We start from the raw sequence: 57,671 nt of genomic DNA on the forward strand, positions 1-57,671 counted from the left end.
GGAGCAGGATTGTTCTACGGTTTGGATTCTGAGAACAGCGGAAACAAATTTTATATTTATCCAAAAGTAAACGCTTCATACAAATTAGTAGGCGATTTAATGATTTTCTACACAGGAGTAAATGGTAGTTTAGAACAAAATTCTTATGCCGATTTTGTAAATGATAATCCGTTTTTGTCGCCAACTTTAAACATGCGACCAACTAGTAATCAATACACTGTTTTTGCAGGTTTAAAAGGTAAATTGGCCAACAATATCAATTATAATCTTACGGGTTCATACCTGAATGAAAAAGACAAAGCATTATACAAAGGCAACGATTATACAGAAGATTTCTCGAATCAGAATTATGCTTTCGGAAACTCTTTTGCAGTGGTGTATGATGACGTAAGAACATTTCGTTTCTATGGAGAATTGAAAGCTGATTTTTCAAGAAATATATCTTTTGGAATCAACGGAACTTTTAATAGTTATAAATACGATGGTATCGAAGCGTGGAATTTACCATCAATGAAAATAAGTTCAAATCTTGATGTAAACATTACCAAACAATGGTATGCAGGTTTGAATGTTTTCTTTGTAGGAGAACGTAAAGACATGCAATCGAACTTAGATTTAGGAACTGATCCGGTGATTACAACTCTAAAAAGCTATTTTGATGCCAATGCGCATTTAGGATACAAATACAACGAACGTTTGACTTGTTTCCTGAAGTTGAATAATATTGGAAACCAGGCGTACGAAAAATGGCTGAATTATCCAGTACAAGGATTTCAGGTATTAGTGGGAGCAAATTATAAATTCGATTTTTAAGTTCTTGCCACAAAGGCGCTAAGCCACAAAGGTTTTTTATAAAGTTTCAGGCCACCAATTCACGAATTTAGTTAAAAATAATTCGTGAATTTGTGGCTAACTTTTTTTTACGATCTTTGCAACTTAGCGCCTTTGTGGCAGACAACCTATGGAATTCAAACAAAAAATACATTCTCATTACCTGCAAATGGTTCAGGACCGAATAGATGTTTTCAGGGACATGATTTCGGCTTTGACCGAAGATTCTAAAAACGATGCAAAAGGTTCTGCCGGGGATAAGCATGAAACTGCTTTGTCGATGATGCATATCGAACAGGAAAAACTTACTAATAAACTAAAAGAAGCGATTACTCAAAAAGCGATTCTGGATAAAATTGACGCTTTAAAAACAACTGAAAATATCATTTCTGGAAGTTTGGTAAAAGCCAACGGAATCTATTTGTATGTAAGTGTTGCGCTTCCTAAAATTGCAATTGATGGAATCAATGTTATTGCACTTTCTCCGCAATCTCCTTTGGGATCTCATTTAATGGGAAATAAAGTGGGGTTTACTTTTGAGATTAATAAGACGCATTACACGATTCAAAACGTTGATTAGTCTGTAAAAATAATCGACCAAGAACTTTGACAAAGTTTAAGTAAGCACAGAATATTTCATTCAGAGGAAAGAATAATTCTTCTTAACAATCAGAAAGGTGAGATAACTGTAAAGTATGGCAAAAACGACAAGATTGACAAAAACAACAGTTCCTCAACGATATTTCTTCTTCTCTTTGTTAATCTTTCAATGATTTTTAAATATCATAAAATTTAATTCAAAGATCTCTTTAAAACCTTGTGTTTTGTGCTTTGTTTTAGTTCTAAATTGAAATTTTCAAGTTTGAGCCTTTTTTTTGGGTTAAAATTTTACATTTTATATGTAAAAACAACTTTTCGCTTTTAAATTATAACTGAAATGAATATTTATGTTTTTCAATTGTAACCATTAATGCATCTTTGCCCTATCAAAATAAAATTTATAATAAAAAATATATAGTTATGTGTGGAATCGTATGTGCCTTTGATCTAAAACAAAAAGCCGAAACATTAAGACCTCAAGTATTAGAAATGTCTAAAATCATTCGTCACCGTGGACCGGACTGGAGCGGAATTTATAGCAATGATAAAGCAATTCTTTCTCACGAGCGTTTGGCAATTGTAGATCCAGCTTCAGGAAAACAACCTTTATTTACAGAAGATAAAAAATTGGTTTTGGCTGCAAATGGTGAGATTTACAACCACAGAGAATTGCGTAAACAATTTGAAGGAAAGTATAACTTTCAGACAGAAAGTGATTGTGAAGTTATCTTGGCGCTTTACAAAGAAAAAGGACCTCACTTTGTAGATGAAATGAACGGAATCTTCGGATTTGCGATTTATGATGTTGAGAAAGATGAGTACTTTATCGCTCGTGACCATATGGGAATTATTCCATTGTACATTGGTTGGGATCAGCACGGAACTTTTTATGTAGCTTCTGAATTGAAAGCTTTAGAAGGATATTGCACAAAAATTCAATTATTCCCTCCGGGACATTATATGACAAGCAAAGACGGTGAATTTGTACAATGGTACAAAAGAGACTGGACAGAATATGATGCGGTAAAAGACAATGAAACAAGTATTACTGCAATTAAAGAAGCACTTGAAGCAGCAGTTCACAGACAATTAATGAGTGATGTTCCTTACGGAGTTTTACTTTCTGGAGGTTTAGATTCGTCTATTACTTCGGCTGTAGCCAAAAAATTTGCACAAAAACGTATTGAGTCAGATGATACGACCGATGCCTGGTACCCGCAATTGCACTCTTTCTCAGTAGGATTAGATGGTTCTCCTGATTTAGCAGCAGCTCAGGTTGTGGCAAAACATATCGGAACAATTCACCACGAAATCAAATTCACCATTCAGGAAGGTTTAGATGCAGTTCGTGATGTAATTTATAACTTAGAAACATATGATGTAACTACAGTTAGAGCATCAACTCCTATGTGGCTAATGGCGAGAGTTATTAAATCAATGGGAATCAAAATGGTTCTTTCTGGTGAAGGTGCAGATGAATTATTCGGAGGATATTTATACTTCCACAAAGCACCAAACGCAAGAGAATTTCACGAGGAAAACGTTCGTAAATTAGGTAAACTTCATATGTACGATTGTTTACGTGCTAATAAAAGTTTGGCAGCCTGGGGAATCGAAGGTCGTGTACCGTTCTTAGACAAAGAATTTATGGATGTTGCCATGCGCATCAATCCACAAGATAAAATGATCAACAAAGAACACCCAATGGAAAAATGGGTAGTTCGTAAAGCTTTTGAAGATATGCTTCCTGAAAGTGTAGCATGGAGACAAAAAGAACAATTTTCTGATGGAGTAGGATACAGCTGGATTGATACTTTGAAAGAAGTGGTAGCCAAAGAAGTTTCCGATGAGCAATTGGCAAATGCGAAATATAAATTCCCATTGCAAACCCCAACTTCTAAAGAAGAATATTACTACCGTTCGATTTTTGCAGAACACTTCCCAAGTGATGCAGCAGCATTATGTGTGCCGCAGGAAGCAAGTGTGGCTTGTAGTACAAAAATTGCTTTGGAGTGGGATGAAGCTTTCAAAAACATGAACGATCCATCAGGAAGAGCTGTAGCAAGTGTACATGATGACGCTTACGCGAAAGCATAAAAACAGGAATTTTTAGAATTAGTATATATTATATTTCCGAAAGACGTTCTCAATGCTGAGAGCGTTTTTCTTGTCTTATAATGTTAAATTATATTATTTCAGTTACTTAAAATTATTTTTCAATAATTATTTAAGTTTCTTTTTTATATTTGGCATTCGCCGAAATAATATTAAATCGCTTATGTTGTAGCGATATGAGTATATAAAAGCGGAATTTAATATTTGGTTTAGCTGAAAATTAGAGGACTATAAAAGGTTTTGTATTAGGCTTACCTCTTTTAGTTGTGAGTAAAATTAAAAGAAATAAAAAAATAGAATAGTATGTCTGGATTATTGGCTGTTATTGGTAAAGGAAAAGACCCGCAACTCGTAAAAGAGCTTTCTTCAAGAATGTCGCATCGTGGTCCTGATGAAAGTGATTTGCATATTATGGAAAATGGCAGTATTATTTGTCATGAAAGTCTATCAATTATCGATCTTAAATCAGGTAAGCAGCCTATTCAGGGAACAAATAAAGCCTGGATGGTGCATGACGGAGAAATTTATAACTACCAGGAATTAAAAGATACAGTTTTAAAAGAGCATACTTTTAGAACAAAATCAGATTCTGAAGTAATTGTGCATTTGTACGAAGAATTTGGATACAAATTTTGTAATATGCTTGATGGCGATTTTGCTTTTGTGATTATCGATGGTGATAATTACATTGCGGCAAGAGATGCTGTAGGTGTTAAACCTTTGTATTATGGACTGGACGAAAGAGGAAGAATTTATTTCTCTTCAGAAATGAAATCAATTGCAGATCAGTGTAAGTCATTTTCGACTTTTCCTCCCGGACATTATTATACCGGTAAAACAGGTTTTGTAAAATATTATAATCCGGACTATGAGGATCATTCGAATGCGAATAAATCTTTAGACCTGGATTTGGTTCGCCAATCATTAATCGAGGCTACGCGTAAACGTTTAATGAGCGAAGTTCCGGTTGGCGTATTGCTTTCCGGAGGTTTGGATTCTTCATTGACATCAGCAATTGCATCGCGAATATTAAAAGATAGCGGGCAAAAGCTACATTCGTTTTCTATTGGTCTTGATGCAGATTCGCCTGATAATGCTGTGGCAAGAAAAGCTGCTGAATTTTTAGGGACCGAACATCACGAAATACATTTTACGGTAGAAGAAGGTGTTGCTATTTTAGAAAAAGTAATTTATCATATCGAGACTTACGATATCATTTCAGTACGATCCGGGGTTCCAATGTATTTATTGTCGAAAGCCATAGCCGATCAGGGAATTAAAGTAATTCTTTCGGGTGAAGGTGCCGATGAGGTTTTTGGAGGTCATTTGTATTTTAGAAATGCTCCATCTGCAGAAGAATTTCAGGATGAAACGATCGAAAGAGTCCAGAAGTTATTTACTGCCGATTTATTACGTGCCGATAAAACAACTATGGCGCACGGATTAGAAGCCAGAATTCCGTTTTTAGACAAAGATTTTTTAGATGTTGCTATTCGAATTAAAACCGAAGAAAAACAGCCCAAAACATACGATGGTGTCGAAAAATACATTTTAAGAAAAGCATTCGATACAGCTGAAAATCCTTATTTGCCAGCTGAAGTTTTATGGAGACAAAAAGAGCAATTTTCTGATGGAGTAGGATACAATTGGATCGATGAATTGATCGAGTATTGCGCAACACAGATTTCAGACGAGCAATTGGCAGGAGCAAGTGCAGAATTTCCGTATAATTCGCCAACGACCAAAGAAGCGTATCTTTACAGGTCTATTTTCCATAAATTTTATCCACAGGTTAGCGCGGCGCAAACCGTTCGAAAATGGATTCCCAAATGGCAGGAAAACCAGGATCCAAGTGGAAGGGCTAATGCAGCTCACTTAAAAGGAAATTTCGAAAGCGTAAAATCCGGAGTAGAAGTTTAATGTTTTAAATTCCAGTAAAAATAAATTCCAAATTCTAATTTGGATTAAAATAATATAAAATCCGAAAGAGCATTTAAAGTGTTTATTTCGGATTTTTTTGTGCGTAAATTTTATCATTACGGGTTACCGTAAATTACTAAAAGTAAGTTAATATTGATGTATGGTATTTAGGAAAAAAACTATATTTGGTTACCAAAAAAACTAATCCTTTAACCATAATCTATGAGAAACTTATTGCTAAGCAGTGTTTTATGCTGTTCTCTTGTTTCATTGTCTTGTGTTTATGCACAGAAAAAGACAGAAGCTCCAAAATACATTAAAAATGTCGAAGGTGTAAAAGAATATTCGCTGAATAACGGATTGAAAGTTCTTTTGATTCCGGATGCTTCCCAAAGCAATATGGTTGTAAATATTGTTTATAACGTAGGTTCCAGAAACGAAGGTTATGGCGAAAAAGGTATGGCCCACTTGCTGGAACATATGCTTTTTAAAAGTACTAAAAATTTAGGAGATATTAAAAAAATGCTTTCTGATAAAGGAGGAAATGCTAACGGTACAACCTGGCTAGACAGAACGAATTATTATGAAGTTTTTCCATCAAGTGACGAGAATCTAAAATGGAGTATTGAAATGGAAGCGGATCGAATGATCAACGCGACTATTTTGCAGACTGATCTTGATAAGGAATTTTCTGTAGTAAGAAATGAATTCGAAATAGGTGAAAATAATCCGGATGGTGTTTTGCAGGAAAGGATTCTTTCTGCTGCTTATGTATGGCATAATTACGGAAGAAGTACCATTGGAAGTAAAGAAGATATCGAACGCGTGAAAGCAAATACGCTTAGGGTTTTTTATGAGAAATATTATCAGCCCGATAATTCAACTTTAATAATTGCCGGAAAATTTGATGAACAAAAAGCATTGCAATATGTGGGACAGTATTTTGGAGCAATTCCAAAACCGAAAAGAAAACTGGATAAAACCTACACGATCGAACCGGCTCAGGATGGAGAAAAATATGTGGAGCTAAACAGGGCCGGTGATAGTAAAAATATTGGCGCTATCTATCATACTGCTGCTTATGTAGACAAGGATTATGCAGCGCTTGATGCCTTAGGAGAGATTTTAACCGCTGATCCATCAGGTTATTTGTATAAAACGCTGGTAGAAACGCAAAAAGTATCCAGTATTTATTTTTGGCAGCCAACAACCCGAGATGCGAGTTTTATGTATTTTGGCGTTGCAGTTCCTAATGATAAAGACGTAAAAGCGACTAAAGACATTGTAAGATCTGAACTGGATAAAATAGGATCGACCAAATACACAGATGAAGATGTAAGCAGGGCTAAGGCAAAAATTATCAAACAAATTGAAGGTATAAAAAACAATACCATTTCGTTTGCCATAAATCTTACTGAGATTATTGGAGCGGGAGATTACAGATTGGGATTTTTGTATAGAGATGCTGTGGAAAACCTGACAAAAGAAGATATACAAAGAGTGGCCGAAAAGTATTTTAGAAGCAATAATAGAACCGTAGGGGTTTTTATTCCCTCTAAAGATGAGCAAAGAGTAAAACCCGCAGAATATACAGATGAGCAATTACTGGCTTTAACCAAAGATTACAAAGGAAAAGCTTTAGAGAAAGAAGCGGCTGCTTTTGAAGCTTCTATCAAAAACTTAAAACAAAATTTTGTAGAAGGTAAACTGAGCAATGGTGCAAAATATGGCTTGATCAAAAAAGAAATAAAAGGCGGGAAGGTTCAGGCTAGTTTTCAGTTTCCTGTAAGTAACGAAAAGGATTTAACTGGAAAATCAGATACTGGAGGAATTTTGGCTCAGTTGTTAAAAACAGGAACGAAAACAAGAACTAAAGAACAAATCAGCGATCGCTTAGATCAATTAAAATCAAGTATTTATTTTAATTTTACAAGACAAACTTTATCAGTAAATATTAGTACTTACAAAGAGAATTTTAAAGAAGTAATGGAAATTTTAAACGATTTACTGACAAATTCAACTTTTCCGGAAAATGAGTTGACAAAGACAATCAGTGAATACAACACTTATTTAGAGGCAAATCTTAATGATCCCCAATCAGTTGCTTTTACGGAACTTTCAAGACAAACGACAAATTACCCTAAAGGAAGTATTTTTTATACACCAACGCTTCAGGAACAAATAGATGCATTTAAAAAAATCAAGCAAACTGAAATTGTAGATTTTTATAAAAACATTCTGGGAGGAAATAATGGAGTTGGAAGTGTGGTAGGAGATTTAGAAGGAAAATCTACAGTTGAGATTTTAGAAAATACTTTTGGAAAATGGAATTCAAAATCAAAATATGAATTAGCTAAACCTACTTATTTTGAAACAAAAGTATCAGATAAGGATTTTATAACTCCAGATAAAGAAAATGCGGTAGCGCTTGGTAGAATTGGTTTTAAAATGACAAGAAGCAGTACAGATTACCCTGCATTTGTAATGGCTAATGAAATATTAGGAAGCGGAGGATTTTTAAGTGCAAGAATTCCGATGAGATTAAGAGAAAAAGAAGGGATAAGTTACGGAGCAGGTTCATTTATTGATGTGCCTGTTACAAGTGATGTTGCTTCATGGTCGTATTATGCTTTTTTAAATCCGACTAAAAAGAATGCTGTTCAAACCGCTACAAAAGAGGAAATTGCAAAAGCATTGAAAGATGGTTTTACAGCTGATGAGCTAAAAGCAAACCTGGTGAGTTGGCAGAATGAAAGAAAAACAAGATTGGGTAGTGATGATACTTTAATGAATCTTGTAAACACTTATTTGCAATACGGAATTCCGTTAGAAGATTATGATACATTAGAAACTAAAATAAAAGCGTTAAAAGTCGAAGAGGTAAATACAGCCTTAAGAAAGTATTTAAGTCTGGATAAAATGACTTCAGTTTACGCAGGAGATTTTAATAAGAAATAATAAAAAAAAGGAAAATTTCAATGTTGAAATTTCCAAATTCCAAAATCCGAAATGACATTAAATTGTCGTTTCGGATTTTGTTTTTAAAGTGTTTTAAGTATTGAAATTCAGAATTCATCCCGGTGCTTCGGGGTTGAAATTTTCTATTACTATTGAGAATTTTAAAAAAATCCATTTTAAAATTGATTGTGGTTGTTTTATTAGACTTTTTTTGATAATATGTTAATAACTTAAGTGCTTTAAATGGTATTTTAACGGATATATAATTTGCGTTTTTATATATTTGCGTGTTAGACAATAATTACATTTTTTAGAATAAATTATATGAGCGAAGAAATCAAGAAGAACAATTATTCAGCAGATAGTATTCAGGCATTAGAAGGAATGGAGCACGTAAGAATGCGTCCATCGATGTATATTGGAGATGTGGGAGTTCGAGGGCTACATCATTTGGTTTATGAGGTTGTTGATAACTCTATTGATGAGGCGATGGGAGGACATTGTGATACCATTGGTGTTGCAATCAACGAAGACGGTTCAGTAACAGTTGAAGATAACGGTCGTGGTATTCCAGTTGATTTACATAAAAAAGAAGGTGTTTCGGCACTTGAAGTAGTAATGACCAAGATTGGAGCCGGAGGTAAATTCGATAAGGATTCTTATAAAGTTTCCGGAGGTTTACACGGTGTTGGGGTTTCAGTTGTAAATGCACTTTCAGTTCATATGAAATCCACTGTTTTTAGAGAAGGTAAAATCTACGAGCAGGAATACGAAAGAGGTAAAGCAATATACCCTGTTAAACAAATTGGAGAAACAGATAAAAGAGGTACACGTCAGACTTTTTACCCCGATGATACCATTTTTACCCAAACTATAGAATTCTCTTATGATACTCTGTCAGCTCGTATGCGTGAGCTTTCTTTCCTGAATAAAGGAATTACAATCACCTTTACAGACAAAAGAGAAGTAGATGAAAAAGGCGAATTTAAAGTTGAAGTTTTTCATTCAGATGAAGGTCTTAAAGAATACATCCGTTATTTAGATGGTAACCGTGAACCAATTATTTCTCACGTTATCAGCATGGATCACGAAAAAGGTGAAATTCCAGTTGAGGTTGCCTTGATTTACAACACAAGTTATACAGAGAATATTTTCTCATACGTAAATAATATCAATACGCACGAAGGAGGAACGCATTTACAAGGTTTTAGAAGTGGTTTAACAAGAACCCTTAAGAAATACGCAGATGCATCGGGAATGCTCGATAAACTGAAATTCGAAATTGCAGGAGATGACTTCCGTGAAGGATTAACAGCTATTATTTCGGTAAAAGTTGCTGAACCACAATTCGAAGGACAAACCAAAACAAAACTAGGCAACAGAGAAGTGGTTTCTCCGGTTTCTCAGGCAGTTGGAGAAATGTTAGAGAATTATCTGGAAGAAAATCCAAATGATGCCCGAATCATTATCCAAAAAGTAATTTTGGCTGCACAAGCCCGTCACGCTGCTAAAAAAGCACGTGAAATGGTACAGCGTAAAACCGTTATGGGTGGCGGTGGATTACCGGGAAAACTTTCAGATTGTTCTGAGCAGGATCCTGCAAGATGTGAGGTTTACCTTGTCGAGGGAGACTCGGCGGGTGGAACGGCCAAGCAAGGCCGTGACCGTAACTTTCAGGCGATTTTGCCATTACGTGGTAAGATTTTGAATGTTGAGAAAGCGATGCATCATAAAGTATTCGAAAACGAAGAGATTCGTAACATCTTTACCGCTTTGGGAGTTACCGTTGGTACTGCAGAAGATAGTAAAGCCTTAAATCTTGAAAAACTAAGATATCATAAAGTAATCATCATGTGTGATGCCGATGTCGATGGTAGTCACATTTCTACCTTAATATTAACGTTCTTCTTCCGTTTCATGAAAGAACTGATCGAAGAAGGTCACGTTTATATCGCAGCACCACCTTTATACTTAGTTAAAAAAGGAAACAAAAAAGAATATGCATGGAACGACGTTCAGCGCGATCAGGCAAACGAAAGAATGGGGGGCAGTGCTGCTATTCAACGTTATAAAGGTCTTGGGGAGATGAACGCGGAGCAATTATGGGAAACTACAATGGATCCGAGTTTTAGAACTTTACGTCAGGTAACTATTGATAGCTTGGCTGAAGCCGATAGAGTTTTCTCAATGTTAATGGGAGATGAAGTTCCGCCACGTAGAGAATTTATCGAGAAAAATGCCGTTTACGCTAATATCGATGCATAATAAATTTTAATCATCAATTCGTTTAATTGTTTAAATTTACTTAGACCATTAAACGAATTGTCGATTTATTAAATACACAAATTAATTAATAACCGATAAAGTATAAAATATGAAAGTTACCATTGTAGGAGCAGGAAATGTTGGAGCTACATGTGCAGATGTTATTTCTTATAGAGGAATTGCAAGCGAAGTAGTGTTGTTGGATATTAAAGAAGGTTTTGCCGAAGGGAAAGCGTTGGATATTATGCAATGTGCAACAAATACAGGTTTTAATACCAAAGTATCTGGAGTAACCAATGATTATTCTAAAACTGCCGGAAGTGATGTAGTAGTGATTACATCAGGAATTCCAAGAAAACCAGGAATGACTCGTGAAGAATTGATTGGTATAAACGCAGGAATTGTAAAAACAGTTGCTGAAAATGTATTGAAATTTTCTCCAAATACTATAATTGTTGTAGTTTCTAATCCAATGGATACTATGACTTATTTAGCTTTAAAAGCGACAGGATTACCAAAAAACAGAATTATTGGTATGGGTGGAGCGTTAGATAGCTCTCGTTTCAGAACATATCTTTCTTTGGCTCTTGATAAACCTGCAAATGATATCTCGGCAATGGTTATTGGAGGTCATGGTGATACTACGATGATTCCTTTAACGCGTTTGGCTTCTTATAACGGAATTCCGGTAACAGAATTTCTTTCAGAAGAAGTATTACAAAAAGTTGCTGCTGATACAATGGTAGGAGGAGCTACACTTACAGGTCTTTTAGGGACATCAGCCTGGTATGCGCCGGGAGCTTCTGTTGCTTTTCTTGTAGATAGTATTTTAAACGATCAGAAAAAAATGATTGCATGTTCTGTTTTTGTTGAAGGCGAATATGGTCAAAATGATATATGTATAGGAGTGCCTTGTATAATAGGTAAAAACGGGGTAGAAGAAATTTTAGACATCAAATTAAACGAGCAGGAGAAAGCTTTATTTGCTAAAAGCGCAGATGCAGTTCGTGGAATGAATGACGCTTTAAAATCGATTTTAGTATAACGATTTTCGAAAAAAAAGGAGAAGACTGCACTTTTGCAGTCTTTTTTTTAAGATTAATTAATAAATAAATTGGTTAATCATTTCGAGAATTATATATTTGCTCGGTTTAAAAAAAATGTTGTAATTCGTGATCTCGATTTTTTAGTTTTAAGAACTCATGTCAGGGCTTATTTTTAGGGAATTTAAAACCAAAAACAAACAATAAAACATAATTAATTTTTAGTAATAATGCAGAATAAAGGACTTATTAAATTTTTCGCAATTCTATTTGCATTGGTAAGTATTTACCAACTTTCTTTCACTTTTGTGGCAAATAATGTCAAAAGTGAAGCTAAAGCCTTTGCAGGGGATAATCCTGACAAAGAATTAAAATATTTAGATTCTATTGGTAAAGAAAAAGTGTTGAACCTTGGTTTTTCGGATTTTACTTATAATGAAGTAAAAAACAAACAACTTAATAAAGGTCTTGACTTAGAAGGAGGAATCAACGTGATTCTTCAAATTTCTATTAAAGATGTTTTGAAAGGTTTAGCTAACAATTCTAAAAATCCGGTATTTAATAAATCATTAGCTGATGCATCTGCAAATTTAGAAGGAAACAAAACCTATTTAAATAAGTTTTTTGAAGCTTTTGAAGCCAATTCAAACGGAACAGTGAGATTAGCTTCACCTGATATTTTTGCAAACAGAAGTTTACAAGGAGAAGGTGGAATCGATTTTCAAATGTCTGATTCGCAAGTTCAAAAAGTAATTAAAAGAAAAGTTGATGAGTCTGTTGAAAGTGCTTACAAAGTATTAAGAGAGCGTATCGACAAATTTGGTGTTACACAACCAAACATCCAAAAATTAGGAGAAACAGGAAGAATCTTAGTGGAGCTTCCAGGTGCTAAGGATGTTGATAGAATTAAAAAATTATTAGGTGGAAAAGCTCAGTTAGAGTTTTGGGAAACTTATAAAATTGAAGAAATCGGAAACTTCTTGGTTTCTGCAAATGAGGCTTTAAAAAAGACTGAAATCAAAAAAACAGAAACTAAAACTGTTGCTAAAGATTCATTAAATGCTTTATTGACTGATACTAAAGATTCAGTTGCTGCTAAAAAAGGAAACAACCCATTATTTGACAAAATTATAGGTCAGGGTGGTGGACCAGTTTTAGGTTACTTCGCACCAAAAGATACTGCTGTTGTAAACAGCTATTTCAAAAGAGCAGATATCAGAGTTTTATTAGGAGCTGACCAACACAATGCAAAATTTGTATGGAGTAAACCAACTACTATAAAAGATCCACAAGCAAAAGATGTAAAAACGGCTAAAGATATTGAAGTTGTTGAATTATATGCTTTAAAAGGAAACAGAGATAACGTTCCTGCAATGAGCGGTGGAGTTGTTACTGATGCAAAAGATACTTTTGACCAATTAGGAAAACCAGCTGTTTCTATGCAAATGAACAGTCAGGGTGCTAAAGTTTGGGAAGAATTAACAGGTAGAGCTTTCTCTCAAAAAGGGTATATCGCTATTGTTTTAGATAACATCGTATATTCTGCTCCTGGTGTTACCAGTGGACCAATTGCCGGAGGTAGATCTGAAATTACTGGATCTTTTGATGTTGCTGAAACTAAAGATTTAGCTAACGTATTAAATGCAGGTAAATTACCGGCTTCTGCTGATATTGTTCAGTCAACTGTTGTAGGGCCATCTTTAGGTCAGGCTGCAATTGATGCAGGTACAATTTCATCTGTGTTAGGATTCTTATTGGTTTGTTTATGGATGGTATTCTATTATGGTAAAGCAGGTTGGTATGCTAACCTTGCCTTATTATTGAACTTACTTTTCTTATTCGGAATTATGGCAAGTTTTGGTTTTGTACTTACATTGCCAGGTATTGCGGGTATCGTACTTACATTAGGTACAGCGGTAGATGCGAATATTATTATATACGAAAGAGCAAAAGAAGAATTGCGTGAAGGTAAATCATTGTCTGAGGCAGTTGCTGCTTCTTACGGATGGCACGGAGCAATGCGTTCTATTATTGATGCGAACGTAACACACGTTTTAACTGGAGCTATCTTGTTTATTTTTGGAACAGGACCAATTAAAGGTTTTGCTTTAACTTTACTTATTGGTATTGTAACTTCAATGTTTACATCAATTTTTATCGCTAGAATTTTCATCGACAGAAATATTGCTGGAAAAGGTGATTTAACTTTCTCTACAAACATTACTAAAAACTGGTTTACTAATTTTCACTTTGACTTTATTAAAATCAAAAAATTCACTTATATCTTCTCTTCTATTGTAGTTGTAGTAAGTTTAGTTTCTATCTTCTTTGTTAATGGATTAGATGAGGGTGTTGATTTTGTTGGAGGTAGAACATTCCAGGTGAAATTTGAAAAACCTATTGATGCTACAACAGTGTCAGATGAGTTATCTGCAGCTTTTGGAACTCCTGTTGAGGCTAAAATTTTAGGTGATGATGATCAGTTAAAAATCACTACAAAATATAAGATTAAAGAAGATGGTGTTGCTATCGACGAAGAAGTGAATCAAAAGTTATACAATGCATTGCAAAAGTATTACCCAAAGACTTCTTACGATAAATTCATCAACTCATTTGATGGTAAAAAAATCGGTGTATTACAAGCTTCTAAAGTTGGAGCTTCTATCTCTGAGGATATCAAAACTAACTCATACTGGGCAGTTCTTGGTGCAATGGCAGCAATCTTTTTATACTTAATGGTTTCTTTCCGTAAATGGCAATATTCATTAGGAGCGATCGCAGCTGTAGCGCATGACGTTATCTTTGTATTAGGTATCTACTCTTTATGTTATAAATTCATGCCTTTCCACATGGAAATGGATCAGCACTTTATCGCTGCAATTCTTACCGTTATTGGTTATTCTATGAATGATACTGTAATTGTATTTGACAGGGTGAGAGAGTTTATCATCGGAAACCGTAAAGGTAGTTTTGAAGATATCGTAAACGCTTCTATTAATACTACATTATCAAGAACGTTGAATACTTCATTGATGATGATCATTGTATTGTTAACGATGTTTATCTTTGGTGGAGAATCTATCAGAGGATTTATCTTCGCGATGTTAGTAGGTATTGTTGTGGGAACTTACTCTTCATTATTTATTGCAACACCAGTATTGGTTGATACAATTTCAAGTGATGAGAAACACACAATTGAAGAAAAACACAAACAAGCATAATTGCAAGTTGATATAAAAAAAAAGATCCAACGAAAGTTGGATCTTTTTTTTGTGCTATATTTAAACTTATAAAGAGTTGTCTATGGGTAAAAAAATACTGTTGGTTGTATTGTTTTTGTGTGTTGCGTTTGTTGTTTCCGGACAAGATAAAAAGGATAAAATTGCGATAGGTTTTAATTACGGTTTTGGAAGTGAGTTCAATAATAGAAATTACACCTTTACCAATCACTTTTATAAAGCTCAACTGTATTATCGAATTAAAGAAACGAAACACTTTCAGTATGAAATTCTGGCGCAGCCCGAAATTAATTTTGCCACACATCAATTGCTTAATTTTTATTTTGTAAAGCCTGAAACGCCTGATTATATCGAAAAAAGAGAAGAATATACAAAGTTGAAGAATGTTCATGAATATGTTTTAAATCTCGGATTTTTAATAAGAAAGCCAATAGGTAAAATATTCTCAATTTATACTTTAGCAAGTATAGGGCCTATGATTACAGATACTCAAACCGAAAGAATGTCTGAAGGGTTTGCTTTTGCAGATGTTTTGGCTTTTGGAGTTTTAGCTAACGTAAATAAGTTTAGGTTTGATATGCGACCGAGTATCCGGCATGTGTCAAATGCAGGGTTAAATGGTGAAAATGCGGGCTATAATACAAGGAATGTTGAAATAGGTATTTCCTATGGTTTATAAAATAAAAAAGCCCAAAATCTAAGATTTTAGGCTTTTTTATTTTGAATGAAATTTTTAAGATGCTGCTAAAGGATTTCTTTGCGCTCTAATGATAAAGAACAGGCCGATTATAATAAAAGGAATGCTTAACCATTGTCCTGTAGAGAAAATTCCTAATTCTTCTTCGATTCCTCCCTGGCTTTCTTTTACAAATTCTACGATAAAACGAACTACAAATAAAAGAACCAAAAACAATCCGAATAATAATCCTGATTTAAGTCTTGCGTTTGTTTTCCAGTACAGGAAATATAAAGTAGCAAAAACAAATATATATGCGATACCTTCGTAAAGTTGTGTTGGATGTTTTGCAGGAACCTGAGCTAATAATTCAGCAAATTTAGGATCTGTTGCAATTGCCGTGTAAGCTGCTTTTGGATCTGCAATTTGTGTTGCGTTTACAGCTTCAGATTTGCTAAATTGATCATGTAAAAAACGAATTCCGAATGCAGAATCAGTTTCTTTTCCGATAATTTCAGAATTGAAAAAATTACCAAGACGAACAAAAATAGCACCACTGGCTACAGGAATTACAACACGGTCTAAAATCCATAATAAAGAACGTTTTAAGATTTTTTTACTGTAATAGTACATCGCGATTATAATAGCGATTGCTGCACCATGGCTTGCTAAGCCTTGAAAACCGGTAAATTCAAACTTTGGTTCAAATCTAAATGGTAAGAAGATTTCAAGTAAATGATTTCTGAAATATTCCCAGTCATAAAACAAAACATGTCCCAGACGTGCGCCTATCAAAGTGGCTAAAACAGTCCAGACAAATAAAGAGTCTAATTTATCTAGTGATTCATTTTCGCGTTCGAAAATCTTTTTCATTATGAACCAGCCTAATCCAAAAGCGATTACGAACATTAAACTGTAGTAACGAATCATAAAAAATCCTAAGTCGATTCCTTCTGAAGGATTCCAAATGATATTTGAAGAAAGTGTCATATGTTAAATTGTTTTTGTGTTGTAAAAATAAATATTTAAAGTAAAGTTGGTCTTTATAAAAAGTTAATCTTTATGTGAGCATTTCTTTTCGGGAACAGGATCATAGCCGGTTCTTCCCCAGGGATTACAACTCAAAATTCGTTTTATTCCCAGATATCCGCCATAAAATAATCCATGAGTTTGCAGTGCCTGAATCATATAACTCGAGCAAGTAGGTTCGAACCTGCAGCTTGCCGGTGTAAAAGGCGAGATTGCAGTTTGATAAAAGCGAACTAATAAAACAAATGGAGTTGTTACTTTCATGATTTATTAGAAAATGAATGGATTATATTGAAAAGCTTGTGCCTTCTTTTCCGTCTTTCAATTGGATGCCTAAAGCAATCAACTGATCACGAATCTGGTCAGAAAGTGCAAAGTTTTTATCGGCTCTGGCCTGATTTCTCATCCCGATAAGCATGTTTACAACACCTTCTAACTTGTCATTATTAGTATCAGCACCTTTGTCATCGCTTAAACCTAAAACATCAAAAACAAAAGCATTAACAGTAGTTGTAAATGAAGTTAGATCTTGGGCAGAAATCGTTTCTTTTCCTTCTTTCAGTAAATTGATATAACGAACGGCCTCGAACAATTGCGCGATTAAAATTGGAGTATTAAAATCATCGTTCATGGCATCGTAAGACAATTGTTTCCATGAAGCAATATCTATAGAACTCGTTGCACTTGCCGAAATACCCGGCAAGGCATCCACAGCTTCCATTAATCTTTTATATCCCTTTTCAGCTGCAACAATGGCATCGTCAGAAAAATCCAAAATACTTCTGTAATGTGCCTGTAACATAAAAAAACGAGTTACAGATGCAGAGAAAGCTTTACTTAAAATAGTATTATCACCGCTTAAAATTTCGCCTGGTAAAATATTATTTCCAGTCGATTTGGCCATTTTTTTACCGTTCAGGGTCAGCATATTGGCGTGCATCCAGTAATTTACCGGAGACTGGCCTGTACAAGCTTGGTTTTGAGCAATTTCGCATTCATGGTGTGGAAATTTCAAATCCATTCCGCCACCGTGAATATCAAAATGATTACCAAGATATTTGGTACTCATGGCAGTACATTCAAGATGCCACCCCGGGAAACCATCACTCCATGGCGAAGGCCATCTCATGATATGTTCGGGTTCTGCTTTTTTCCAAAGAGCAAAATCCTGAGGGTTTCTTTTATCAGACTGACCATCAAGATCACGGGTATTGGCTAGCATATCTTCGATATTTCGGCCGCTTAAAACACCGTAATTATGATTTTGGTTATATTTTACAACATCAAAATAAACAGACCCGTTGGCTTCATAGCCAATTCCGGTATCGATGATTTTTTTGATAATTTCGATTTGTTCAATAATATGTCCTGTTGCTGTAGGCTCGATACTTGGCGGTAAAAAGTTGAAAGATTTCAAAATATCATGAAAATCTACCGTATAGCGCTGTACAACCTCCATAGGTTCGAGTTGCTCTAAGCGTGCTTTTTTGGCAATTTTATCTTCACCTTCATCAACATCATCAACAATATGCCCCACATCGGTAATATTACGTACATAACGCACCTTATAATCCAGGTGTAAAAAATATCGGAATATAACATCAAAAGACATAAATGTTCTCACATTTCCTAAGTGTACATTGCTATAAACCGTAGGTCCGCAAACATACATTCCAACATTTCCTTCATGGATTGGTTTGAAATTTTCTTTTTCACCCGAAAGTGAATTGTATATTTTTAGAGGTTGTGATGTGTATAATGGCATTGTTTAAATGTTTGTTGATGTTTTAGGAGCTAATCCTGCTATCGGCTATATCTTTTATGGTGAACCCCACCATAAAAGGATGCCGCTGCTATTAGGAGTAGACCATAAATATAATAGAAATATCGTATAAAACTAGAATTGAGTGTCTAATTTAATATAATCTAAAAACTCTCTCTTAGTTTGAGGATCTTTGAATTTTCCACCAAATTCAGACGTTACAGTGCTGCTTTCGATATCTTTAATTCCTCTTGAGTTTACACAAAGGTGTTTGGCATCGATAACACACGCAACATCTTGAGTGCCTAAAGCTTTTTGTAATTCCTGAACAATTTGCATCGTTAAACGCTCCTGAACCTGAGGTCTTTTGGCATAATATTCTACAATTCGGTTCATTTTTGATAAACCAATCACTCTTCCGCTTGAAATATAAGCAACATGCGCGCGTCCGATAATTGGCAGTAAATGGTGTTCGCAGGTAGAATAAACGGTAATGTTTTTCTCAACTAACATTTCACCGTATTTGTAATTATTATCAAAAGTTGAAGCTTTTGGTTGTTTTGAAGGATTAAGACCACCAAAAATCTCCTTTACAAACATTTTTGCTACTCGGTTTGGAGTACCTTTTATGCTGTCATCGGTTAAATCCATTCCTAAAGTCTGTAGGATGTTTTCAACATCTTTTTTTATTCTTTCTATTTTTTCATCATCACTTAGATCAAAAGCATCCTGTCTTACAGGGTTTTGCGCGTTGCTGCTAAAATGATTGTCTCCTGTTTCGTCTAAAAAATCTTCGTTATTTATCATTAAAAACTACTATTATGATGGGTATATCTTTTTAAGGCGGTAAAGATAATTAATAAAAAGGAAACCTTTTCTATCGTTTTTACTATTTAATCGTTCCTTTTTGGATATAATTTAAATTAAAACTAAAATGGTATTTTTTTTAAACACAAAAGACAATAACATAAGGTGTTATTGTCTTTTGAAGGTTTTTGTTTTTTGTTATTATTTTTTGTTGTAAACCAAAAGTGCTTCTTTTAAAATCTTTACAGCAGTCACTAAATCTTTTTTATTTAATACATAAGCAATTCGTACCTGATTGAGTCCCATTCCAGGAGTCGAATAAAATCCGGCAGCAGGAGCCACCATGACAGTTTCTCCGTTAAGATCATAGGTTTCAAGAAGCCATTGTGCAAAATCTTCAGAGTTTTCTATTGGCAATTGTGCAATGCAGTAAAAAGCACCTTTAGGTTTGGTAACAATTACACCTTCAATTTTATTCAATTCGGTAATTAGAGTATCACGTCGGCTTTTATATTCTGAAATTACATCATCAAAATAACTTTGTGGCGTATCTATTGCAGCTTCGCAGGCAATTTGCTCAATTGTTGGCGGACTTAAACGTGCCTGGGCAAACTTCATTACGGTTGCCAAAACCTCTTTGTTTTTACTAACCAGACAACCAATTCTTGCCCCGCACATACTATAGCGTTTTGAAACAGAATCGACCATGATTACGTTTTGCTGAACATCATCAAGATTCATTACAGAATAATGAACATCATCGCCATCATACAAAAACTCACGATAAACCTCATCAGCAATTAAGTACAAATCATGTTTTTTGATTAAGCCGGCTAGTTGTTTTATTTCGGCTTCTGAATATAAATAACCTGTTGGATTACCAGGATTACAAATTAATATCGCTTTGGTTTTTGGTGTAATCAATTTTTCAACATCTTCAATACTTGGCAATGCAAATCCAGTTTCGATTGTTGAAATTACAGGAATTACAGCTGCACTTGTAGAGGATGCAAAGGCATGATAATTGGCATAAAAAGGTTCCGGAATAATGATTTCATCTCCGGGATCTGTAATTGTGGCCAATGCAAACAATAAGGCTTCAGAGCCACCAGTAGTAATAATGATGTCTTCTGGGTTAACATTTACGTTTTGACGTTGGTAAAATTGAGCTAATTTTTTTCTATAACTTTCATATCCGGCAGACGGACTGTATTCTATAAGAGTTAAATCAATATTTTTTACCGCCTCGATGGCCACTTCGGGTGTCTTGATATCCGGTTGACCAATGTTTAAGTGATACACTTTTTTCCCTTTTTGTTTTGCAAGATCTGCAAAAGGAGCAAGTTTACGTATCGGTGATTCGGGCATGTTTCTGCCTTTGTGTGAAATTGTTGGCATGAGTTTTATTATTGAAGTGCAAATTTGCATTTTTTTTTCCAATTTAACGTAAACATTACCGGTGCTTATTAAAATGTAACAATTATCAATATTTTTAGTAATTTTATCATAAAATATTATCAATGAAAAAATATTTCATGTTGTTTTTTGGGCTTTTGACATCTTTGTCACTTATGGCACAAGGTGATTTTTTGATTGATAAGCATAGTGGCAAGGTTACTATTCCCTTCAAACTCATTAATAACCTTATTTTTATTCCTATAAAAGTAAACGGTATCGAATTAAATTTCCTGCTTGATTCCGGTGTCGAAGAAACGATCTTGTTTAGTATGGAAGAAAGACAGGAAGTGAGTTTTCATAATATCCAGAAAATAAAATTACGCGGTTTAGGAAGTGAAGAAGAAATTGAAGGTTTAAAATCAACAAATAATGTTTTAGAATCACACGGTTTAAAATCGAGCAATCATCTGTTATATATAATTTTAGATCAGAGTTTTAATTTGTCATCGCACATAGGGATTCCGGTAAACGGAATTATTGGATATAAATTTTTTAAAAATAATATCGTAGAGATCAATTATCAAAAAAAGAGAGTAGTTATACATGCAAACGATGAGCAAACCAAACAAAAACTAGATAAAAGATTCAAGAGAGTTCCTATAACTATCGAAAGGTCTAAACCTTATATTTATGCCACAGCGATTGTTGATGAAAATAAAGTGCCTGCAAAATTACTGATCGATATAGGCAATAGTGATGCTTTCTGGATTTTTGAGAACAAAAAAATAAAATTGCCTAAAAAGAATTTTCCTGACTTTTTAGGAAAAGGTTTTAGTGGTGATATTGAAGGACATCGGGCTAAAATTGATAATTTTTTAATTGATGATTTTAATTTTAAAAAGCCAATAGTTTCATTTCCGGATTCCACTTCTATTCGAAATGTAAAAATGGTACCTGATCGAATAGGATCTGTAGGTGGCGAAGTTTTAAAAAGGTTTACCGTAGTTTTAGATTATGCAGGTAAGAAAATGTACCTTAAAAAAAACAGTAAATTTTCTGAACCCTTTACTTATAATAAAAGTGGAATCACCGTTCAGCACAACGGTCTTCAGTGGGTTCAGGAAACGGTTCATTTAGAGATGGTAAAAGTAGCTTCAACATTAGATGAAGTTGCAAATAATGAAAAAAAAGACGGAAATTTCAGATACAAATTTTCATTAAAACCAGTTTATGAAATTGTCAATATTCGTAAAAATTCAGCTGCCGAGAAATGCGGATTACAAAAAGGAGACATCATTGTAAGTATCAACAAAAATGCACCATATAAATATACACTTCAGCAAATAAATACCCTTTTAAAATCAGAAGAAGATATTTGGATAAACCTTGAAGTAGAAAGAAACAGCCTGATTTTAAAGTTTAGATTTAAGCTTGAAGATGAATTATAAAAATCTCAAAAACAATCAATTAAAAATCTAAACAGAATTTAATTTTATTGGCGTTTATTTTATGATTTATTTGAATTTTGTGAAAATTTAACTATTAAATCACTTTTTTTGTTCAAGGAACGTTATTATTTTATTATGTTTATAAAAAAATAACGGTTTATGGTTAAAAACTACTCTAATTTCTTACAATTTATATTGTTTTTTATTTTCTTATCGGTTTTACCCTCAAAAATGTACGCACAATGTGCTGGTGATGATGCACAAAAAATAATTTGTGATATTCAGAATTCAGCTCATCAAAACCTTTCTTTATTTTCATTATTAGGAGGCTCACCAACTCCGGGCGGAAAATGGACAGACGATAATAATTTTAGAGGTCTGGATTCCATTACCGGAAATTTAAATGCTCAACTTATTAAAGAAGGTGGGGTTTATCATTATACCTATACCGCTCCTGATGTGGCCGGATGTACAGACAATACAGCCACAATCACACTTACTATTGGTGCCTACGTAGGAGTTGGTTCTAAATCTACTGCTTGTAGCAGAGAGGGATTTTTTAATCTTTTTACAGCATTTGATAGTACCGTTATGGGACCGCATGAAAACGGAATATGGAGAGATAGTTCAGGAAAAATTTTAGATTCACCTGTAATTGGGATTAGATATATAACAACCCAAACAGAAACGCGTCAATTTACCTATGAAGTGCCGCTTATACCGGAATGCCCATCTACGCCATTAATTACCACTGTATATGTCACTATTGTTAGAACACCCGAAGAGGGAATACCACAGGAATTAACATTATGCGGAACTACAGATTTAGCCGGTTATATCAACTATGATATGTTTGAATCACTTCTTGGTGAAGATAAAGACGGTGTTTGGAAAGGACCAGATATCACATCACGATCAGATCACAATGTTAACCTTCAGGATTTGTTTAACAAATACGGAGCGGTAGAATTGAAATATACTTATACCGTTTTTGCGGTTCCTAACCAGAATGTTTGTAAAGACAGAACTGCAGATGTAGTCATTACACTCGAGAAACGAATTGACTTTACAGGTGCAGAAATTGTTGTGCTTAAAGATATTTGTGAAAGTGAGATCGCTACTGCTACTTATTCAGCAAAAATTACAGAAGGTCCTGATGGTATTCCTGACGGAGAATATAAAATTACTTATAATGTCGCAGGCCCAACAGGAGGATCAGAAACTGTGACGGTAAATTTCGTAAACGGAGTAGTTAATTTTCCAATTAAATCTGCATATTTTCAAAGTGTTGGTAAATTTACTATTACCGTTACAAGCATTGTTCCAACTCCTGGTCCAAAAAAATGTATTAGTTTATTTAGTCCTTTTTCTTATGATTTAAATGTATTTCCATTGCCGCGTTTAGATAATGCTGTAATAACTACCAGTCCAATTTGTCAGAACGATATTGCAACTATTCAAATTTCGAATGCCACTCTATTGGCCGATGGTAAGTATCGTATCGTTTATAATATTAATGGTGATAATTCAGCTACAGCCCAAACGGCCACTATAACAGCTGTTGGAGGAAAAGCCAGTTTTGACATTCCCGGAAACTTAAACGCAAAAAGCGGATTATCTGTAATTACAATTACCAATATCACCAATATTACAAATCCAACTCCGCAATGTACTAATACAGCAAATGTTGTAGGAAACCTGACAATTAATCCTTTGCCTGTTGTTAGCAATGTAAAAGTAGTGGTCAATGATGATTGTGTAAACGGAGTTTTTACCGCTAGTGTTTCAGGATTGGGAACTTTAACAAAAGCGAAACTTTCTTATGTACTTTTAGATAGTAATACTTCGAGAGAACAAACTGTCGATTTAACGGTTTCAAACGGAAATGCCAGTTTTGTAATTCCGGCAAGTTTACTTGTAAATACAGGCTCTACCGTAATCTCGGCTACTTATCTAACGAATGATATTACGGGTTGTGGCAGTCTTTTGGTAAATGTATTAGATAGTTTTTTAGTCAATCCAATTCCGCTGGCACCCGTTGCAGTGAATCCGCCTGATTTTTGCAAAGTAGACAGAGCGACAATTGCTAATTTAACACCGCATGGCCCGCAATATAAATGGTATAATTCTGCTGCGTTAACCACACCGCTTGCAGATACTTATCTTTTAAAATCTGAAGACCTCTATGTTACCGAAACTTCTGCTGCAAATTGTACATCGCCAGCCAGTATGATTTCGGTTGTAGTAAAAGATACACCTGCACCAACTTTAAATCCTGACGGACAAAATTTTTGCGGTTTAAAAAATCCAGCCATTTCAGATCTTTCAAAAGCGACAAATGTACCTTCGACAGTTTCGTGGTATGATGCTCAAAATAACGGTAATTTATTAGCTTCGAATACTTTGCTTATCGATAAAGCCACTTATTACGGGTATGATCTTTCGAGTGTGACCGATTGTATTTCGGATAGTGTCTTAGAGGTTACAGTTTCCTTAACGGACTGCGATCCTGCACAATATGCCTTTTTTATTCCTGACGGATTTTCGCCCAATGGAGATAATGTAAATGATACGTTCAGAATTCCTGATATTGAATATTTATACCCGGATTATACGCTTGAAATTTTCAATAGATACGGAAATGTAATGTTTAAAGGAAATGCAAATACACCCAATTGGGACGGAAGAAATTCTCAAGCTGCAGGTTTTGGAGACGCAATAGCGCCAAACGGAGTCTATTTTTATATTGTCAATTTTAATAAAGACAATAGAAAAGCGCAGCAAGGCCGACTTTACCTCAATCGATAATTCCTTTTTATATTATTTAATATAATTTTCAAATGAAAAAAATACCACTTTTTATACTTTTTCTCTTTTACATAACATCAGCCTCAGCCCAGCAAGATCCGGAATATACCCACTATATGTACAATATGAGTGTAGTAAATCCCGCGTATGCTACAGGAGTTCCTGCCATGTTAAATCTTGGAGGATTATACAGAACACAATGGGTTGGAGCCGTAGGAGCGCCAAAAACTTTTACCTTTTTTGGTCATACTGCTCTGACAGATAAAGTCGAAGTGGGGATTTCTTTAGTTTCTGATGATATTGGTGATGGCGCTAAAAAGGAAAATAATTTCTATGCTGATTTTGCCTATGTCCTGAATCTTGGAGGAAAAAACAAACTTTCGTTAGGATTAAAAGCAGGTTTTACTTCACTGCAAACCAATTTTAACGGATTCAAATTTAGTGATACACAAACAGATTTGGCTTTCGCTGATAATATAAACGTCACCAGACCCAACATTGGAGTAGGAGCGTATTATTTTAGAGATAATTTCTATGTGGGTTTATCGGCGCCAAATTTACTGAGTTCTAAACACATCGAAGAAAAGTCCGGAATCAACGCCTACGGATCAGAAGCCATTCATACGTTTTTAACCGCCGGATATGTTTTCCAGATCAATGATATGGTCAAACTTAAACCCGCATTTATGTCCAAGTTTGTGCCCGGAGTGCCAATTTCTGTAGACCTTACGGCAAATGTCTTGTACAACAACAAATTTGAGTTGGGTGCGGCTTACAGAGTAAATGATGCGGTGAGTGCTTTAATGAACATCAATGTTACGCCGTCGCTTCGAGTAGGTTATGCTTATGATCATACACTTTCGAATATGGGGCAGTTTAATTCCGGTACACACGAAATTATGTTGCTGTTTAATTTAGATTTATTAGGAAAAGGATATGATAAATCACCAAGATTCTTCTAAGATGAAAAATATGAAAAAACTACTCGTTATTATATTCGTATTTTCAATACAGTTTATAAATGCTCAGGATCTCGAATTGGCAAGAGCCAAACGATTTTTTGAGAAAACTTATTACAGCGAAGCAATTGTCCTATATCAAAAGTTAGCTGATGAAAAACCGTCGCAGCAAATCATTAAAAATCTGGCGGACTCTTATTTTTATACCAATGATTTAATAAAAGCGCAACGCTATTACAGGCTTTTAATTCAAAATTATAGTAATAATTTAGATCGAAATTATTATTTCAGATATGCGCAGACTTTAAAAGCGAGCAATAGTCATGATGATGCCAATGCAGCCCTGAAAGAATATTATGCAAAATCTGCTAATACAGATGATATGGTCAATTTTGAAAAAGAGATTAAAACCTTAGAAAATGTTACGGCAATCGGGAAAAGATTCGATATAAAAAACCTAGCCATAAATACACCAAATTCTGAATTTGGAGCGGTAAAATACAATGATAATTTGGTTTTTGCAGCAGTAAAGCTAAAGCCGGGATTGTTTGATAAAAAGTTCAAATGGGATAATGAAACCTATTTGAATTTGGTCGAAATTCCACTAAAAAACATTAATTCGGCCGATTCTACCACGCATTATTTTGCTAAAGAATTAAAAACTGGAATGCATGAATCGAATGCTGTTTTTACAAAAGATGGCAAGACAATTTACTTTACAAGAAATAATTCTAAAAAAGGAAGCAAGAAAACAGACGATAAAAAAATCTCCAACCTTCAAATTTTTAAAGCCGAACTAATCGAGGGAAAATGGAAGAATATCACCTCGCTTCCGTTTAATAGTCCAAATTATTCAGTAGAGCATCCTGCGTTGAGTGCCGATGAAAAAGTATTGTATTTTGCCTCTGATATGCCGGGAACATTGGGTTCTTTTGATATTTATTCGGTAAACATTAATAAAGGAGCATTTGATACGCCTAAAAATTTAGGTACAATTATTAATACCGATAAACGGGAGCAATTTCCTTTTGTTTCATCAGATAATAAACTTTATTTCTCATCAGACGGACATTTAGGCTACGGGTCTCTGGATGTATTTGTTTCAGAAATTAACCGAAACGAATATTCAAAACCCGTAAATGTTGGTTTGCCATTAAATTCAAATTTAGATGATTTCTCCTTTTATATAGATTCAAATACCAAGGAAGGTTTTTTTGCCTCGAATAGAGAAGGCGGGAAGGGAAGTGATGATATTTATTGGTTTAGAGAAACCAAGGAATTAATTGTAGAAGACTGCAAGCAGTTTATTGCAGGAACCATTACAGATATTGATACCAAACTGGCTTTAGAAAATGCAATTGTAATTTTGCAGGATTCAGATAAAAAGATTTTAAATACGATTATTACAAGTGCCGATGGGAAGTTCAGTTTTACGATTCCTTGCGAAAGTGCGTTTACCGTTTTAGCTTCAAAAGAAAAATATACCAGCGACTCAAGATCGTTAACTTCAGGAAAAACAAGAGAGGCAAGTAATGACGCTTCGATGGCATTAAAATCTCTTGAAGCCATAAAACTCGAAGAACAAAAAATTGCTGAAACGAAAAAGAAAGAAGAAGAAATTCAAACCACCCGTAAAAAAGAAAGAGAAGCTTTGGCAGTTATTGCCTTAAAAGAAGCACAGAAAAAAGCAAAAGCTGATCAAATTGTAGCGGCAGAAATTAAGAAGAAAGAAAAAGCAGAAGAAATTGCAGCAACAGAAATCAAGAAAAAAGAAAAAATAAAGCAGATTTTAATTGATGAGAAAGATGTTGTAAAGGATAAAGACAGACTGATCATAAAAACAGATCCAATTTATTTTGATTACAATTTGTGGTACATTCGTAAAGAATCTAAAGTTATTTTAGGTCGTGTTGTAGCGCTAATGAAGAAATACCCTGATATGGTGATCGAAATAGGATCTCATACCGATTCAAGAGGAAATGAAAAGTTTAATGAAAATTTATCTCAAAAACGAGCCAATTCGACAAGGGACTTTATCATAGAATCAGGAATTAATGCCAAAAGAGTTCAGGCAAAAGGTTACGGAGAATCTGTACCAATAATCAAATGCAAAACAGATGATGCGTGTTCTGAAGAAGAACACGAACTCAACAGAAGATCTGAATTTGTGATTAAGAATTTATAGATTTTCTTTACATACAGTAAGTTAACCTAACAGGTATTAAAAACCTGTTAGGTTTTTTTAATTTTAGTTCAGAAGCCTTTTTTTTGGCTTCTTTTTTATTTAACTTTATAAAATAACAATAACCTAAAGATTTGATTTATGAAAAAACTAGCGATATCTTGTTTGCTTTTGTCTTGCATTGGATTTCAAAGCTGTAAAAATGATGAAAAACAAAAAGAAGCTGAAGCTGCTCAGGCCCAAGCCGAAAAAACGGTAAGTACAGAATGCTATAAAGCAGTATATGAAAAAGATACTATTGATCTAAAATTGAATACGCTGAAAAACGGAAAAATTGGCGGGGATATGGTGATGAAAGTGGCAAATGCACCAGAAAAAAACGGAGAAATCAAAGGAGAATTTCGTGGTGATACTTTATTTGTAGATTATACTTTTAAAGAAGTGACAAATAAAGATAAAACATTCAAAAACCCGATGGCGTTTTTAAAGAAAGACAAACAACTTATTTTAGGTAACGGAACCATGCAAACAACGATGGGCGTTACTTATTTAGTAAAAGATAAACCAATTGATTTTGATCGCGTAAAATATAAATTTGACAGTGTTCAATGCGTTGAGAAATAAAAACAAACGTAAGAATCTTTGTCAAAGTTTTAAACTTTGACAAAGATTCTTCATTATACCATAAACCCGATAGTTTTTTAAAACCTGTCGGGTTTTGTCATGTTACAAGATCGTTGCTACTTTGTATTTGTCTGCAAATCTCACCTGAGCGGAGTGGAAGGGTGCCACAATCTTGTCATCCTGACCGGGGAAGGATCACACTAGAAACTCCAGAATCAAATAATCTTTGCCGAATCCCGCGTGTGATCCTTCCCCAGTCAGGATGACAAACTTTACGCTGAAAACTGCAACTGAAAACCGAAAACTGCGACTAAATTACTACTTCTCTTCGCTCGCGAGAGGATAGCAGGACATTACCTTGTAACGCGGATAGCCCTAGAGCATCGCGCTAAGAGGGCGTATAAGGGCAAAGGATTTTTGCCCTTCAGGCGGGATATGGTTATAGTATTATATTTTTAGGGAAGTTTTTTATGCTCGGGATTCTTTAGGTTAAAAAAGTGCATAAAAAAACCGCTTCTTATAAAGAAACGGCTTTTAGTATTTTTAGATTTTATCTTTTTATAAAACTTCTCCCTTGATTTTAAGGGCAACTCTCCCATCAGGATAGTTTACAGCATTAGTCTCAACAGTAATTGTTTTACGAATTGGACCTGAAACCATATTGTATTTTACATCAATTTTACCTTTTTTACCAGGCATAACTGCTGCTGAGGGTTTTGTGACAACGATAGAACTTACAGTTGATTCTGCACCGGTAATCAATAGTGGTGCATCGCCGGTATTTGTAAATTCAAAAGAGCGAAGTCCGTTGTCGCTTTTCGAAATTTTTCCATAATCAATCGTATTGTCTTGGGCTGCAAATTCAATTTTTGGGCCATTTTGTGCATAACCTATTGCGCTAAACAATACGACTGCAATAAAAGAGGCTACATTTTTCATTTTGAAATTGTTTTTAAGTTGTAAGTAAATATACATTCTTTTAATTAACACACAAATTATTAATTCTCTTTTTATAGTGTACTTAATTATTTACTTTTGCTGTCAGTTATAATTACAAAAATTGAACCAAAGTTTTTATGGTCTATTTGTTTAACTGTTTAGCCGGTTAATTGATTTATAAAATTGAGGTAATAAAGAACCTTCAAAAATAAATCAGGGATTAAACAATTTAACGATGAACCAAATCAACGAATTAACGATAAAACAAACCTATTTAAATGACAATTCCAGCACAATTTGACGCTAAGACGATTGAGAATAAATGGTATGATTACTGGATGAAAAACAACTATTTTCATTCAGAACCAGATCATAGAACGCCGTACACTATTGTAATTCCGCCTCCAAACGTCACTGGTGTCTTGCATATGGGACATATGTTAAATAATACAATTCAGGATGTTTTAATTCGTAGAGCACGTCTTAAAGGTTTCAATGCTTGCTGGGTTCCGGGAACGGATCACGCATCGATTGCAACTGAGGCAAAAGTTGTGGCGAAATTAAAAGCGGAAGGAATCAATAAAAACGATTTGTCTCGCGAAGAATTTTTAGCACACGCCTGGGAATGGACGCACAAATATGGCGGAACAATACTTGAACAACTTAAGAAATTAGGTGCTTCATGTGATTGGGAACGTACCAAATTTACGATGGATCCGGACATGTCGGCAGCTGTAATTAAATCGTTTGTAGATTTATACAACAAAGGATTAATCTACAGAGGATACCGTATGGTAAACTGGGATCCGGAAGCTAAAACGACTTTGTCTGACGAAGAAGTAATTTATGAAGAACAACAAGGAAAATTATTTTTCTTAAAATATAAAATAGAAGGATCTGAAGATTTCCTGACTATCGCAACAACGCGTCCTGAAACTATTTTTGGAGATACTGCTATTTGTATCAATCCAAATGATGAGCGTTTTACGCATTTAAAAGGAAAAAAAGCGATTGTTCCTATTTGTGGAAGAGTAATTCCAATTATCGAAGATGAATATGTAGATGTAGAATTTGGAACCGGATGTTTGAAAGTAACTCCGGCGCACGATATGAACGATAAAACGTTAGGAGAAAAACACAATCTTGAAATCGTTGATATTTTTAATGAAGACGCTACATTAAATAGTTTCGGATTACATTATCAGGGGAAAGACCGTTTTGTGGTTCGTACCGAAATAGCAAAAGAATTAGAAGAAAGTGGAGCTTTGGCCAAAACCGAAATCCATTTGAATAAAGTAGGAACATCTGAAAGAACCAAAGCGGTAATCGAACCAAGATTATCAGATCAATGGTTCTTGAAAATGGAAGAATTGGTAAAACCTGCAATTAAGTCGGTTTTAGAAACAGGAGATATTAAATTACATCCAAAACGTTTTGAAAACACTTACGCGCATTGGTTAAACAATATTCGCGATTGGAATATCTCGCGCCAGTTATGGTGGGGACACAGAATTCCTGCGTTTTATTACGGAGACGCAAAAGAAGATTTTGTGGTTGCTGAAAACATCGAAGATGCATTAAAGTTAGCGCAAGAAAGAACATCTAACAACACACTTACAACATCTGACTTAAGGCAAGATGTTGATGCATTAGATACCTGGTTTTCTGCCTGGTTGTGGCCAATGTCTGTTTTTGATGGAGTAGTGAATCCTGAAAACGAAGATTTCAAATATTATTATCCAACAAATGATTTGGTTACAGGTCCGGATATTTTATTTTTCTGGGTAGCCAGAATGATCATTGCGGGTTATGAATATACAGGAGAAAAACCATTTAAAAATGTATACTTAACGGGTTTAGTACGTGATAAACAACGTCGCAAAATGTCTAAATCATTAGGGAATTCTCCTGATCCTTTAGATTTGATCGAAAAATTCGGCGCCGATGGAGTTCGTGTAGGATTGCTTTTAAGCGCTTCTGCAGGAAACGATATTATGTTTGATGAAGAGTTATGCCTACAAGGAAAATCATTCACAAATAAGATTTGGAATGCCTTTAAATTGGTTAAAGGCTGGGAAGTTTCTGAAACTATCCCACAACCGGAATCATCGAAAGTAGCCATCGAATGGTACCAAGCCAAGTTGCAACAAACTTTAGTTGACATTGAGGATAATTTTGAGAAGTACAGAATTTCAGATTCATTGATGGCCATTTATAAATTGGTTTGGGATGATTTCTGTTCTTGGTTTTTAGAGATGATCAAACCGGCATACCAACAGCCAATTGATAAAGCAACGTTTGACAAAGCAATTGAAATGTTAGAAAGTAACTTGAAATTACTTCACCCATTTATGCCTTTCTTAACAGAGGAAATTTGGCATTTAATTGCTGATAGAACTCCCGAAGAAGCTTTAATTGTATCAACTTGGCCAGAATTAAAACCTTTTAATGCAGGTTTAATTGCTGATTTTGAAAGTACAATTGAGGTAATTTCTGGAATTAGAACCATCAGAAAAGATAAAAACATTCCGTTTAAAGATACTATCGAATTAAAAGGAATCAACAGCGAGAATCTGTCGACTTATTTTGATACCATTGTAAGAAAACTAGGGAATATTTCAGCTTTCGAATATGTTTCGGCTAAAGTTGACGGAGCGTTATCTTTCCGTGTAAAATCAAATGAATATTTCATTCCGATTTCAGGAGGAAATATTGATGTTGAGGCTGAAATTGCAAAACTAACAGCAGAGTTGGTGTACACGCAAGGTTTCTTAAAATCAGTTCAGGCAAAATTATCAAACGAGAAATTTGTTGGTGGAGCACCAGAGAAAGTTTTGGCTAACGAAAAACAAAAAGAAGCAGATGCTTTAGCAAAAATTGCTACAATCGAGCAAAGTATTGCTGGTTTGAAATAAGAATCAGATTTTTTTTTAAAACATAAAATCCCAATGCTGAAGAATTTCAGTATTGGGATTTTTTAATTTTTATGATATAAAAAAAATTAATAATAAGTAAACGTTTTTTCTATAAGGGATCGGTCGATGTTATTATTATCATAGTGATGACGTTTTTCTTTAGGGTAGCCATCTGTATTAAGATCGTAACTATAGCGTTTAGTTTCAGTATAAATTGAATTAATTTGTTCAGTAAAAAATGTTATATTGTTAGAATTATTGATGTCTTTAATGTCAAAATGTCTATTAAAAACATTTTCAAATGAATCTGTAAAGTACAATTTGTCGAACCCTGTTATATTTTTGTATATATTAGGTTTGTTGTCATATTGGTAATTAAGGGTAGATGTAATTAAGCCTTTTGAACTGAATTTTTCTCTTTTTATAATGTTGCCGTTATCGAAATATATTTTTACTTGAGGAAGAGAACCGGTTGGTACCCAAGCATTATTAGAATAGGTGTAAATATAAATCTCCACAAGATTTTCGGAGACATAATTATAGACATATTTAGTTTGATTCATCGCAGGGAAGGTAGTTCCGCTATTCGTGTTTTTAAAAATAGCAGTCTTTAATCTGTTATTCTCATAAGTATAGTCGGTGCTAACATATAGTTGATCCTCCACGTATCCATCTTGTTGAGTTATTAAATCTCCAGTATAGCTATAAGTTATTTTTAAAAGACCAACATTTGTCCCAATTGTTGTAGCTTCTTTGATTTTAAAACCATTATAATTAAATGTTGTTACTGAGCCACTTGAAGGGTTTATCTCCGTTATTGATTTGATTAAAGGCTTAGTGTTTTCTTTTACCGGTTCGTTAGGATCTATTGTTTCTATTGGTTCTTTTATTTCGCTTTCTGAACAAGAGGTGATCATTAATAGTAATAAGACAATTAGAGGTTTTAATTTATTCATTTAGAATTTGTTTTAAGACAAGTAGCAACTTGTTATTTATTTTAATCAGAATAACTGTAAATCTAGCAAATGTACTTAAAAAGTCTAATTAAAAAATGAGTTCTTTATTTGATCAAACTAATGTTGTGAGTTTTATTTTAAGTGTTTAATTTATTTTTTCTTCCTGCTCAAAACCAAAAACAAAGGATAAGAAACCAAAGTAATCAAAACTATAATCACAAAGCTTTTAGGATCGCTATAAACAAAACCAATTAATAAAGCCAGCGAAGCTATAATGGCAATAATAGTTGTCCAGGGATACCAGGCAGAGCGATAAGGTCGAGGTAAATCAGGTTCTGAGATTCGTAGTTTAATAAGAGAAAAATAAGCCAGTCCCCAAACGATAATAGAGGTAAAGGCCGCAAATGAAAACAAGACCTCGAAGGAACCAATACAAATTAGAAATAAACTGAAAAGCGATGAAACCAAAAGCGCTACAATTGGAGTTCCGCCTTTATTAACCGTTGTTCCTTTTTCGATAAAAAAACCATCACGGCTTAATCCGTATAAAATTCTTGGCGGAATCATCATAAAGGCATTTAGAATACTAATCAGCGAGAAAATAGAAATCACAGTAACGATAATCGCTCCGTTTTTTCCGAAAATAACCTTGGCAACATCGGCCGCAGCCAGATTCGATTTTGCTATGGTTTCTATGGGTAAAACGTGAAAGAAAGCCACATTGAGTAAAACATAAATTGCGATGACAAGTAACACGCCGCTAAATAATGATTTGGGAATATTTTTACTTGGATCGTCGTTTTCTTCGGCAAAAAAGCAAACACTGTTCCAACCATTATAAGTTCCGATGATGAGCTGAAGTGATTTGAAAAAGCCGAATAATAAACCAATCTGGACAAGGGAATTATCTTTTGGAATTGGAGCTAACTTCACGCCTGTGTACATAAAACAAGCAACAAGCAGAGCAAAAAAGCAGATGACTTTTAATAAACTGGTAATTTGCTGGATAAAGCTTCCGTTTTTTACACCGCTTAAATGCAATAATACAAAAGCTATCAATAACGAAATGGCCATTTCGGTTGAGTAGTTTCCAAGTGCAGGAAATAAAATAATAATGTATTCACTAATTACGATACAGTAAAAAGCGGGCGGAATAACATTGGTGATATAATCGAACCAACCGGACAAAAATCCTGCATACTCGCCAAAAGCCCTTTTGATATAATTGTAAGATCCTCCGGCTTTAGGCAGCATTGTAGCCAATTCTGCGTACGAATTGGCGCCAATCAAAACAAATAATCCGCCAAAGATCCAGGAAGCAATAACAAGCCAGTAATTATCTAATAATCCTGCAATGGCACCGGGTGTTCTTAAAATTCCAACTCCTATTGTTCCTCCAATTAATACGGCAATATTAAAACTTAAACCCAGACTTTTCTTTAATTGGTTTTTCTTGGAATCTGACATATGTAGAATTTTTATTTTAATGAGATAGAAAGTATCTGCAGGGCAAAAGTAATACAATTAGAACACTTTCTTTGATCTAATCCAAAAGCCTCATTTAGGACTAAATGAGGCTTTGTATTTGTTTAAAAACCAAAAACTTCTTCTGTTTTTCAAAAAATGAAAATCCAGAAAAAGCTTTGGAAGATAAAAATCTAATTCAAATTTTTAGAACTTGTATCTAAGGCTTGTCATAATTTGACGAGGCGCTATAGGATTCACGCTGTAATTTTCGTGAACGGTATAATTCAATTCGTTTGTAATGTTTGATAATCTACATAAAATTGAAAATTTTCTCCAGCTATATCCTGCTGATACATCAATTGTTGTATATCCTTTTAAAGGAATTTCTCTGTCCCAGATTCCGTCTGGTTTTGTAGAATCGTATTGATTGTGCCATCCACCAATTCTATCTCCAATATAATTTCCTATGGCTCCAATAGAAACACCTTTGAATAAACCTTCTGGTAAAGTGTAAAAGAAACTTAAATTAGCCGTGTTTAATGGTGTTCTTGCCACACGTTCTCCTTCGATAAAACTTCCATTTAAGCCTGAAGTTTTGGTGTAACGCATATCATTGTAGCTATAACCTGCAATAATATTTAAACCTTCAACCGGTTGTGCTATAACGTCAATTTCTACACCTTTACTTTTAGTTTCTCCGCTTAATACCTTAATGCTTGTTTCTAAATTATCACTTCCGTCAGCTTTAAATGGAGCCATTTGTGCCAAATTACTGTTGGTGATTTGATAAACTGTAACGTTTGTGCTTAATAATCCTTTTAGCCACTGAGTTTTTACTCCAGCTTCATATTGGTCGATAATAGAAGGTTTAAGAGGTTGTAAATTTACAGTTGTTCCAGTATTTGGAGTAAAAGAGTTAGAATAACTTCCAAAAATCGAAATATCTTTTGTTGGTTGGTAAACTAATCCTGCTTTTGGAGAAAATGCATTATCTAAACGTTTTGGAGTAACAGTTGGAACTGCATTTTCTGGAGCTACAGTTTGTTTTCCGCCAGCAAAAGTTTCTTTGTATGTAGTAACTTCTGCTTCTTGCCAAGACCAACGAACACCGGCTAATACCTTGAATTTATCTGTAATTGATATAAAATCCTGAAAGTAAACCCCAAAACGATTTGTATCTGTTTTTGCAATTTGAGTAGCTCTGTCTGTAGTTGGGATATCCATTCTTTGATTACTAGGATCAAAAGTGAATAAATTTATAGTATCATAAAGTGTTGGCCCGTAAACTGGTTTTCCGTCTTTTACACCTGTTTGAACGTATTTTTCATTAAATGTAAAAGTATAAGCTGTTACAAATGAATTTTCCCAATCTACACCTGTAAAAATTTGATGTTTTACAGATCCGGTATTAAAGTTTCCTTGCAAACTTAATTGGTCTCCTAATATTTGTTCTAAGTTTTTATTCTTAGTTAAACCTCTATTCCAATCACCCGGAGTTGCATAAGTTTCTAATCCTGATAATTGTGCGGTAGAATAACTTCCTCTATTATAGGTTTGAAAAGAGGTATTAAAATTTAATTTCCAGTTTTTGTTAAAATCATGATTTACTAATGCAGATGCACTGGCAGATTTAGTATTTCCGTTTGACCAAAGTGATCCGTAAAATGCATTACGAGGTAAGTCTAAAATTTGTTTTCCTATAATTCCGGTTCCAAAGTCAGGAGTCCAGTCTGCACTTAAATAATCACCTTGTACTGTAATTTGAGTTTTAGGATCGATAATAAAAAGTAAAGATGGATTAATATATACACGTTCGTTTTTTACAACATCTCTAAAGCTCTCAGAGTTTTCGTAAGAACCATTGATTCTAAAAGCGATTGATTTGCTTAGAGGACCATAAAAATCTATCGATGGTTTATAAAAAGCGTTACTTCCCATTTGCATGGCCACCTCACCACCGCTTTTGAATAATGGAGTTTTGGTTACTAAATTTACGATTCCTCCAGGTGCAACGTTACCAAATAATAAAGCGCTACTACCTTTAAGAAATTCTACTTTCTCTAAACCAGAAATATCAGGAATAGATCCTGCGTTGTAACGAAATCCGTTTTTAAGCATATTATTAGCCGACATATCGTAACCTCTTGAGAAAAAAGATTCCTGAGCCCCACCACGTGCTGAGCTTACATAAACTCCGTTAGCATTTTTAAGAACTTCGCTCAATCTTATTGCTTGCTGTTGTTGGATAATCTCTGAACCAATAACTTGTATCGTTTGGGGATTATCCATTGGTTTTAAACCAGAACGAACAGCAGTAACAGGTTTTGGTTCTTTATTTTTGGTAACGATTACTTCATTTAGAATTTCTCCCTTTTTGTTTTTTACAGTATCATTTGCTGTTGAGGTATTTTCTGCCTTTGCATAGTCCTGACTATAAGTAGCAATGCTTATAAAAGATAAAAGGAGTAGTAAATTATATCTCATGGTATTTATTTAGATTGAATAAAAATAAGTTTTTGCAAATATAAGTGCAGTTAGATGTTTTAACAAAATTTATTGATGGATTTTCTTACTTAAAACTTGATTAGTTTTGTCTTAAGATTTGCTTAAGATTTTGCTTTGTTGGATTTAATTATTTATAAATAAAATACCTATTTATGCCTAAGATATTTCTGTTGTAATAATTATCCGGCATAAAAAAACCTTGCTCAAAAGAACAAGGTTAATTGTATTTAAGACTTAGGAAAGAATTACTTATTTAACCGAGATTTGATAAGTAGCCATTTTCCAGATTTCATCATATTTTTTACCATTATGATCGCCAGAAGCTTTTTCAGTGTGAGCATATTCTACCATATAGTTTCCAGACCAGATTGGTGTAAAAGAGAATTCACCTTTATCGTTTGTCCATAATTCTTTTTCCCATCCATTTGGAGCAATTACTTTAATTTTTGTTTCTTTTGCCATAGCGCCGTCATAAGAAGCAACTCCAGTGATTTTGGTATCTTTTTTTGCAACATCTGCATTTTCTGAGAATACGGCAATTTTATTCGTGTTTGATGCAATAGTATTTCCTGCGGCTTTATTTCCTACTACTACCGTAGCACTTGAGTTGTAATCTAAAACCATAGTTCCGTACACATCTTTTACTTTGTGGTGCATTACAATAGTATAAACCCCATCTTCATCAGGAGTAAAAAAGGCCTGGTATTTATTATCTAAAGCTTTAGAAGTAAGTTTTGTTTCTTTTTTTGAAGGAGAAACCAAAACTAAAGTAAAATCTTTTAAATCAGAAAACCATTTGTCTGCTTTTGTGATGTCGTTATCTGAAAATTCTCCAAAATAAACTGAAATTTCCTGAGCTTTTCCTTTTGTACCGGTTGATTTAGTTTCGATCCAAAGAGCGTGAGCAAATAATTGCGGACTTGCAACTAACATAAATAGTACAAATGCTATTGATTTTAAAGTTTTAGATTTCATAAGATGAAGTTTAAATTTATTAGTATTAATATTTTTCACAAACTTAAGTCTTATTTAGAATAATTAAAAATAAAACTCAACAAAAAGACTTTTAAATTGCAATAATTTGAATGTATGGATAAAAATAAAGGAACTAATTTTTAAGATTAGTTCCTTTTGAGATTATGTTGTTATTAAAATTTATAAGCAAAACTTGCCACAAGATTTCTTGGTTTTTGCGGATTCAATGTCGACCATCCACCATTAAAATAATCTTTATTGGTAATGTTATTGATATTTAAGCTTACGCGGAATTTATTTGAATTATAAAAAAACGAACCGTTAATAACAGTATAAGCAGGCAAAACAAATTTTCCCGTTACAGCACCGTCTAAAATAGCATTTTCGCTGGCGTAATTTCCTCCAAATCCAATCCCGAAGTTTTCTAAAGTACCTTCATCAAATTTGTACGTTGCCCATAGGTTTGCTAAGTTTTTTGGACCGGACCAGAAAGGTCTTTTTCCTTGCTCAAGCCAAACATTGCCAACATCTCCTTTTGTAATTTTACTGTCATTATAACTGTATCCGGCAATAATGCTTAATCCTTTTATTGGTGAAGCATTAAGGTCAAATTCAAAACCTTTGCTTCTGGCTTCACCTCCTTGAGAGCTGAACGTTTGACCGCTTGTTACTAAATTGGCAACATTAATATCATAATAACTTACAGTTGCATTTAATTTATCTGTAAAAAGATCTGCTTTTACTCCAAATTCTAATTGATTGGCATGTTCAGGCTCAAAGGTTTGTGATCCTAATAAAACACCATCGGGATCGTAATTCAGTGCAGGAGCCACATTTCTGAAACCATTCATATAATTAGCAAATACAGCCAGTTTATCCTTTATGGGCTGATACAGCAAGCCAAATTTTGGTGAGAATGCAGTTTGTGTATAGTCATCATCGTCATTATTGATATTTCCTTGGGTATCAAAATAATCTACTCTCAAACTTGCCATTGCTAACAATTGTGGGGTAATATTAAGTACATCTGAAGCATAAGCACTATAAGTTGCATCTTTCGGCTGGTAATTTCCGGCAGGTTTATTGGCAAGAAGTTTATCTACAGATGTCTGAGTAAGATAATAAGGTGCATCAGGATCTAATTGTCTCACTTCGCCCTGAGCCGTAAGATTATATAATTTACCATAACCTGAACCTCCATACATTACATTTCTTTCAAAGTAGTCAAGACCTACAACCAGACGATTACGCATTGTCCCGATTTTGAAATCACCAATAAAATTTTGTTGGATATCCGTTACAATTGTTTGAGATTGCTCTTTTGTAATCCATAGAGCAAAATCCTTATTTCCGTCTTCATTATCATAAATATACGAGTAGTACCCACTTGATTTAGAAGAACTTCTTGATAATACCGTTTGCGAAGTCCATTGATCTGAAATTTTATATGTCATTTGACCTTGCAAATTAAATCTGGGATTCTTCATGGACAAATCATTACTATAAAAAGACAACTTTGTGTTGTAATTTAGTTCAGCTAAGTTGGCGTATTGCAAAGGAGCATCTCTTCCTAAAAACAACATCGATGGAGTTGTTTTTTCTTCCTGCATAAATTCAGTATTAATTATAAAAGAAAGTTTATCGTTTACTTTATAAGAAAGGGAAGGTGCTACAAAGAGCGAAGTACGAAAACCTGCGTCCTGAAAACTATTTTCTGTTTGATATGCCGCATTAATTCTAAAAGCGATATTATCTGCATCGTCCAGCGATGTATTTACATCTGCAGTAACCCTGTTTAAACCAAAACTTCCTGTGATATAGGAGATTTCGCCACCAAAACCGCTATATGGCTTTTTGGTAACGGTATTAATAAGTCCGCCGTAACTCACTAAACTGCTCCCGAATAAAGTTCCTGAAGGTCCTTTGATTACTTCAATACGTTCTACATTTGCAGGGTCTAAACTTCCGTTTGTTAAACCAGGTAATCCGTTTACGATATTGGCCTGAACTTCAAAACCACGCAATGTATAGTAGGATCCGCCGTCGCCGCCACGTCCTGTCGATTCCCATAATTTTTGAATTCCGGGTACGTTTTTTAAGGCATCTTCATAATTGGTAATGGCTTGTTCTTTGATCAATTCAGAGGATACGATATTGTAAACCTGAGGATTTTCAACATTTTTCAATGGCATTTTAGAAACATAAACACTTTGTTTCGGGAATGCTTTTCCTCTGTTTGCAGTAATGATAACTTCTTTTAATTGCTTATTAGAAACCTTCAATTGCAAATCAAGAGTTGTGGTTTCATTGATAGCCACGTTTACTTCCTGCTTTAGTGTTTCGTAACCGGTTAAGGAAACCTGCAAGGTGTAAGTATTGGCTTTTACACGATTAAACTCAAAAGCACCATCTTCATTTGTGATAGTACCGTATTTTGAACTTTTAAGGATAATGTTTACTCCAACTGCCAGTTCGCCGTCTGAGGTCGTTATAGTTCCTTTAATTTTTCCTGTGTTTTGTTGGGCCAACATAGTGTTTGTGACCAATAAAAAAAAACATAATGCAAAAGTGAAATGCTGAATGTGTAAATTAAGATATTTCATTTTTTTTGGTTTAGTTAATTTGCTCCTATTTATATGCGAAAAGAGTTTTTTGAAATACTCCCAATTAAAAAGCACCTCGGGATAGAGATGCTTTTGATAGAGTTTTTAAAACTTCAAGGTTAAGTTTACTAATATGTTTGACAGAGTCTGAGCCATTCCGTACGAATCCCAGTATTCTTTATTACCGATGTTGTTGAATTTTACACCAAGTCTCCATCTTGGCTGATCATAAAATACAGTTGCATTATAAATCATGTACGATGGAGCATAAAAACTTTCATCTTCAAATTTATATTGTTTGTCTACATAATTTCCTCCAAAACCAAAGCCTAAATCTTTTAGTTTGTTTTGAAATTTATAAGACAACCAAAAGTTAACGACATTCTCCGGAGCACTACTGGCTTTGTTTCCTTCGATAGCAGCATCTGATGATTTTATGATACGATTATCGTTATAAGCATAACCAATCACGGCGTTTAAACCTTCGATAGGATTTGCAATAAATTCGAAATCCAGACCTTTACTGACTTGTTTACCATCCTGAACACTAAATCCGTCAGGCGTTGTTCTTGTAGCATTATCAATAGTAATATTGTAATAACTTAGTGTAGTGCTAAATTTTTTATTGAATGCTTCTACTTTTACTCCTGCTTCGTATTGGTTGGCATAAACAGGTTTTAAGATTAGCAAGCTTCCGTCTGGCTGATTTACCGGACCCGAATTTTGAAAACCATTCATGTAATTTCCAAATAAAGAAACCTGATCCTTAACCACTTCATAAACCAAACCTAATTTTGGTGATAAAGCAGTTTGGTTATATCCTTCGACATCTACAAGCTTTTTCTGAACGAAGTTGTCCAGACGAAGACTCAACATGGCTGATAAACGATCTGTAAAACTGATCACATCTGAGGCATAAACACTAAATATTTGCTCGTCCGCAACAGGCCAAGTCAGTTGAGACAGAGCGGCATCAGCTTGTTTTTTTCGAATAGGCGCAAAAGGTTTTGTTACATCAATAGTGTCCAGAACCGGCGTTGCACCATAATTAAAAGTACCTTTTGAAAATCTGTAATTTACACCTAACAATAGTTTATGTTTGATGCTTCCGGTAGAAAACTGACCATTAATGTTTTCTTGTATATTGGTAAACTGATTCGATATTGGTCCAAAACGAGATACACTTCTTTGTACTTCTGTTGGCGAACTCCATTTCGTGTAATATTGATAACTACGATCGACATTTTCGTCTATAAAAGAGTAAAGTGTCGTAGATTTCCAGTTTTCTGCCAATTGATATTCTGCCTGAACAAAAACTTTTGAAGATGAGGTTTTGGCATCAAGATCATCATGAAATAAACTTTTTCTGTAGTCTATTTTAAGATCTGTTGGGTTTGTAATTCCCGGCGCATACGAACGCCCGTAAGTAGGACGTGTGTTGTTTACATTGTAGATCTCAGTATCAATACTTAAGGTTAATTTATCCGTTGCTTTGTAAATAAGACTTGGCGCAATGAGGAATGTTTTATTAAAACCATAGTCTAAGAAGCTTTTTTCAGTATTTACCGAAGTATTTAATCGAAACAATACTTTATTATCCGGTGTTAATGCAGTATTAATATCAAGGGTAAGTCGATTTAATCCAAAACTTCCTCCCGTATAAGATACTTCTGTTTTTTTACCTTCAAAAGGTTTTTTTGTCACTAAATTGACAACCCCTCCAAAAGACGATACTGACGATCCGAATAAAGTTCCTGATGGCCCTTTTAGCACTTCGATACGTTCTGCATTGTCAATCGAAATAGAGCTTCGGCCCGTCATGTTTTCCATTCCGTTTCGGGCATTAACCCCAGTGCTAAATCCTCTGAAAGAAATTTCAAGTCCGCCTGATGGATAAATTTTTGTGGTTACACCAGGTGCATTTATAACTGCGCTTCTAATATCTACAGCAATTTGTTCCTGCAAAAGTTCTTTCTGAATCACACTGTAAACCTGAGGATTTTCCAGATTTTTCAGAGGCATTCTTGCCACATAATCTGTTTTTTTAGATAAGATGCTTTTCTTGCCGTTTACAACAACTTCGTGCAATTCTTTGTTCGAAACTTTTAATTGCAGGGTTATTGTCGAAGTTTCACTTTCTGCTACAATAACTTCCTGTTGAGTAGTTTCGTAACCGGTTAAAGATATTTGTAGCGTATAAGTATTTGCTCTTACTCTGTTTAGTTCAAAAGTTCCGTCATCATTGGTAGTTGTACCATATTTGGAGCTTTTTAGAATAATATTTACACCGGCAGCCGCGTCGCCGTCAGAGGTTGTTATAGTGCCTTTTATTTTTCCGAAATTTTGTTGTGCAAATGAACAAAAAACCGAGAATAGTAAACTGATTGTGAATAGAAAACGATAGGTTTTCACAGTAGTATATTTCATTTTTAAATTAAATTTGGTTAAGGTTTTTGTTTTTATTTAGAATGAATAAAAACAGCGCAAATGTAAAAATTAATATTTCCTTAACAAATATTATTACCCTTGATTTAATGTACTTTTTGTTATATTTTGGTAAACTTTTTTTAAAAAATTGAGATAAAAGGATTAATTGACTTAAATTTCTCACTTTTTAAAAAAATCTGGAAAGGGTAGAAGTTACACTTCAAATGACTTAATTTTGCAGTCTGAAAAATTGCTTCATGATTTTACCTTTCTTTAAAAAAATTCAAAATACGCCCAGAGGATTTAGAATAGCCAATACTGTATTTTTTTTCCTTTCCGGATTTGGATATTCTTCCTGGGTTTCCCGAATCCCACATATAAAAGCGCAGCTCAATTTATCCGAAGCTGAATTCGGGACTGTTTTATTCGCTTTCCCCATTGGTTTAATGCTAACCATGCCTTTTACAGGAAAATTATTAAATAAATACAGCAGTCGTTATATCATGTTGCTTGGAGCGGTGATGTTTAATATTGTACTCGCTCTGCCGGGTTTGGCGGGTTTTGTATGGCAGTTGGTCATCATACTTTTAATTTTTGGAGCTTCGCGTAATATTTTCAATTTGTCTATTAATGCACAATCGCTTGAGGTTCAAAAATTATATAAACAATCGATTATAACCCGTTTTCATGCTGTTTGGAGTATTGCGGTTTTTTCAGGCGCAGGTTTAGGCTATGTAATGGTATCAAGGCATATTGCGCCAGCGCATCATTTACTAGGAGTAAGTGTTTTTATGATGGCTCTTACGGCTTGTTTTTATCCGCTAAGTATTCATAATGAGCCGGTACCGGTAAAAAAGAAATTCTTTTCGATGCCGGAAAAAAACCTGATCAAGTTTGCCATCATTTGTTTTGTTTCTATGGCCTGCGAGAATACAATGTACGATTGGAGTGGTATTTATTTTGAAAATATATTACACGCTTCGCCAAAGTTAACCAGCGCCGCATTTGTATTTTTCGCCACAGCAGTAACCTTAGGGCGTTTGTTTGGAGATTATGGCGTAATGAAATTTGGTACCAAACGAATCCTGCTTTACAGCGGTATTTTTATCACAGTAGGATTTTTAATTTGTTTTCTGTTGCCTTTTATTTATCCCACGATTTTTGGTTATGTATTAATTGGCGTTGGGGTTTCCTGCGTCGTTCCCTTAGTATTTAGCATTGCCGGAAGATCATCAAAATTAAGCAGCGGTTCTGCCTTAACTTCTATATCTACAATTGGTTATTTGGGGTTTTTATTGGTCCCGCCAATGGTGGGTTTTATCTCTGAATATTTAAGTATGAAATTTGCGTTTTTGGTAATGGCGCTTTTGGGTATTTTGATGATTTTTATGGTGAATAAGATTGGGGAGAACGAATAGGTTTTTTGGGAAGGTGCTGAGGTTCTGAAATTTTTTAAGAATCTTTTTGTTGATTCATTATTTTTACTTTTAATTTTTGGTCATGCCTTTTACTATTTATCTTACTGTTTAATATCCAGTAAATGGCAAAACAAAAGACTAAAGTCAGAATTACTGAAATTAAGGTTATTCCCCAAAAAGCATAAACTATAATAAGTAAAGCTATTAGAAAGATCTCTATGTAGTAAGTCTCTTTCTGGTTAGTACGCTGTTTTATGATCATTACATTTCCTCGTCTTTTTCCAATTCTTTCAATTACTTTTTTTGTAATCTTATCAATACTATAAGTTTTATCAAGATCAGGAAAAGTAAAACAAATTGAAAACTCTAATTCCAGTCTGTCCATGAATTTATTATACCTTTTTACTCCTTTGAAAGAGTTTTTAATATTATTCTTCGAGTGTGCAGGAAATGTCAGGAAATCTAAAAAATGAGATTCCTCAAATGCTAAATCTGGTCTTTGTCGTTCTTCCTTAAAGATTTCTAATATTTTTTCTTTGATTTCAGTTTCGGTCATTTTGATTATTCTTTTCTAATTCATTAAGATAATCTTTCCAATTTTATTTATTGATAATGTAAGAAAATTGATAACTCTTTTCGCAGATTCTTACCTTGTTTTTAAATTCAATTGTATCAACATAAAAATAGTCAAGCTCTTCTTTTTTGTTTAGAAAGTGAATAGAATAAGAGTTATTTGGACAACAACAATAATCTGTTTTTTCAGTATTTAGAAATATTTTGTCAAATTCTTCAAGTTGTTTTTTTGTTCTGGCCCTATATATTTTCGATGGAATATAAGCCTCGACATTAACTCTTTTATTTGCTAATGTTGAATCGTAAGATTTAATAATAATTTGAGTACTATTTGAGATTGTTGTGTTAAATGAGTAATCTTCCCAAATGTTCTGGATTGTATTTTGAGTTTTATCACTGCAACTAAATAGTAAAATTGAGACAAGAATTATAATGAAACCTTTTTTCATTTAGTCATGATTTTCCCATTTATGATGTTTCTTTGTCATTTTACTTCTTCACCATAATAAATCTCTCCGTAGTCACTTTTCCTTGTAAATTTCCGGTAGCTTCCGCTGTTATAGTATTATTTGCACCTATTGTATAAGTAATTTTTTGAGGATAATCGTGTTTTGGATTTTCGAAAACAAGTTGTTTATCAGATTCTGCAGTTGAAGGAAATGCAACTGATTTATCATCATTCTGACCTTTTACAGTAGCAAAATACGTTAAGGTTTCTCCTTTTTGAGCCAGGACGATGCTTTCGAAATGTAGGGTGTCTTTTCCTTTAATGAAATAAGAGGCTCCACTAAAAGTACTGTCGTTTAGTTTGGTCCAGTTTTCGGTTAAAGTACCGTCTGGAGATGTATTTTCCCAGTTCCCGATAAGCCAGTCTGCAATTTTGATTTTATCTTTTTCTACAGATTCTTTTTTCTGGCAAGAAACAACGGCAACTAAAAGCATTGAAAGAGTAATTTTCTGAAACATATTTTGGTTTTTTGATGTTAAATTGAAAAGCTAAGATATTAAAAAAAAGTTTGCCACGAATCTCACGAATTTACACGAATTGATTTGTGTATTAGAATGTAAAAATGCCACAGATTAAAGGATTAAAATGATTTTTTTTTCACGCAGATTTAAAAAGATTTAAGCAGATTTAATTTTGATCTCAATCAAAATTAAATCTGCCTTAATTTGCACAATCTGCGTGAAAAATAATTCATGAAGATTCGTGAAATTCGTGGTGAAAAAAAATCATTTTAATCCTTTAATCTGTGGCAAGAAATCTATTTTAGACGCTTTCTTGCAAAATAGAATAAACCAATTCTTTTGTGGGTTTTTGATCTTTTAATTTGGCCCTTACATCATCAAAAGTCACTTTAAAATCGCACCCCAATTTATAATCGCCACAACCATAAGCAGTTTTTCCTTTCATGATGGTTCCTTTTTTGCACTTAGGGCAGGTTAAAGCATCAGAATCAGCTGTTGCTGCTGGTTTTGCTTTGGGAGCTGTTTTTTTGACTTCTAATTTTAGTTTGTAATTTTCTTCAAAACGAATCAAACCTTCTACGGTTCCTTCTTCGGTTTTAAAGCCTTTTATGTTTACAGTCGATCCTTTTTGAACCAATCTTAAATACTGATTTTCGGATATTTTTTTCTCTGCAAAAACATTAGGCAATAGAAAGTCACAACCTGCCTTATAATTTCCACATCCGTAAGCCGATTTCCCTTTTATTAAAGTAGCTTTCTGGCATTTCGGACAGGTTTCTGCCAGGATTCCTGCGGCTTTCTTTTTCTCTACTTTTACCACTTCTTTCTGAGTGGCGGTTGCATGCGAGATATTGGCGTGTCGAGTTTCGCTTCTTACTTCGGTAACCAAAGCCTCGACCATTCGCTTCATGTTTTTGATGAATGCTCCGGCGGTAAAAGTACCTTTTTCGATATCTTTCAATTGTTTCTCCCAGGAACCCGTAAGCTCAGCCGATTTGATCAATTCATTCTGAATCGTATCAATTAGTTGAATTCCCGTAGGAGTTGGTAAAACCTGTTTTTTGTTTCGAACAATGTACTGACGTTTGAATAGCGTTTCGATAATATTCGCTCGCGTAGAGGGACGACCAATACCGTTTTCTTTCATCAATTCTCGTAAATCTTCATCATCGACTTGCTTCCCTGCGGTTTCCATAGCACGAAGTAAAGTTGCCTCTGTAAACTGATTGGGTGGCTTGGTTTCTTTTTCTAAAAACGATGGTTCGTGCGGACCTTTTTCGCCCACAACAAAATTGGGTAATAAATCAGCTTCTTTTTCTTTGGCGTTCGGATCTTCAAAAACAACACGGAAACCTTTTTTTAAGATCACTTTTCCAGTAGTTTTAAACATTACCTCGGCTGCTTTTCCTATTACTGTGGTATTGGCCACCAGACAATCATCATAAAATACAGCAATAAAACGTCTTGTAATAATGTCGTAAACTTGCTGCTGATTGAATTGTAAATTGCTTTCTATTCCCGTTGGAATAATCGCGTGGTGATCTGTAACTTTTTTATCGTTGAAAACCTTAGGCGATTTTTTTATTTTCTTGCCTAAAAGAGGTTGCGTTAATTCGGCATATTTGGATAATTTTTGCAGAATTCCCGGTACTTTAGGATAAATATCATTAGGTAAAAAGGTGGTATCAACTCTTGGATAGGTCACTACTTTTTGCTCGTACAATGTTTGTACAATTTTAAGTGTTTCATCTGCCGAAAATCCAAATTTGGTATTGCAATACACCTGTAAACCTGTTAAATCGAATAGTTTTGGAGCATATTCGTTTCCGTTCTTTTTATCCACAGAAACAATTTCGAACTCGCTTTCTTTGACTTTATTGGCGAGAAGTTCCCCATCTTCTTTTTTCAGGAAACGGCCTTCTTCATAACTAAAAAGGGTTTCTCTGTATAACGTCTGTAATTCCCAATAGGGTTGAGGTTTAAAGTTTTCGATTTCTTTCCAGCGATCAACAACCATTGCCAATGTTGGCGTTTGCACGCGGCCAATAGACAATACTTGTTTGTAACCGCCATGTTTTACGGTGTATAAACGTGTAGCATTCATACCCAATAACCAGTCGCCAATCGCTCTTGAAAATCCGGCGTAGAATAAATTATCGTAGTTTTCAGAAGGTTTTAAGTTCTCGAATCCCTCTTTTATCGCTTCGGTTGTTAAGGACGAAATCCATAAACGCTGTACTTCGCCTTTGTAATTGGCTTCGTTCATTACCCAACGCTGAATCAATTCTCCTTCCTGCCCGGCATCCCCGCAGTTGATGACCACTTCGGCTTTGTCGAACAGGCTCTTTACAATTCTAAATTGCTTTTCGATACCTGAATTCTGAACTACTTTGGTTTCGAATTTCTCCGGAAGCATGGGTAGGTTGTTCAAATCCCAGCTTTTCCAGTGCGGTTTATAATCGTTGGGTTCTTTTAAGGTACATAAATGTCCAAAAGTGTAGGTCACGGCATAACCGTTTCCTTCAAAATATCCATCGTGTTTGGTATTGGCTCCCAAAACGGATGCGATTTCTCGTGCTACACTTGGTTTTTCAGCAATACATACCTTCATTTTTCTCCTTCTTATTTATAAGGCGAAATTAGCGATTTTTTATAAGAAAGGAGCAAAGGTTATTAGGAACAAAGGGACAAAGGTTGTTTTTATTTAATCGCGCAGTCCCGATAGCTATCGGGAGCAAAGGTGCAAAGTTTTTGTTTCACGCAGATTATGCAGATTAAGGCAGATTTAATTTTGATTATAAATCTGCGATCATCAGCTTAAATCTTTTTTAATCTGCGTGAAACAAAAAAATCATTTTAATCAGTGGCCTTAAATAAAAAACTTTGCGACTCTGCGCCTTTGTGCGATTATTTTTTCCTTCTTTCCGTCAAATATTTTCGAATAGGAGTATCATAAAAATTCATCGTTAAATAGGCGATTCCCACAAGAAGAATTGTGCCGATAATAACAACAAAAGTCAGTTGAGTTGTATCTGGTTTATACTTAGTATAATAATTTGCAAATATCCACATGGCGGCGTAATGTGTCATGTACAACGGATAAGATATTTGGCCAAAGAATAGACATGTTTTCTTGAATCCCGGTGCCAAAGTTGCTCCGGCTCCCAATACGATCAATAACGGGAAATAAAATAAAACCACCATAGGTTCTGTAAGCCAATTGAAATCTGAAAAAGGAAATACGAAGGCCAAAAGCAGTAATACTGATAAAGCAATAAAGCCCAGTTTTGATTTAATGATCCAATTGGAGCGGTAAATGAGCATTCCTGCTAAAAACGAAAATGAAATACGACCAAGGCCATCCCAAAAGGTTTCTCCGCTCCATCCGCCCATTAAGGAACCTCCCGCACGTTGACTGACCAGACAAATTCCTGCCGCAGCCAAAATGGTTAATACAAATAGAGAACGTCGGCTTAGTTTATAAAGGAAAAGCGCATAAAAAATATTGGCCACATATTCCCAAAATAATGACCACCCTGGCGCATTTAAACCAAACAGGTTAAAATAACGATCAGCCATTATGGGTAAAGGAATCAGAAAAACGGATGCCAGAATTATCAAAATGATTTTACCGGTTTGGTAAGCTTCAGGATGACCGCCAAAAGGATCAAAAAGAAAAGCCAACAAACCCAATACAGAACCAAAGAGAACTAAAGGATGTAATCTGATTAATCTTAATTTGAAAAAGTCGGTAAGTTTCATTTTGCCAATGCGGTCATGATAGGCGTAGGCAATAACAAATCCGGAAAGGCAAAAGAAAAAGTCAACGGCTAAAAATCCATGCGCAATAAAATTTTCGCTGGGCGGATGAACGATTTCCATAAAATGAAAAATAACAATGGCCACAGCGGCTATTCCTCTTAATCCGTCGAGGATTTCAAAATGTTGTTTTGGTTTTAGGGTTTCGGTTTGGGGTTGTATCATGGTTTTATTTAATACTGCAGAACAATTATAAGAAACTCAATTTAATTGAATATTTTATTCCTGATCTATTTTAAAAATTCTTGAATAATTCCCAAATTCAGTTCCTTTAAGGCGCTCTTCGATTACTTTTTTGGCTATATCAAAGTCAACAACCATACATCCAACTTCCATAGTTCCGCTGCCAATACTTCCGCCATCGGTATGTCCAAGTCCTGTCCAGCCTAAAACTTCATCCATTTTTTGTTCAAGTATATGTCGTTTTGCAAGATCTTGTTCGGTTCCAAAACCATCAATGCTATATTCGATTTCTAAAAAAGAGACTTTATCCTGGTCAAACTCTGTATAGCCTTCTTTTAGTTTCTGGTCAATTTCTTTTTGAACATTTTTTCTGAAACTCGAAAATAATCCGCCTTTGACTTCTTTATTTTCTCCTTGCTCTCCAACGACTCCCCAATGTACAATGGCAGTTTTTTCGTCTTTATCCCAAGTTTCCCAGTACCAAAGCTGATTGTCTTTTTGTTTGTAGAGTTTAAGCATATTTGAGTTTTTTAAATTGTTTTTGGTTCTATAATAGAGATTTGCAATCTGTTTACACAAAGATTGATTTTTTCCGGTTATAAAAAAAGCCGCAAATAGTGTCTAACTTTTTGGGGCATGTTCAAAATTTCTTGTGGCTTTATTTTATTGTGATGATAACAAATTGAAATGTTTACTCTTTAAAAACATCAATTCTTTCCATCCAGGCAATTCCTGATTCTAAAAACTGAAGTTTTGTCTTCACGATTTTGTCGCTTTTATCTCTTGGGTTTTTGGTTATGAATCTTGCTGTTGAATTATTAAAATCTAAAGTGTATTTCTCGTCAAAATCTTCTTTTTTGTTAGAAGAAAAAGTAATCATATTGTCTTTTGCGCTCCATTTTCCTTTTCCGAATTTATTGACTTCCGGTGGAGTTCCGCCCTGCATTTTCGAATACGAATGAAATTCAAATGTTCCATCCTGATTTAAGGTCAATTTATATTCTATGATATGTTTTCCTTTTTCATCAAGTGAACGCGTATAATCGCCAGCGAAATTGTTCGATTGTGCGAATAGGGTTAGGTTGAAAATTAAAAGTAAGGTGGTTAGTATTAGTTTCATTGGTTTGAAAATGGATTAGAACTTCTTTATCAAAAGTAACTGTTTTGAATTTAAAATCTTTACGTGAAGTTGTAAATCTATTCATGTATATCGGTTGAATGCAACCGATTGTATGCCATTACCTAAAAATAATCTATTATTTGTAGTTTCGTTTCGATGAAAATCGAGATAATAAATAAATATTCAATTAAAATCCAATCATGGAAACACAACATACAAAACAAGTCAAGGAGTTTTTAGAGTCGATGAATAGAATCAATAAATTCGACAAACTAAATCAGAGAATAGCAGTGATAATTCGTTTAGTGTACCGCTAAAGGTTTCCGGTTATAACGAGCTTAATTTAATAGTTTTAGATCTTCTTAAAGCGAGTATTGTTTTAATGAATAAGGAAGCTCGAAGTTTGGCTATTTTTGAATCAGATACAGATATTAATGTAGTGACTTTGCTTGAAATTGCCTTGCAGCTTTTACCTGATCAGGAAATGGAGTTATTGGATGATTTGCATAAGATTTGCTTGGCTTCTGATACACAAAATAAGGTTTTCTATTTCTAATCGATATTATGTATTAAAAATGACCAATAAAAATATAGCGGGGAATCTAGGTCTTTTTAAATTTCCCAATATCTACATTTTTTAGGAATTAATTCTAAAAACTTATTTCGATTATCTATAAATAAACCTTTCCATCCTTCAATAATTCTATTTTCTATTAGCTGATCAGAATAGTTACTATAAAGCTCTTTATTGTCAAAATCGATATATAAACTCGGAAGATAATTATTAAAAGAGGCTTTAGCTAAATTACCACCCTCAGTTTTATATGCTTTGTTTATATTTTCAAATTCAATCTTTAAGTATTCTATTTCCTGTAAATAAGTATTTTTTAAAATATTATGCTCCCAATCATCTAAAAGCCACCAGGAATTTTCCCCATAATAAATAGATAATTTATTATCTATTTTGATAACTACGAATATTCCACCCTGAAATTTATTAAAATAAGAGTTCATCTATTTTAGATTTTTTGTACTTCCATAATATAATCCGATAATGCGAATTTGCAAACCGTCCTTACAAATATTGGTTTGTTCTGTTTGTAAATATAAAATAAAAGCGACATATTTTTTGTCGCTTTTGTTTTGATTATAAGTATTGTTGCTGCGGCTAACGCGATCGTCTCGATCCTGACTTGTTTTTTTGTTTTGTCCTAGAAAAAACTACATTATTTAAACATAATCTTGGAATAGATTTATATTTATTTTTATTTGGCTTGTGTTCACGAGCGGGACGCTTGCGCTAGCGGGGATTGAGTACCTTAAATTTAATAATAAATATAATCGGCTATAACTCGAACGACAATCCATTTTTCATTTTCTTTTTTCATAATTACAACTTGTGGCTGATTACTACCAAAAAAAGATGCTATATTGAAATAAAACATAACGTATTTTTTATCCATATAATACATCGGCTCAGATATCATTACAACATCTTCTATCTTACTGTTTATATATTTATCATGAAATGCAGAGCCAAATAAACCTTCTTTACTTTCTAATATGAAGTCATCTTTAGGAAAGTTTTCTTTTTTCCAATATCTTTTTATTGTATCATATGCGTATTCTTTATACATTTTTTTCCAATGTTTCTCTACAAATAAACCGTCTCTATAATCTAAAGGGACATTTGGCTCTCCAACATGATCAGGTCCTTCTGATCCATTAAAAATTCTTAAAGCCTGTTTGTTTGAAGGTTTATCAGCTTGTAGAATGAACTTCTTGTCCTGAAATATTTTTTGAGTTTCTAAAAATATATTGATTGGCTCGTAACTTTCCACATATTGTGCACTGGCACATGATAATATGAAAAAAGAAATTATTATAAATATTGTTCTTAATTGCTTCATAATTGTTTACTTTTTACAAGGTGTTCCTATTGGAGAATAAATACCATATACATCTCCTTTTTTTTCTGTAATTATTCTACCCAAATTCTTTCTCTGTCTTTATAATTCTTGTGATTCGGATCGTTCGGATAAGTCGTGTTAAATATTTTTGTTTTATCCAAGCCTCCCCACGCCATGTCAAAATACACTTGATTTGGAAAACCTGAAGTGACTGGTTGTCCTGTATGAAATTCTTGAATAGTAGATGCTATTGAATTGACATATTTTTTAGCAATTAATTCATGATGTTCATCAGGAGTCGGAGACTTTTATCAGATTTAGAGTTTCTAAGAGCATAAAAAAAAACGCAAAGTCAGAGACATTTGCGTAGCTTTTTATGAGGAATATTTCGTGGAGCGGGGTATTTATTTTTTCTCATTTAGTATCCTCTTTTCTGGGGCATTCCCTTTGGTTATAATTTTTACTCCGCCAACATGTTGCAGATTATCGCTAACGGGAGCCGGCATAATATAAAATTTGTCAATTAAAAATCTGAATATTCCCAATCAACTTCATATTTAATTATTTTATTAGATTTTATTTTTTCAAAAATATATATTTTAAAAAAGGAGTTGTAGCCTTTGGGTGGATAGAGAAGTTTAACTTTGTTTTTACTTTCTACTTCTTTTTTCTTATTTTTATAAAATACAATTGCATCATTCTCTAATTCACTAGGGTTTTCTAAGCTAATTTTTTTTAGAATATCAACAGAACAAGTATCTACAATATTGTTTTTTATATCAAACTTAAATCGCTCTTTTTTAATTTGAAAATAAGTAACTTGTTTGTCTTGTATTTTACTATTATCATTGTTGCCGGAATCAAACATTACATATTTTATTGGTTTTAAATATTTTTCTCCTCCCTTATAAAAAGAAAAATAATCAGTTGGTTTTGTCTGTGCATTAATCGAATTAATTAGTACAAGCATCAAAAGGTAAATATATTTTTTCATAATTAGTAACAATTAGATGGTCCATTATAAAAATTATCATTAATTAAATTATTTATTTTATTTTTTTCTTCGAGTGATAAATTGTCCCACGCTATTGTAGTAATATTACTATCTAATTTTCCTAAGCCAACCCAAGATACTGCTTCATATGTAGATTTTGGAAGTCTATTATTGTCAAATTGTTGAATAACATCTGCGATAATGCCTTTGTAATGATTCGCCATCATTTCGTGATTCCATGTTGGTTTATATCTCTTAAAGTAGTAATCATATAACCCTGGGAAATTATCTTTCATTGAATTAATATAATTTACTTGTTGCTGAGCAGTCATATTACTTCCGTCAGGCGTTAACGTTCCAATTTGAGCGGCCGATAACATTTTACGATATATTTCAGCATGAATTATCTCATGTGCAAATACAGTCGCTTTACCTAAATCTGATAAGCTATTTAATGCAGTATTACTTATTTGAATTTCTGTTATAAAATTAACAGGTAATTGAGTTTGTCCATACACATTCGTGGATAAATTATTATTAATTGTCAATTTTAGATGACTTACTGTGAAATCTCCATCAAACTTTTTAATCGCATTTTCAAAACCAGAACTAGAACTTCTGAGACTTTCATAAATACATTTTGCTTTTCCTGTAAGTTGGTTTATAATTTCTACCACCGTTGGCGCTGTAATTCCTCCCCCTCCTGCATCCCATGAATAGTAATCAACACCTCCATAATCATTAAATCCCCCACCAAAAATATCATTACCAAATATACTAGAATATCCAAACATATCTAAAGCTTGTACAGTTTTTCGATAATTGTTTTGTATAACAACTCCATCTGATGATGATGGAGTTTTACGAGTTAATGTTGGTATTTTGCCATTGTCAATATTAGTTTTTAAAGTGCTGGTATTTTCAAAAAGCTGACTTACAATAATTCCGTTCTTGGCTCTAAAACCACTAATAAAATTACCATCTAAAGAATAAGAAAATAACTCACCGGAAAAACTTTCCTTAGAAGAATTTTCATCAGGATACATAATAAAAACGACACTTTTAACGTCATTATCAATTTTTAACATCAAAATCCTTTTATTTTCAAGATCATTATTTGTTGTAAAAGGAATTACAGTTAACAGCTGGTCAGTACCTTTTATTTTTTCTTGTGCAATTTTATTGAATTCAAGATTTTCGAATTCGTTGTTGGTTGATTTTGCCGAAGAATTACTTCTTGAATGCATCAGGAAATTTTTTGCTTCATCAATACTTACCGTTTCAATCTTGTTTTGCAACTGATCTGGTAAATTTTCATCATTTTGGCAATTAAACATTAATAACGCAATAAATAATAGCATTATTACTTTTATATGGCTTTTGGTTTTTATTTTCATAATCTTTGGTTTTTTATTAATTAAATTCAAATATATAAGAAGAAATTTGTAAGAAAAATATTTTATTAAAAAAAATAAACTTACATAATTAATAAGCTTATTTTTTCATATTCGCAATTTTAAATTTCCACATTTAATTATATACTTGCTGATTTAAATGTTATGCTTTACAGATTCAATTAAAGATTACAAATGTTCTGATGAAGAGTGAATGTCGAAAAATGATTAAATATTTTGCAAAAATAATTTCTTTGAAACAAAAAACTTTACGGAAATCCATAAACACCTAAATAAACCCGAAAACCCCTAGCCCTGATAGAAGTGAAAATCCTTTTGTGACCGTCCCGATAGCTATCGGGATGAACAAAAGATTGTAACGAATAGTCAGTCCCGATAGTTATCGGGATCCTAAAAACGATCCTAATTCCACCAAAAATTAGTCTCAAAAAACACAACAAATCAATAATAGAATTTTAAACAAAAATTTCGTAAATTTGCACTCCAATAAAAGGAATTAGAAAATGTTAGATAGACTTCAAATAGTAAAACAACGTTTTGATGAGATTTCGGACTTAATTATCCAGCCGGATGTTATTTCTGATCAGAAACGTTATGTGCAATTGAATCAGGAGTACAAAAACCTGAAAGCATTGGCTGAAAAGCGTGATGAATATGTACTTGTGATGGCTAATATAGATGAGGCAAACGAAATTATTGCTGATGGAAGTGATGCAGATATGGTTGAAATGGCCAAAATGCAACTAGATGAAGCAAAAGAAAGATTGCCTGAACTTGAGGAAGAAATCAAGTTTATGTTGATCCCTAAGGATCCTGAAGATGCTAAAAACGTTATGGTCGAGATTCGTGCAGGTACGGGTGGAGATGAAGCGAGTATTTTTGCAGGAGATTTATTTAGAATGTATACTAAATATTGTGAGAACCAAGGTTGGAGAACTTCGGTAGTAGATATGAACGAAGGAACTTCGGGTGGTTTCAAAGAGGTTATTTTTGAAGTATCTGGAGAGGATGTTTACGGAACTTTAAAGTTTGAAGCTGGTGTGCACCGTGTACAACGTGTTCCTCAGACAGAAACGCAAGGGCGTGTGCATACATCTGCAGCGACGGTAATGGTTTTACCGGAAGCGGAGGAGTTTGATGTACAAATTGATATGAACGATGTTCGTGTGGATTTCTTCTGTTCATCTGGACCTGGAGGACAATCTGTAAATACAACGAAATCTGCGGTACGTTTAACGCACATTCCTACGGGATTGGTGGCGCAATGTCAGGATCAGAAATCACAGCATAAAAACAAAGATAAAGCCTTGAATGTTTTACGTTCTCGTTTATACGAACAGGAATTGGCGAAGAAAGAGGCTGAAGATGCTACAAAACGTACATCTCAGGTAAGTTCTGGTGACCGTTCGGCTAAGATTCGTACTTATAACTACGCTCAGGGTCGTGTAACAGATCACAGAGTTGGTTTGACTTTATACGATTTAGGAAATATCATGAATGGTGACATTCAGAAAATTGTTGCCGAGCTTCAATTGGTAAACAATATGGAGAAATTGAAAGAGGCTTCGGAGGTTTTCTAAGTTTTAGGGACAAAGGTTCAGAGAGGCAAAGGTTTTGCCAATCTATAAATATAAAAAATCCTGTTTCACAATTAGTGAAACAGGATTTTTTTTTGACCATAATGATAAAATATGCCCAGTGGTTTTAACCACTGGGCCGCAATTTATGTTGTCCAATAAATTATCATATCTATTTTTCTGTATTTCATTTCCCAAGGTTAAAACCTCGGGCTGTAGTTGAAATATCTTAAATACAAAAA

The 57,671-nt window shown here is 34.1% G+C and carries 42 protein-coding genes (2 of these 42 cut by a window edge); 18 read left to right on the plus strand and 24 right to left on the minus strand.

Annotation, left to right across the window (positions count from 1 at the left end):
- The 9 genes from IRZ78_RS10450 to IRZ78_RS10490 form a co-directional block, all read left to right on the plus strand.
- Nucleotides 1–813: the end of a TonB-dependent receptor gene (locus IRZ78_RS10450; RefSeq protein ID WP_194616476.1), read on the plus strand. 942 nt of this gene lie to the left of the window's left edge; 813 of the gene's 1,755 nt are visible here — the last part of the coding sequence; the start codon falls outside the window, past its left edge; it ends in the stop codon at nt 811–813.
- 148 nt (nt 814–961) lie between these two features.
- Complete coding sequence (locus IRZ78_RS10455; protein ID WP_194616477.1) at nt 962–1,411, plus strand: hypothetical protein; 450 nt, start codon at nt 962–964, stop codon at nt 1,409–1,411.
- Nucleotides 1,412–1,851: 440 nt separating this feature from the next.
- Entirely contained in the window at nt 1,852–3,528 is a 1,677-nt protein-coding gene (gene asnB / locus IRZ78_RS10460) for an asparagine synthase B (RefSeq protein WP_194616478.1), read from the plus strand.
- A gap of 321 nt (nt 3,529–3,849) precedes the next feature.
- Complete coding sequence (gene asnB, locus IRZ78_RS10465; RefSeq protein ID WP_194616479.1) at nt 3,850–5,466, plus strand: asparagine synthase B; 1,617 nt, start codon at nt 3,850–3,852, stop codon at nt 5,464–5,466.
- A gap of 222 nt (nt 5,467–5,688) precedes the next feature.
- Nucleotides 5,689–8,424, plus strand: coding sequence for a pitrilysin family protein (locus IRZ78_RS10470; protein ID WP_194616480.1), 2,736 nt, complete (start codon nt 5,689–5,691; stop codon nt 8,422–8,424).
- A 324-nt stretch (nt 8,425–8,748) separates the two neighbouring features.
- Nucleotides 8,749–10,689 (plus strand): DNA topoisomerase (ATP-hydrolyzing) subunit B, encoded by a 1,941-nt coding sequence (gyrB, locus tag IRZ78_RS10475; RefSeq protein ID WP_194616481.1) that lies wholly within the window; start codon nt 8,749–8,751, stop codon nt 10,687–10,689.
- A 109-nt stretch (nt 10,690–10,798) separates the two neighbouring features.
- Nucleotides 10,799–11,734, plus strand: coding sequence for a malate dehydrogenase (gene mdh / locus IRZ78_RS10480; protein WP_194616482.1), 936 nt, complete (start codon nt 10,799–10,801; stop codon nt 11,732–11,734).
- A 228-nt stretch (nt 11,735–11,962) separates the two neighbouring features.
- Nucleotides 11,963–14,953, plus strand: a complete 2,991-nt coding sequence (gene secDF / locus IRZ78_RS10485) for a protein translocase subunit SecDF (protein WP_194616483.1) — start codon at nt 11,963–11,965, stop codon at nt 14,951–14,953.
- Between the two features lie 82 nt (nt 14,954–15,035).
- Nucleotides 15,036–15,650, plus strand: coding sequence for an acyloxyacyl hydrolase (locus IRZ78_RS10490; protein WP_194616484.1), 615 nt, complete (start codon nt 15,036–15,038; stop codon nt 15,648–15,650).
- A gap of 54 nt (nt 15,651–15,704) precedes the next feature.
- On the opposite strand, the gene lgt is transcribed toward IRZ78_RS10490, so the two are convergent.
- The 5 genes from lgt to IRZ78_RS10515 all read right to left on the minus strand — a co-directional run bounded on the left by lgt (nt 15,705) and on the right by IRZ78_RS10515 (nt 20,643).
- Nucleotides 15,705–16,637 (minus strand): prolipoprotein diacylglyceryl transferase, encoded by a 933-nt coding sequence (gene lgt, locus IRZ78_RS10495; RefSeq protein WP_194616485.1) that lies wholly within the window; start codon nt 16,635–16,637, stop codon nt 15,705–15,707.
- A gap of 63 nt (nt 16,638–16,700) precedes the next feature.
- A complete protein-coding gene (gene yidD, locus IRZ78_RS10500) occupies nt 16,701–16,940 on the minus strand; it encodes a membrane protein insertion efficiency factor YidD (RefSeq protein WP_194616486.1) in 240 nt (79 codons plus the stop codon).
- Nucleotides 16,941–16,962: 22 nt separating this feature from the next.
- Nucleotides 16,963–18,441, minus strand: a complete 1,479-nt coding sequence (cysS, locus tag IRZ78_RS10505; protein ID WP_194616487.1) for a cysteine--tRNA ligase — start codon at nt 18,439–18,441, stop codon at nt 16,963–16,965.
- Between the two features lie 132 nt (nt 18,442–18,573).
- A complete protein-coding gene (gene folE, locus IRZ78_RS10510; RefSeq protein WP_194616488.1) occupies nt 18,574–19,245 on the minus strand; it encodes a GTP cyclohydrolase I FolE in 672 nt (223 codons plus the stop codon).
- 201 nt (nt 19,246–19,446) lie between these two features.
- Nucleotides 19,447–20,643, minus strand: a complete 1,197-nt coding sequence (locus IRZ78_RS10515) for a pyridoxal phosphate-dependent aminotransferase (protein WP_194616489.1) — start codon at nt 20,641–20,643, stop codon at nt 19,447–19,449.
- Nucleotides 20,644–20,765: 122 nt separating this feature from the next.
- Between IRZ78_RS10515 and IRZ78_RS10520 the strand changes: the two genes are divergently transcribed.
- From IRZ78_RS10520 to IRZ78_RS10540, 5 genes are all read left to right on the plus strand, one after another.
- Nucleotides 20,766–22,091, plus strand: coding sequence for a PDZ domain-containing protein (locus IRZ78_RS10520; protein WP_194616490.1), 1,326 nt, complete (start codon nt 20,766–20,768; stop codon nt 22,089–22,091).
- A 159-nt stretch (nt 22,092–22,250) separates the two neighbouring features.
- Nucleotides 22,251–24,899 (plus strand): gliding motility-associated C-terminal domain-containing protein, encoded by a 2,649-nt coding sequence (locus IRZ78_RS10525; protein WP_194616491.1) that lies wholly within the window; start codon nt 22,251–22,253, stop codon nt 24,897–24,899.
- Nucleotides 24,900–24,931: 32 nt separating this feature from the next.
- Nucleotides 24,932–25,861, plus strand: a complete 930-nt coding sequence (locus tag IRZ78_RS10530; RefSeq protein WP_194616492.1) for a type IX secretion system membrane protein PorP/SprF — start codon at nt 24,932–24,934, stop codon at nt 25,859–25,861.
- Nucleotides 25,862–25,871: 10 nt separating this feature from the next.
- Nucleotides 25,872–28,043 (plus strand): OmpA family protein, encoded by a 2,172-nt coding sequence (locus IRZ78_RS10535; protein WP_194616493.1) that lies wholly within the window; start codon nt 25,872–25,874, stop codon nt 28,041–28,043.
- Nucleotides 28,044–28,181: 138 nt separating this feature from the next.
- Nucleotides 28,182–28,664, plus strand: a complete 483-nt coding sequence (locus tag IRZ78_RS10540) for a hypothetical protein (protein ID WP_194616494.1) — start codon at nt 28,182–28,184, stop codon at nt 28,662–28,664.
- 558 nt (nt 28,665–29,222) lie between these two features.
- On the opposite strand, the gene IRZ78_RS10545 is transcribed toward IRZ78_RS10540, so the two are convergent.
- Nucleotides 29,223–29,603: a DUF1573 domain-containing protein gene (locus tag IRZ78_RS10545; protein ID WP_194616495.1), complete on the minus strand. Its 381-nt coding sequence runs from the start codon at nt 29,601–29,603 to the stop codon at nt 29,223–29,225.
- A 278-nt stretch (nt 29,604–29,881) separates the two neighbouring features.
- Here IRZ78_RS10545 and IRZ78_RS10550 point away from each other — a divergent pair, with 278 nt between their 5' ends.
- Complete coding sequence (locus IRZ78_RS10550) at nt 29,882–32,518, plus strand: valine--tRNA ligase (RefSeq protein ID WP_194616496.1); 2,637 nt, start codon at nt 29,882–29,884, stop codon at nt 32,516–32,518.
- A gap of 86 nt (nt 32,519–32,604) precedes the next feature.
- On the opposite strand, the gene IRZ78_RS10555 is transcribed toward IRZ78_RS10550, so the two are convergent.
- The 6 genes from IRZ78_RS10555 to IRZ78_RS10580 all read right to left on the minus strand — a co-directional run bounded on the left by IRZ78_RS10555 (nt 32,605) and on the right by IRZ78_RS10580 (nt 43,451).
- Nucleotides 32,605–33,474, minus strand: a complete 870-nt coding sequence (locus IRZ78_RS10555) for a hypothetical protein (protein WP_194616497.1) — start codon at nt 33,472–33,474, stop codon at nt 32,605–32,607.
- A 150-nt stretch (nt 33,475–33,624) separates the two neighbouring features.
- Nucleotides 33,625–34,941 (minus strand): APC family permease, encoded by a 1,317-nt coding sequence (locus IRZ78_RS10560; RefSeq protein ID WP_194616498.1) that lies wholly within the window; start codon nt 34,939–34,941, stop codon nt 33,625–33,627.
- 204 nt (nt 34,942–35,145) lie between these two features.
- The gene (locus IRZ78_RS10565; protein WP_194616499.1) at nt 35,146–37,425 is read right to left on the minus strand and encodes a TonB-dependent receptor; all 2,280 of its coding nucleotides are present in this window, start codon (nt 37,423–37,425) and stop codon (nt 35,146–35,148) included.
- A 270-nt stretch (nt 37,426–37,695) separates the two neighbouring features.
- Nucleotides 37,696–38,421: a DUF4198 domain-containing protein gene (locus tag IRZ78_RS10570; RefSeq protein WP_194616500.1), complete on the minus strand. Its 726-nt coding sequence runs from the start codon at nt 38,419–38,421 to the stop codon at nt 37,696–37,698.
- Between the two features lie 173 nt (nt 38,422–38,594).
- A complete protein-coding gene (locus IRZ78_RS10575; RefSeq protein WP_194616501.1) occupies nt 38,595–41,024 on the minus strand; it encodes a TonB-dependent receptor in 2,430 nt (809 codons plus the stop codon).
- A gap of 105 nt (nt 41,025–41,129) precedes the next feature.
- Entirely contained in the window at nt 41,130–43,451 is a 2,322-nt protein-coding gene (locus tag IRZ78_RS10580; RefSeq protein WP_194616502.1) for a TonB-dependent receptor, read from the minus strand.
- A 257-nt stretch (nt 43,452–43,708) separates the two neighbouring features.
- Here IRZ78_RS10580 and IRZ78_RS10585 point away from each other — a divergent pair, with 257 nt between their 5' ends.
- A complete protein-coding gene (locus IRZ78_RS10585; RefSeq protein WP_194616503.1) occupies nt 43,709–44,869 on the plus strand; it encodes an MFS transporter in 1,161 nt (386 codons plus the stop codon).
- A gap of 34 nt (nt 44,870–44,903) precedes the next feature.
- Here IRZ78_RS10585 and IRZ78_RS10590 read toward each other — a convergent pair whose 3' ends face one another.
- The 7 genes from IRZ78_RS10590 to IRZ78_RS10620 form a co-directional block, all read right to left on the minus strand.
- Complete coding sequence (locus tag IRZ78_RS10590; protein ID WP_194616504.1) at nt 44,904–45,425, minus strand: hypothetical protein; 522 nt, start codon at nt 45,423–45,425, stop codon at nt 44,904–44,906.
- A 43-nt stretch (nt 45,426–45,468) separates the two neighbouring features.
- Nucleotides 45,469–45,891, minus strand: a complete 423-nt coding sequence (locus IRZ78_RS10595) for a hypothetical protein (RefSeq protein WP_194616505.1) — start codon at nt 45,889–45,891, stop codon at nt 45,469–45,471.
- Nucleotides 45,892–45,931: 40 nt separating this feature from the next.
- A complete protein-coding gene (locus IRZ78_RS10600) occupies nt 45,932–46,408 on the minus strand; it encodes a DUF6265 family protein (protein ID WP_194616506.1) in 477 nt (158 codons plus the stop codon).
- 304 nt (nt 46,409–46,712) lie between these two features.
- Complete coding sequence (locus tag IRZ78_RS10605; RefSeq protein ID WP_194616507.1) at nt 46,713–49,022, minus strand: type IA DNA topoisomerase; 2,310 nt, start codon at nt 49,020–49,022, stop codon at nt 46,713–46,715.
- A 296-nt stretch (nt 49,023–49,318) separates the two neighbouring features.
- Nucleotides 49,319–50,395: an acyltransferase gene (locus IRZ78_RS10610; protein ID WP_194616508.1), complete on the minus strand. Its 1,077-nt coding sequence runs from the start codon at nt 50,393–50,395 to the stop codon at nt 49,319–49,321.
- 54 nt (nt 50,396–50,449) lie between these two features.
- A complete protein-coding gene (locus IRZ78_RS10615) occupies nt 50,450–50,932 on the minus strand; it encodes a hypothetical protein (protein WP_194616509.1) in 483 nt (160 codons plus the stop codon).
- Between the two features lie 172 nt (nt 50,933–51,104).
- On the minus strand, nt 51,105–51,533 hold the full coding sequence (locus IRZ78_RS10620) for a copper resistance protein NlpE N-terminal domain-containing protein (protein WP_194616510.1): 429 nt from the start codon (nt 51,531–51,533) through the stop codon (nt 51,105–51,107).
- Nucleotides 51,534–51,915: 382 nt separating this feature from the next.
- Here IRZ78_RS10620 and IRZ78_RS10625 point away from each other — a divergent pair, with 382 nt between their 5' ends.
- Complete coding sequence (locus tag IRZ78_RS10625) at nt 51,916–52,089, plus strand: hypothetical protein (protein ID WP_194616511.1); 174 nt, start codon at nt 51,916–51,918, stop codon at nt 52,087–52,089.
- Nucleotides 52,090–52,145: 56 nt separating this feature from the next.
- On the opposite strand, the gene IRZ78_RS10630 is transcribed toward IRZ78_RS10625, so the two are convergent.
- The 4 genes from IRZ78_RS10630 to IRZ78_RS10645 all read right to left on the minus strand — a co-directional run bounded on the left by IRZ78_RS10630 (nt 52,146) and on the right by IRZ78_RS10645 (nt 55,834).
- Nucleotides 52,146–52,547 carry a hypothetical protein gene (locus IRZ78_RS10630; RefSeq protein ID WP_194616512.1) on the minus strand — a complete coding sequence of 134 codons (402 nt, stop codon included), beginning with the start codon at nt 52,545–52,547 and terminating at the stop codon, nt 52,146–52,148.
- 311 nt (nt 52,548–52,858) lie between these two features.
- Complete coding sequence (locus tag IRZ78_RS10635; RefSeq protein ID WP_194616513.1) at nt 52,859–53,443, minus strand: hypothetical protein; 585 nt, start codon at nt 53,441–53,443, stop codon at nt 52,859–52,861.
- Nucleotides 53,444–53,966: 523 nt separating this feature from the next.
- On the minus strand, nt 53,967–54,437 hold the full coding sequence (locus IRZ78_RS10640) for a hypothetical protein (protein ID WP_194616514.1): 471 nt from the start codon (nt 54,435–54,437) through the stop codon (nt 53,967–53,969).
- A 2-nt stretch (nt 54,438–54,439) separates the two neighbouring features.
- The gene (locus IRZ78_RS10645) at nt 54,440–55,834 is read right to left on the minus strand and encodes a hypothetical protein (protein ID WP_194616515.1); all 1,395 of its coding nucleotides are present in this window, start codon (nt 55,832–55,834) and stop codon (nt 54,440–54,442) included.
- Between the two features lie 521 nt (nt 55,835–56,355).
- Here IRZ78_RS10645 and prfA point away from each other — a divergent pair.
- Nucleotides 56,356–57,432, plus strand: coding sequence for a peptide chain release factor 1 (gene prfA / locus IRZ78_RS10650; protein ID WP_065449322.1), 1,077 nt, complete (start codon nt 56,356–56,358; stop codon nt 57,430–57,432).
- Nucleotides 57,433–57,474: 42 nt separating this feature from the next.
- Here prfA and IRZ78_RS26145 read toward each other — a convergent pair.
- Nucleotides 57,475–57,671, minus strand: part of the annotated coding region (locus IRZ78_RS26145) for a hypothetical protein (RefSeq protein ID WP_228520433.1) (this coding region is incomplete at its 5' end). Its footprint extends 8 nt past the window's final position; 197 of its 205 annotated nt are in view.

The sequence above is a fragment of the Flavobacterium sp. CSZ genome (assembly GCF_015350725.1).
Classification (GTDB): domain Bacteria; phylum Bacteroidota; class Bacteroidia; order Flavobacteriales; family Flavobacteriaceae; genus Flavobacterium.

Coding starts and splice junctions, on each gene's coding strand:
- IRZ78_RS10455 (WP_194616477.1), top strand. CDS start 962: ATGGAATTCAAACAAAAAATACATTCTCATTACCTGCAAATGGTTCAG.
- asnB (WP_194616478.1), top strand. CDS start 1,852: ATGTGTGGAATCGTATGTGCCTTTGATCTAAAACAAAAAGCCGAAACA.
- asnB (WP_194616479.1), top strand. CDS start 3,850: ATGTCTGGATTATTGGCTGTTATTGGTAAAGGAAAAGACCCGCAACTC.
- IRZ78_RS10470 (WP_194616480.1), top strand. CDS start 5,689: ATGAGAAACTTATTGCTAAGCAGTGTTTTATGCTGTTCTCTTGTTTCA.
- gyrB (WP_194616481.1), top strand. CDS start 8,749: ATGAGCGAAGAAATCAAGAAGAACAATTATTCAGCAGATAGTATTCAG.
- mdh (WP_194616482.1), top strand. CDS start 10,799: ATGAAAGTTACCATTGTAGGAGCAGGAAATGTTGGAGCTACATGTGCA.
- secDF (WP_194616483.1), top strand. CDS start 11,963: ATGCAGAATAAAGGACTTATTAAATTTTTCGCAATTCTATTTGCATTG.
- IRZ78_RS10490 (WP_194616484.1), top strand. CDS start 15,036: ATGGGTAAAAAAATACTGTTGGTTGTATTGTTTTTGTGTGTTGCGTTT.
- lgt (WP_194616485.1), bottom strand. CDS start 16,637: ATGACACTTTCTTCAAATATCATTTGGAATCCTTCAGAAGGAATCGAC.
- yidD (WP_194616486.1), bottom strand. CDS start 16,940: ATGAAAGTAACAACTCCATTTGTTTTATTAGTTCGCTTTTATCAAACT.
- cysS (WP_194616487.1), bottom strand. CDS start 18,441: ATGCCATTATACACATCACAACCTCTAAAAATATACAATTCACTTTCG.
- folE (WP_194616488.1), bottom strand. CDS start 19,245: ATGATAAATAACGAAGATTTTTTAGACGAAACAGGAGACAATCATTTT.
- IRZ78_RS10515 (WP_194616489.1), bottom strand. CDS start 20,643: ATGCCAACAATTTCACACAAAGGCAGAAACATGCCCGAATCACCGATA.
- IRZ78_RS10520 (WP_194616490.1), top strand. CDS start 20,766: ATGAAAAAATATTTCATGTTGTTTTTTGGGCTTTTGACATCTTTGTCA.
- IRZ78_RS10525 (WP_194616491.1), top strand. CDS start 22,251: ATGGTTAAAAACTACTCTAATTTCTTACAATTTATATTGTTTTTTATT.
- IRZ78_RS10530 (WP_194616492.1), top strand. CDS start 24,932: ATGAAAAAAATACCACTTTTTATACTTTTTCTCTTTTACATAACATCA.
- IRZ78_RS10535 (WP_194616493.1), top strand. CDS start 25,872: ATGAAAAAACTACTCGTTATTATATTCGTATTTTCAATACAGTTTATA.
- IRZ78_RS10540 (WP_194616494.1), top strand. CDS start 28,182: ATGAAAAAACTAGCGATATCTTGTTTGCTTTTGTCTTGCATTGGATTT.
- IRZ78_RS10545 (WP_194616495.1), bottom strand. CDS start 29,603: ATGAAAAATGTAGCCTCTTTTATTGCAGTCGTATTGTTTAGCGCAATA.
- IRZ78_RS10550 (WP_194616496.1), top strand. CDS start 29,882: ATGACAATTCCAGCACAATTTGACGCTAAGACGATTGAGAATAAATGG.
- IRZ78_RS10555 (WP_194616497.1), bottom strand. CDS start 33,474: ATGAATAAATTAAAACCTCTAATTGTCTTATTACTATTAATGATCACC.
- IRZ78_RS10560 (WP_194616498.1), bottom strand. CDS start 34,941: ATGTCAGATTCCAAGAAAAACCAATTAAAGAAAAGTCTGGGTTTAAGT.
- IRZ78_RS10565 (WP_194616499.1), bottom strand. CDS start 37,425: ATGAGATATAATTTACTACTCCTTTTATCTTTTATAAGCATTGCTACT.
- IRZ78_RS10570 (WP_194616500.1), bottom strand. CDS start 38,421: ATGAAATCTAAAACTTTAAAATCAATAGCATTTGTACTATTTATGTTA.
- IRZ78_RS10575 (WP_194616501.1), bottom strand. CDS start 41,024: ATGAAATATCTTAATTTACACATTCAGCATTTCACTTTTGCATTATGT.
- IRZ78_RS10580 (WP_194616502.1), bottom strand. CDS start 43,451: ATGAAATATACTACTGTGAAAACCTATCGTTTTCTATTCACAATCAGT.
- IRZ78_RS10585 (WP_194616503.1), top strand. CDS start 43,709: ATGATTTTACCTTTCTTTAAAAAAATTCAAAATACGCCCAGAGGATTT.
- IRZ78_RS10590 (WP_194616504.1), bottom strand. CDS start 45,425: ATGACCGAAACTGAAATCAAAGAAAAAATATTAGAAATCTTTAAGGAA.
- IRZ78_RS10595 (WP_194616505.1), bottom strand. CDS start 45,891: ATGAAAAAAGGTTTCATTATAATTCTTGTCTCAATTTTACTATTTAGT.
- IRZ78_RS10600 (WP_194616506.1), bottom strand. CDS start 46,408: ATGTTTCAGAAAATTACTCTTTCAATGCTTTTAGTTGCCGTTGTTTCT.
- IRZ78_RS10605 (WP_194616507.1), bottom strand. CDS start 49,022: ATGAAGGTATGTATTGCTGAAAAACCAAGTGTAGCACGAGAAATCGCA.
- IRZ78_RS10610 (WP_194616508.1), bottom strand. CDS start 50,395: ATGATACAACCCCAAACCGAAACCCTAAAACCAAAACAACATTTTGAA.
- IRZ78_RS10615 (WP_194616509.1), bottom strand. CDS start 50,932: ATGCTTAAACTCTACAAACAAAAAGACAATCAGCTTTGGTACTGGGAA.
- IRZ78_RS10620 (WP_194616510.1), bottom strand. CDS start 51,533: ATGAAACTAATACTAACCACCTTACTTTTAATTTTCAACCTAACCCTA.
- IRZ78_RS10625 (WP_194616511.1), top strand. CDS start 51,916: ATGAATAAGGAAGCTCGAAGTTTGGCTATTTTTGAATCAGATACAGAT.
- IRZ78_RS10630 (WP_194616512.1), bottom strand. CDS start 52,547: ATGAACTCTTATTTTAATAAATTTCAGGGTGGAATATTCGTAGTTATC.
- IRZ78_RS10635 (WP_194616513.1), bottom strand. CDS start 53,443: ATGAAGCAATTAAGAACAATATTTATAATAATTTCTTTTTTCATATTA.
- IRZ78_RS10640 (WP_194616514.1), bottom strand. CDS start 54,437: ATGAAAAAATATATTTACCTTTTGATGCTTGTACTAATTAATTCGATT.
- IRZ78_RS10645 (WP_194616515.1), bottom strand. CDS start 55,834: ATGAAAATAAAAACCAAAAGCCATATAAAAGTAATAATGCTATTATTT.
- prfA (WP_065449322.1), top strand. CDS start 56,356: ATGTTAGATAGACTTCAAATAGTAAAACAACGTTTTGATGAGATTTCG.